General features: G+C 70.4%; 56 protein-coding genes (1 of these 56 running past the window's edge). 23 read left to right on the top strand and 33 right to left on the bottom strand.

Annotation, left to right across the window (positions count from 1 at the left end; genetic code table 11):
- From ACWFR3_RS31290 to ACWFR3_RS31255, 8 genes are all read right to left on the bottom strand, one after another.
- Nucleotides 1-546, bottom strand: partial view of a hypothetical protein gene (locus ACWFR3_RS31290; RefSeq protein ID WP_453738019.1) — the 5' portion only. It extends 171 nt beyond the left edge of the window; 546 of the gene's 717 nt are visible here — the first part of the coding sequence; the start codon lies at nucleotides 544-546; its stop codon lies off the left edge, out of view.
- On the bottom strand, nucleotides 543-905 hold the full coding sequence (locus ACWFR3_RS31285) for a PadR family transcriptional regulator (protein ID WP_453738018.1): 363 nt from the start codon (nucleotides 903-905) through the stop codon (nucleotides 543-545). The genes ACWFR3_RS31290 and ACWFR3_RS31285 overlap by 4 nt, the downstream gene beginning before the upstream one ends.
- Before the next feature lie 2 nt (nucleotides 906-907).
- Nucleotides 908-1,660: a CPBP family intramembrane glutamic endopeptidase gene (locus ACWFR3_RS31280; RefSeq protein WP_453738017.1), complete on the bottom strand. Its 753-nt coding sequence runs from the start codon at nucleotides 1,658-1,660 to the stop codon at nucleotides 908-910.
- Between the two features lie 150 nt (nucleotides 1,661-1,810).
- Entirely contained in the window at nucleotides 1,811-2,635 is an 825-nt protein-coding gene (locus ACWFR3_RS31275; protein WP_453738016.1) for an HAD family acid phosphatase, read from the bottom strand.
- Between the two features lie 186 nt (nucleotides 2,636-2,821).
- Entirely contained in the window at nucleotides 2,822-3,409 is a 588-nt protein-coding gene (locus tag ACWFR3_RS31270) for a TIGR03086 family metal-binding protein (RefSeq protein ID WP_453738015.1), read from the bottom strand.
- Nucleotides 3,410-3,490: 81 nt separating this feature from the next.
- On the bottom strand, nucleotides 3,491-4,852 hold the full coding sequence (locus ACWFR3_RS31265) for a S28 family serine protease (RefSeq protein WP_453738014.1): 1,362 nt from the start codon (nucleotides 4,850-4,852) through the stop codon (nucleotides 3,491-3,493).
- A gap of 70 nt (nucleotides 4,853-4,922) precedes the next feature.
- A complete protein-coding gene (locus tag ACWFR3_RS31260) occupies nucleotides 4,923-6,110 on the bottom strand; it encodes a hypothetical protein (protein WP_453738013.1) in 1,188 nt (395 codons plus the stop codon).
- Entirely contained in the window at nucleotides 6,107-7,060 is a 954-nt protein-coding gene (locus ACWFR3_RS31255; protein ID WP_453738012.1) for a 5-dehydro-4-deoxyglucarate dehydratase, read from the bottom strand. The genes ACWFR3_RS31260 and ACWFR3_RS31255 overlap by 4 nt, the downstream gene beginning before the upstream one ends.
- Nucleotides 7,061-7,310: 250 nt before the next feature.
- On the opposite strand from ACWFR3_RS31255, the gene ACWFR3_RS31250 reads away from it, so the two are divergent.
- From ACWFR3_RS31250 to ACWFR3_RS31220, 7 genes are all read left to right on the top strand, one after another.
- Nucleotides 7,311-8,120, top strand: a complete 810-nt coding sequence (locus ACWFR3_RS31250) for an NAD-dependent epimerase/dehydratase family protein (RefSeq protein WP_453738011.1) — start codon at nucleotides 7,311-7,313, stop codon at nucleotides 8,118-8,120.
- A 270-nt stretch (nucleotides 8,121-8,390) separates the two neighbouring features.
- Nucleotides 8,391-9,161, top strand: coding sequence for a DeoR/GlpR family DNA-binding transcription regulator (locus ACWFR3_RS31245; RefSeq protein ID WP_453738010.1), 771 nt, complete (start codon nucleotides 8,391-8,393; stop codon nucleotides 9,159-9,161).
- Nucleotides 9,162-9,239: 78 nt separating this feature from the next.
- Nucleotides 9,240-10,604, top strand: coding sequence for an ABC transporter substrate-binding protein (locus tag ACWFR3_RS31240; RefSeq protein ID WP_453738009.1), 1,365 nt, complete (start codon nucleotides 9,240-9,242; stop codon nucleotides 10,602-10,604).
- Nucleotides 10,601-11,554: a carbohydrate ABC transporter permease gene (locus ACWFR3_RS31235; protein WP_453738008.1), complete on the top strand. Its 954-nt coding sequence runs from the start codon at nucleotides 10,601-10,603 to the stop codon at nucleotides 11,552-11,554. Before ACWFR3_RS31240 ends, ACWFR3_RS31235 begins: the two co-directional genes overlap by 4 nt.
- Nucleotides 11,551-12,420 (top strand): carbohydrate ABC transporter permease, encoded by an 870-nt coding sequence (locus ACWFR3_RS31230; protein ID WP_453738007.1) that lies wholly within the window; start codon nucleotides 11,551-11,553, stop codon nucleotides 12,418-12,420. Before ACWFR3_RS31235 ends, ACWFR3_RS31230 begins: the two co-directional genes overlap by 4 nt.
- Nucleotides 12,417-13,412, top strand: coding sequence for a zinc-dependent alcohol dehydrogenase family protein (locus tag ACWFR3_RS31225; protein WP_453738006.1), 996 nt, complete (start codon nucleotides 12,417-12,419; stop codon nucleotides 13,410-13,412). The genes ACWFR3_RS31230 and ACWFR3_RS31225 overlap by 4 nt, the downstream gene beginning before the upstream one ends.
- Nucleotides 13,413-13,575: 163 nt before the next feature.
- On the top strand, nucleotides 13,576-14,802 hold the full coding sequence (locus ACWFR3_RS31220) for a TerD family protein (protein ID WP_453738029.1): 1,227 nt from the start codon (nucleotides 13,576-13,578) through the stop codon (nucleotides 14,800-14,802).
- Nucleotides 14,803-14,923: 121 nt separating this feature from the next.
- Here the strand turns inward: ACWFR3_RS31220 and ACWFR3_RS31215 are convergent, their stop codons facing one another.
- The 5 genes from ACWFR3_RS31215 to ACWFR3_RS31195 all read right to left on the bottom strand — a co-directional run bounded on the left by ACWFR3_RS31215 (nucleotide 14,924) and on the right by ACWFR3_RS31195 (nucleotide 20,313).
- Nucleotides 14,924-15,151 (bottom strand): CarD family transcriptional regulator, encoded by a 228-nt coding sequence (locus tag ACWFR3_RS31215; protein WP_135329399.1) that lies wholly within the window; start codon nucleotides 15,149-15,151, stop codon nucleotides 14,924-14,926.
- A 210-nt stretch (nucleotides 15,152-15,361) separates the two neighbouring features.
- Nucleotides 15,362-16,384 carry a 1-aminocyclopropane-1-carboxylate deaminase gene (locus tag ACWFR3_RS31210; RefSeq protein WP_453738005.1) on the bottom strand — a complete coding sequence of 341 codons (1,023 nt, stop codon included), beginning with the start codon at nucleotides 16,382-16,384 and terminating at the stop codon, nucleotides 15,362-15,364.
- A 17-nt stretch (nucleotides 16,385-16,401) separates the two neighbouring features.
- Nucleotides 16,402-17,046, bottom strand: a complete 645-nt coding sequence (locus tag ACWFR3_RS31205) for a GntR family transcriptional regulator (RefSeq protein ID WP_453738004.1) — start codon at nucleotides 17,044-17,046, stop codon at nucleotides 16,402-16,404.
- A gap of 78 nt (nucleotides 17,047-17,124) precedes the next feature.
- Nucleotides 17,125-18,708 (bottom strand): TROVE domain-containing protein, encoded by a 1,584-nt coding sequence (locus ACWFR3_RS31200; protein WP_453738003.1) that lies wholly within the window; start codon nucleotides 18,706-18,708, stop codon nucleotides 17,125-17,127.
- A 156-nt stretch (nucleotides 18,709-18,864) separates the two neighbouring features.
- Complete coding sequence (locus ACWFR3_RS31195) at nucleotides 18,865-20,313, bottom strand: alkaline phosphatase PhoX (protein WP_453738002.1); 1,449 nt, start codon at nucleotides 20,311-20,313, stop codon at nucleotides 18,865-18,867.
- A gap of 119 nt (nucleotides 20,314-20,432) precedes the next feature.
- Here ACWFR3_RS31195 and ACWFR3_RS31190 point away from each other — a divergent pair, with 119 nt between their 5' ends.
- From ACWFR3_RS31190 to ACWFR3_RS31175, 4 genes are all read left to right on the top strand, one after another.
- Entirely contained in the window at nucleotides 20,433-21,203 is a 771-nt protein-coding gene (locus ACWFR3_RS31190; protein ID WP_453738001.1) for an SDR family NAD(P)-dependent oxidoreductase, read from the top strand.
- A 147-nt stretch (nucleotides 21,204-21,350) separates the two neighbouring features.
- The gene (locus ACWFR3_RS31185; RefSeq protein WP_453738000.1) at nucleotides 21,351-21,578 is read left to right on the top strand and encodes a hypothetical protein; all 228 of its coding nucleotides are present in this window, start codon (nucleotides 21,351-21,353) and stop codon (nucleotides 21,576-21,578) included.
- Nucleotides 21,579-21,642: 64 nt separating this feature from the next.
- A complete protein-coding gene (locus ACWFR3_RS31180) occupies nucleotides 21,643-22,797 on the top strand; it encodes a hypothetical protein (protein ID WP_453737999.1) in 1,155 nt (384 codons plus the stop codon).
- Nucleotides 22,798-22,825: 28 nt separating this feature from the next.
- Nucleotides 22,826-23,272: a hypothetical protein gene (locus ACWFR3_RS31175; protein WP_453737998.1), complete on the top strand. Its 447-nt coding sequence runs from the start codon at nucleotides 22,826-22,828 to the stop codon at nucleotides 23,270-23,272.
- A 54-nt stretch (nucleotides 23,273-23,326) separates the two neighbouring features.
- On the opposite strand, the gene ACWFR3_RS31170 is transcribed toward ACWFR3_RS31175, so the two are convergent.
- Complete coding sequence (locus ACWFR3_RS31170; protein WP_453737997.1) at nucleotides 23,327-24,787, bottom strand: hypothetical protein; 1,461 nt, start codon at nucleotides 24,785-24,787, stop codon at nucleotides 23,327-23,329.
- Between the two features lie 286 nt (nucleotides 24,788-25,073).
- On the opposite strand from ACWFR3_RS31170, the gene ACWFR3_RS31165 reads away from it, so the two are divergent.
- Complete coding sequence (locus tag ACWFR3_RS31165; RefSeq protein ID WP_453737996.1) at nucleotides 25,074-26,933, top strand: endonuclease/exonuclease/phosphatase family protein; 1,860 nt, start codon at nucleotides 25,074-25,076, stop codon at nucleotides 26,931-26,933.
- A 19-nt stretch (nucleotides 26,934-26,952) separates the two neighbouring features.
- Here ACWFR3_RS31165 and ACWFR3_RS31160 read toward each other — a convergent pair whose 3' ends face one another.
- From ACWFR3_RS31160 to ACWFR3_RS31145, 4 genes are all read right to left on the bottom strand, one after another.
- Nucleotides 26,953-27,690, bottom strand: a complete 738-nt coding sequence (locus ACWFR3_RS31160; RefSeq protein WP_453737995.1) for an SRPBCC family protein — start codon at nucleotides 27,688-27,690, stop codon at nucleotides 26,953-26,955.
- A gap of 520 nt (nucleotides 27,691-28,210) precedes the next feature.
- On the bottom strand, nucleotides 28,211-28,798 hold the full coding sequence (locus ACWFR3_RS31155; RefSeq protein WP_453737994.1) for an antibiotic biosynthesis monooxygenase: 588 nt from the start codon (nucleotides 28,796-28,798) through the stop codon (nucleotides 28,211-28,213).
- An 82-nt stretch (nucleotides 28,799-28,880) separates the two neighbouring features.
- The gene (locus tag ACWFR3_RS31150; RefSeq protein ID WP_453737993.1) at nucleotides 28,881-29,555 is read right to left on the bottom strand and encodes a hypothetical protein; all 675 of its coding nucleotides are present in this window, start codon (nucleotides 29,553-29,555) and stop codon (nucleotides 28,881-28,883) included.
- Nucleotides 29,552-29,719: a hypothetical protein gene (locus tag ACWFR3_RS31145; protein WP_453737992.1), complete on the bottom strand. Its 168-nt coding sequence runs from the start codon at nucleotides 29,717-29,719 to the stop codon at nucleotides 29,552-29,554. Before ACWFR3_RS31145 ends, ACWFR3_RS31150 begins: the two co-directional genes overlap by 4 nt.
- Nucleotides 29,720-29,933: 214 nt before the next feature.
- On the opposite strand from ACWFR3_RS31145, the gene dapA reads away from it, so the two are divergent.
- Entirely contained in the window at nucleotides 29,934-30,869 is a 936-nt protein-coding gene (gene dapA, locus ACWFR3_RS31140) for a 4-hydroxy-tetrahydrodipicolinate synthase (protein WP_453737991.1), read from the top strand.
- Here the strand turns inward: dapA and ACWFR3_RS31135 are convergent.
- The 4 genes from ACWFR3_RS31135 to ACWFR3_RS31120 all read right to left on the bottom strand — a co-directional run bounded on the left by ACWFR3_RS31135 (nucleotide 30,846) and on the right by ACWFR3_RS31120 (nucleotide 33,602).
- A complete protein-coding gene (locus ACWFR3_RS31135; RefSeq protein WP_453737990.1) occupies nucleotides 30,846-31,454 on the bottom strand; it encodes a hypothetical protein in 609 nt (202 codons plus the stop codon). The two genes, dapA and ACWFR3_RS31135, sit on opposite strands and share 24 nt — an antisense overlap.
- A 122-nt stretch (nucleotides 31,455-31,576) precedes the next feature.
- Nucleotides 31,577-32,566, bottom strand: a complete 990-nt coding sequence (dapD, locus tag ACWFR3_RS31130) for a 2,3,4,5-tetrahydropyridine-2,6-dicarboxylate N-succinyltransferase (RefSeq protein ID WP_453737989.1) — start codon at nucleotides 32,564-32,566, stop codon at nucleotides 31,577-31,579.
- 170 nt (nucleotides 32,567-32,736) lie between these two features.
- Nucleotides 32,737-33,282, bottom strand: a complete 546-nt coding sequence (locus tag ACWFR3_RS31125; RefSeq protein WP_453737988.1) for a TetR/AcrR family transcriptional regulator — start codon at nucleotides 33,280-33,282, stop codon at nucleotides 32,737-32,739.
- The gene (locus tag ACWFR3_RS31120) at nucleotides 33,282-33,602 is read right to left on the bottom strand and encodes a DMT family transporter (protein WP_453737987.1); all 321 of its coding nucleotides are present in this window, start codon (nucleotides 33,600-33,602) and stop codon (nucleotides 33,282-33,284) included. Before ACWFR3_RS31120 ends, ACWFR3_RS31125 begins: the two co-directional genes overlap by 1 nt.
- Before the next feature lie 136 nt (nucleotides 33,603-33,738).
- Between ACWFR3_RS31120 and ACWFR3_RS31115 the strand changes: the two genes are divergently transcribed.
- Nucleotides 33,739-34,908, top strand: a complete 1,170-nt coding sequence (locus ACWFR3_RS31115; protein ID WP_453737986.1) for a DUF7847 domain-containing protein — start codon at nucleotides 33,739-33,741, stop codon at nucleotides 34,906-34,908.
- 77 nt (nucleotides 34,909-34,985) lie between these two features.
- On the opposite strand, the gene ACWFR3_RS31110 is transcribed toward ACWFR3_RS31115, so the two are convergent.
- The 8 genes from ACWFR3_RS31110 to ACWFR3_RS31075 form a co-directional block, all read right to left on the bottom strand.
- On the bottom strand, nucleotides 34,986-35,321 hold the full coding sequence (locus ACWFR3_RS31110) for a metal-sulfur cluster assembly factor (RefSeq protein ID WP_160504340.1): 336 nt from the start codon (nucleotides 35,319-35,321) through the stop codon (nucleotides 34,986-34,988).
- Entirely contained in the window at nucleotides 35,318-35,785 is a 468-nt protein-coding gene (gene sufU / locus ACWFR3_RS31105; RefSeq protein WP_365853150.1) for a Fe-S cluster assembly sulfur transfer protein SufU, read from the bottom strand. Before sufU ends, ACWFR3_RS31110 begins: the two co-directional genes overlap by 4 nt.
- Before the next feature lie 15 nt (nucleotides 35,786-35,800).
- Nucleotides 35,801-37,069 carry a cysteine desulfurase gene (locus tag ACWFR3_RS31100; protein ID WP_453737985.1) on the bottom strand — a complete coding sequence of 423 codons (1,269 nt, stop codon included), beginning with the start codon at nucleotides 37,067-37,069 and terminating at the stop codon, nucleotides 35,801-35,803.
- A complete protein-coding gene (gene sufC, locus ACWFR3_RS31095) occupies nucleotides 37,066-37,830 on the bottom strand; it encodes a Fe-S cluster assembly ATPase SufC (protein ID WP_361188348.1) in 765 nt (254 codons plus the stop codon). The genes ACWFR3_RS31100 and sufC overlap by 4 nt, the downstream gene beginning before the upstream one ends.
- 5 nt (nucleotides 37,831-37,835) lie before the next feature.
- Nucleotides 37,836-38,153 (bottom strand): bifunctional 3-phenylpropionate/cinnamic acid dioxygenase ferredoxin subunit, encoded by a 318-nt coding sequence (locus ACWFR3_RS31090; RefSeq protein ID WP_190083272.1) that lies wholly within the window; start codon nucleotides 38,151-38,153, stop codon nucleotides 37,836-37,838.
- On the bottom strand, nucleotides 38,150-39,331 hold the full coding sequence (gene sufD, locus ACWFR3_RS31085; protein ID WP_453737984.1) for a Fe-S cluster assembly protein SufD: 1,182 nt from the start codon (nucleotides 39,329-39,331) through the stop codon (nucleotides 38,150-38,152). The genes ACWFR3_RS31090 and sufD overlap by 4 nt, the downstream gene beginning before the upstream one ends.
- 65 nt (nucleotides 39,332-39,396) lie before the next feature.
- Nucleotides 39,397-40,818, bottom strand: a complete 1,422-nt coding sequence (gene sufB / locus ACWFR3_RS31080) for a Fe-S cluster assembly protein SufB (protein ID WP_409057041.1) — start codon at nucleotides 40,816-40,818, stop codon at nucleotides 39,397-39,399.
- Complete coding sequence (locus ACWFR3_RS31075) at nucleotides 40,815-41,546, bottom strand: helix-turn-helix transcriptional regulator (protein ID WP_453737983.1); 732 nt, start codon at nucleotides 41,544-41,546, stop codon at nucleotides 40,815-40,817. Before ACWFR3_RS31075 ends, sufB begins: the two co-directional genes overlap by 4 nt.
- A gap of 161 nt (nucleotides 41,547-41,707) precedes the next feature.
- Here ACWFR3_RS31075 and ACWFR3_RS31070 point away from each other — a divergent pair, with 161 nt between their 5' ends.
- The 4 genes from ACWFR3_RS31070 (at nucleotide 41,708) to ACWFR3_RS31055 (ending at nucleotide 45,354) form a co-directional block, all read left to right on the top strand.
- Nucleotides 41,708-42,556: an aminoglycoside N(3)-acetyltransferase gene (locus ACWFR3_RS31070; RefSeq protein WP_453737982.1), complete on the top strand. Its 849-nt coding sequence runs from the start codon at nucleotides 41,708-41,710 to the stop codon at nucleotides 42,554-42,556.
- Nucleotides 42,557-42,566: 10 nt separating this feature from the next.
- Entirely contained in the window at nucleotides 42,567-43,493 is a 927-nt protein-coding gene (locus tag ACWFR3_RS31065) for an ABC transporter ATP-binding protein (RefSeq protein WP_453737981.1), read from the top strand.
- Nucleotides 43,490-44,260, top strand: coding sequence for an ABC transporter permease (locus tag ACWFR3_RS31060; RefSeq protein WP_453737980.1), 771 nt, complete (start codon nucleotides 43,490-43,492; stop codon nucleotides 44,258-44,260). Before ACWFR3_RS31065 ends, ACWFR3_RS31060 begins: the two co-directional genes overlap by 4 nt.
- A 104-nt stretch (nucleotides 44,261-44,364) precedes the next feature.
- A complete protein-coding gene (locus ACWFR3_RS31055; protein ID WP_453738028.1) occupies nucleotides 44,365-45,354 on the top strand; it encodes a COX15/CtaA family protein in 990 nt (329 codons plus the stop codon).
- Nucleotides 45,355-45,396: 42 nt separating this feature from the next.
- On the opposite strand, the gene ACWFR3_RS31050 is transcribed toward ACWFR3_RS31055, so the two are convergent.
- The 3 genes from ACWFR3_RS31050 to ACWFR3_RS31040 all read right to left on the bottom strand — a co-directional run bounded on the left by ACWFR3_RS31050 (nucleotide 45,397) and on the right by ACWFR3_RS31040 (nucleotide 48,039).
- Entirely contained in the window at nucleotides 45,397-46,488 is a 1,092-nt protein-coding gene (locus ACWFR3_RS31050; protein ID WP_453737979.1) for an amidohydrolase family protein, read from the bottom strand.
- Nucleotides 46,489-46,593: 105 nt separating this feature from the next.
- The gene (locus ACWFR3_RS31045; RefSeq protein ID WP_453737978.1) at nucleotides 46,594-46,968 is read right to left on the bottom strand and encodes a hypothetical protein; all 375 of its coding nucleotides are present in this window, start codon (nucleotides 46,966-46,968) and stop codon (nucleotides 46,594-46,596) included.
- Nucleotides 46,969-47,085: 117 nt separating this feature from the next.
- Entirely contained in the window at nucleotides 47,086-48,039 is a 954-nt protein-coding gene (locus tag ACWFR3_RS31040) for a heme o synthase (RefSeq protein WP_453738027.1), read from the bottom strand.
- 388 nt (nucleotides 48,040-48,427) lie between these two features.
- On the opposite strand from ACWFR3_RS31040, the gene tkt reads away from it, so the two are divergent.
- Genes tkt through pgl form a run of 5 tightly spaced genes read left to right on the top strand, consistent with a single transcriptional unit; the run spans nucleotide 48,428 to nucleotide 55,005 of the window.
- Nucleotides 48,428-50,521: a transketolase gene (tkt, locus tag ACWFR3_RS31035; RefSeq protein WP_453737977.1), complete on the top strand. Its 2,094-nt coding sequence runs from the start codon at nucleotides 48,428-48,430 to the stop codon at nucleotides 50,519-50,521.
- Between the two features lie 35 nt (nucleotides 50,522-50,556).
- A complete protein-coding gene (gene tal, locus ACWFR3_RS31030; RefSeq protein WP_453737976.1) occupies nucleotides 50,557-51,675 on the top strand; it encodes a transaldolase in 1,119 nt (372 codons plus the stop codon).
- Nucleotides 51,672-53,204 (top strand): glucose-6-phosphate dehydrogenase, encoded by a 1,533-nt coding sequence (zwf, locus tag ACWFR3_RS31025; protein WP_453738026.1) that lies wholly within the window; start codon nucleotides 51,672-51,674, stop codon nucleotides 53,202-53,204. The genes tal and zwf overlap by 4 nt, the downstream gene beginning before the upstream one ends.
- Nucleotides 53,201-54,229, top strand: coding sequence for a glucose-6-phosphate dehydrogenase assembly protein OpcA (gene opcA, locus ACWFR3_RS31020; RefSeq protein ID WP_453737975.1), 1,029 nt, complete (start codon nucleotides 53,201-53,203; stop codon nucleotides 54,227-54,229). Before zwf ends, opcA begins: the two co-directional genes overlap by 4 nt.
- Complete coding sequence (gene pgl / locus ACWFR3_RS31015) at nucleotides 54,226-55,005, top strand: 6-phosphogluconolactonase (RefSeq protein ID WP_453737974.1); 780 nt, start codon at nucleotides 54,226-54,228, stop codon at nucleotides 55,003-55,005. The genes opcA and pgl overlap by 4 nt, the downstream gene beginning before the upstream one ends.
- Nucleotides 55,006-55,037: the final 32 nt, after the last annotated feature.

Raw genomic sequence — 55,037 nt, 5'->3', positions numbered from 1 at the left:
GAACCGCCGGCTGAAGAACCGCCCCCGCTCCGGCACCTCCGGCGGCTCCGAGATCTCCGCGCCCGGCCCGAGGCTCGCAGCCACCGGCCGCTTGAACCACGCGTAGACGATCCAGTTGCCGCACGCCTCCCAGCCGTCGGGAGCAAGCCGTTCGTCGAGCCCTTCACGCCCCCGCGTGACCAGCTCACGCCGGTACTCCCAGCGCTGCGGGCTCTCCAGGTCCCGGTGGCTGACGAAGCGCCCGAGCGCGTCCACCCGCTCGACCTCCCACCCCTCGCCGCCGAAGCGGTTCAGGAGCTCCTCGTCGACGTACGTGTCGGCGGTCCACCGCCACGTCTCGACGTGCGCGTCAGGTGCGGCGGGCCCCTGCCCCTCCGCGGGCACCAGCTCGCGGGCGAACTCGTCGGCGGGTCCGAACTCCGACTCCGGGTCCGCGCCGCCCGACTCCTCCAGGTGCGCGGCCAGATCGGCGAGGGTCGTCGCCACGCGGTCGGACGGCACCCCCTGCTCCCGCAGCCGCTCGGCGAGGTCGTCGAAGTAGGTCATCGCACACCCGCCTTCGCCAGGACCTCGCGCACGGATCCGTCGAAGGCCAGCCAGAGGCCGCCCTGTTCGCCGAGCGTGGCGCGCCCGGCGTCCGTCAGGGAGTAGTAGCGCCGGCCGGGGCCCTTCTCGGTGGCCCGGAACTCCGCGGCGACCAGGCCCGCCTCCTCCAGGCGGTTGAGCACGGGATAGAGCGTGCCGCCCTTGATCTGGCCGAACCCGGCGGCGCCGAGCAGCTTGGCGATCTCGTAGCCGTAGCTCTCGCCGTCGGTGAGGCTGGCGAGCACGAGCAGATCGAGCACGCCCTTGAACCAGCTGGCCCGGCGGTCGGTCTTCGCGCCTCCGGAGGCGGGTGCGGCCATGGTCAGCTTCCCTTCGGAGCGGGCGCGTGCACGGGCACGCTGCCGATCGGCTCGGGCTCGGGGAGCGTCAAGTCCCTTACGGAGAGGGCGACATGGATGACGACGGGCAGCAGCAGGCTCCCGGTCGACACATAGAGCCCGGCGAACAGCACTCCGACGAGGGCGAAGGCGATGGCGCCGCTGCGGCCCTGGTAGAGACCGGCGAGGGCGTACACGAGCACCGAAAGGGTCGCCGCCGCATAGAGGTTGAGGCCCAGCACGCCGACGCCGAAGGCGATCAGGAGCCCGCGGTAGACGAATTCGGCGCAGATCCCGTCGGTCACGGCGACGGCGATCGCGAGGCGGCGCTCCTGTGCCGTGCGCGGCAGCATCGCCTGGATGGAGGCGAGCCCCGGCACGTTCCTGCCGCTTTGGGCGAGGGTCCGCATATTGCGCCCCGACGTCACCGTGACCGCCAGGAACGCGACGACGATGATGGCCGCGGACACCGGCGATTCGGGTGCCGCGATGCCGAGGTCGGCGGCGGTCATGTCCGGTGAGAGCAGCAGGGCCGCCACGGCGAGCGCGGCGAGGACCCACCAGAAGACGAGCACGAAGGTGAAGTAGCCGACGAGGGCTCGCGGTTCGGCGTCCCGGCGGCGGGCCAGCGAGCCGTAGAGGCGGCGGCCGAGCCAGGGCTCACCGAGCAGCAGATAGGCGCCGAGCACGGCCGTGACGGCGGTCGAGGCGACTGAGAAGTCCGGCGAGATGGTCATGGGATTCCCCCTTCCCGACGGGGTCGCGCGGTGCGCGGCGCATGCCGCACCACCCGCACGACCCCATGAGCATGTGAGCTACCTAGACCGTAGAGCGACCTAGTCAGGAATACAACCTATCTCGCGATGCAGAGTGCCGACGGGGCGTCCCTACTCCACGAAGTACGTCGGATTGGGCAACTTGTATGTCTTGTCCGCGTATCCGCCCGCGAGGTCGGAGACCTGGTCGCCGAAGCTGCCGACGATGTCGTAGCCGGTCGACTCGATGTGCTTGCGGGTGCCTTCCTTGAACTGCACGGTGGTGCACTCCCACTTGGCGGGCGTGGCGCAGTTGCTCAGATAGGCGGGCGGGGCGGTCTTGTTCTTGGTGAACACGTGCTCGGTGTCGAGCTTCGTGTCGTACCCGGCCTTGGCGAGGTTGGTGACGGCGCCCTCGCGCTGGGCCTCGCTCAGGCCGGTCAGGAAGAAGACCTCGACGCCCTTGTCCTTGGCGTACGCGACGAGTTCGGGCATGCCGAAGACGGCGGGGCGCTTGGCCGCCTTCACGTACGCGTCCCACGTGCTGTTGTTGTACGTGTAGTTGGTGGACTTCTCGTAGTCGAAGCTCAGCAGCGAGGTGTCGTCCACGTCGAGGACGATCGCGGGCTTCTTGCCGTGACCGTGGCCCTTCGCTCCATGGCCACCGCCCTTCGCACCGCGCGCGGCGGCCTTCCTGATGTCCTTCTTCGCCTTGGCCTGGATGCGCGCCAGGTCCTTGGCGTAGGGGCTGTCGGGCGAGGACCGCCAGACGCCGTCGGCGTCCTGGTACGCGCCGTAGTAGTCGTCGATCTCGCCGACGAGCAGGCCGATGTTCTGCGGTTCGGCGGTGTGCCGCGCCGATGCGTCGTCGGCGGTGGCGGCGCCTGTGCCGTACAGCGCGGCGCCGGCGACGGCACAGGCGGTGGCGATGCCCGCCACCCGTAGGGGCTTGTGCATGGGTCGATTTCTCCGGATCAGGATCAGGGCCTCGGGGCCTGTACAGGGGCAATGAGTTCGAGCAGGTCAACACCTGTCTACGCGCACTGTCTACGCGCATCACACGGTGCGCCGCGAGACCCTTTGCCCGATCGATACCTGATCCGGGGAAAGCCCGGTACTGAAGCGCTGCCCGGGCGCCGCGCCCTACGCGCCCGGCGCCCAGCCGGGGTCCCGGCCGCTGAGACCGATCACCCGGTCCAGGAGCGGTGCGTCGTCCGGCACCGGGACCACGGCCCCGAACAGGCTGTTCCCCGACCTGTCCCCCTCCTCGGGCGTGAGCAGGGCCTCGGCCACCCCGAGGCTCACCACGTCGGGCTCATACGCCTGGCCCGTCGCCCGCGCCAGGTCCCAGCCGTGCACGACGAGCTCGTCCATGGCGACGGCACCCGCGACGGCCCCCGGCAGATCGAGACCGCCCGCGCGGGTCATGCCCTCCCACGCGGCCGGGTCGCGCCACGCCTGCGCCAGCTCGTCCAGCAGCTTCGGCAGAGCGGCACGCCACTCGGGGCCGGCGTCCGGCACGACACTGCCCGGATCCCGGTCCAGGTGGGGCCCGAAGTCCTTGCGCGCGGCGTCCCGGAACGCGCCGGTCAGATGGATCAGGTGGCCGAGGAGATGGCGCACCCGGTACTCCGGACAGGGCGTGGCCCCTTCGAGCTGCTCGTCGGCGACACCTTCGGCGACGGCCGCCACAAGCCGGGCCTGCGGCGCGAAGTCAATCATCTGCGACATGGGTCCTCCCGAATCCAGGCGGCCCCGCCCCCTCGGACCGCTGCCTTGCCCTGTAGACCGGCCGGCGCCCGGAACTCATCGCTATTTCACGTTCGCCCAGCGCTTGATCGTCGCGGTCGCCTCGGCCTGTTCGGCGGCGGGCAGCTTGGCGATGGAGGCGCCGTGGTTGGAGCCGGGGACCTCGTAGCGGTAGGAGTCGCGGTGGCTCGGGGTGAACTTCTCCGCGCTCCACGGGTCGTTCTCGCCGTAGATGAACATCATCCGCTGGCCCCGGGTCTTCACCCAGCGGTCGACGTCGGCGGTGGTGCTGTTGTTGTACGAGCCGCGCATCGCCTCGGGAAGGACCGAGTTGGGCTGGTAGATGTCCGGGTAGCGGCGGACGTCCCTGAGGTGCTTGAACTCCAGGTCGGCCCAGCCGAGCTGAGTCGCGGCCTGGCGGTAGTAGGGGCCCGTGCCGTTCGTGCCGAGGGTCTCGTCCTGGTAGACGCTGAAGCCGTGCTTCTTCGACCAGTCGTAGAGCTCGTCGTCGGTGGCCTTCTTCGCGTCGGGCACGGTCGGGCAGTTGTCGATGGTGCCGCTCTGCCAGAAGTTCCACACCTGGTCGAGCACCGCGAACTCGTAGGCGCGGTCGGTGGTGCCGAGCGTCTCCTCGAAGGTGTCGCCGGCCTCCTTCGCGTCGGCCTCGAACTTGGGCAGCAGCGCCGCACGGCGCAGAAGCATCTCGCGCTGCACGGCGTTCAGCGCGGCCCGGCACTCGGCCGTGCCGACGGTCTTGAAGAACCGCTCGTAGCCGCTGTCGTCCCTGTTGTTCGCGTCGTTCGGGGCCACGAACGCGACGACCGCGTCGAGATCGCCGGGGTAGAAGCGCTCGTGGTACGTCGCCGTCATGCCGCCCTTGCTGGCGCCCGTGCCGAGCCACTTGCCCTTTTCGATGCCGCGCAGCGCCTGCGTGAGGCGGTGCTCGTCGGCGGCTTCCTGCTGAATGGTGAGCTTGGACCAGTCGGCACCGGCGGCGCCCGTGGGGCGGGACTGCTCGAAGTAGCGGTGTTCGACGCTGACCTGGTTGGCGTCGATCAGCTTGGTGAGGGCGGTGGTGTTGGACGCCAGGGTGTAGCCGCCGGTGTAGAGGACGGTCGGCTTGTCCGTGGCCTTGTGCCAGAGCGTGGCGCGCTGGGTGAACGTACCGGCGCGGGGGTTGCCGTGGTCGACGGGCTGGGCGTAGGTGAGCGTGTAGAAGGGGTAGCCCTCCCGGTCGGCCACCGAGACGACCTTCATGCCGGGGATCTTCTCCAGCCGCTCCCGGATGTCGGTTGCGGCGCCGGCCCGCCCGTCACCGGCCTGCGCGTCACCGGCCTGCGCGGCGGCGGGCACGGCCCCGCCGAGTACCGCCGCGCCCGCCATGAACCCGGCACAGACCAGCGCCGATATCCCCTTGTTGCGCACCTTGTCTCCTCGTACTGGAGCGAAATGGTTGCGCGGATGGTAACCGCTTCCACTTCCGGTGCGACAGAGGCTATTTCCGGTGCGGCGGAGGCTGTTCGAGGTGCTCCAGGGCCTTGGTCACGAGCGCCAGATCAGCGTCGGATGCCAATCCGGCGTGATACAGCCGCAGTTCGTCGGCGCCAAGCGTGACCGCGTGCGCGGCGTCGGCGGCGAGGGTGGCGGGGCTGCCGCCCATGCCGGAGACGACGGTGAAGTTCGCGGCGAGGGTGGTGCGGGCCGTGCGGTGCGCGTCGAAGGGCACAAGGGCCCCGGCGCCGCCCGTGCAGGGCACGACCACGCCGTCGGCCACGGAGAGGATGTGCTCCGGGTCGACTCCGGCATTGGCGCCGCAGTGATACGCCACCGGGTCGGCGTGCAGCAGCACCCGGAAGCCGTCCGGGGCCGCCGCGCGCACGGCCGCGATCGCCGCCTCCTGGAGGGTGCGGGCGGTTTCCTCGCGCCACGCGCGCGTGGCGGCCGCCGTCCCGGCGCCGAGCAGCTTCTCCACCGCCTCCCAGCCGCCGGAAGGCTCCTCGCCGCGCCACACGGGCTCCAGGGCGCCGCGGACCCCGGCCGCGAGGTCGTCGGGGGCGAGCCCCCGACTCGCGTACCCCGCACGGCAGTCCGCGCAGAAGCACAGCGACATCAGGTACTGACCGGCCTCCCCGAGCGGCACTCCCGCGATCTTGTCGTGGGCGTGCAGATGCGCGAGGCCGTACCAGCCGAGGGACTCCAGCTCGGTGCCGCGCGCACCGGGGCGCACGGCGGCCTCCGCCGCGAGGTCGACGAGGTACGCGCGCGTGGCGGGCCGTGCGATGCAGGGGGCCCAGGGGTAGCGGTCTCCGTAGGCGTTGACGACCGAGGTGTCCGGATGGTCGGCGCCCATACGGGAGTTGTGGGCGAGGACCACCCAGGTGTGTACGTCGAGCCCGGCGTCCGCCAGTGCGCCGGCGGCCTCTCCGTAGGCGTCGCCGGGGGCCCAGTCCCCGGCCGCGTACGGGCGCAGTTCGCGTCCCTGCCACCGGTCGCCGGGCTCGTAAAGGACCGCCGCGTGTTCGGCGGTGACGATGCGGTGGCGGGGGTGGCGGGGGGTCAGCGCGCGCGTGGAGTGGTAGGCGGAGGCGAGGGTGACCTGCCGGACGCCGAGGTCCGCGATGCGGCGGGGCGCACCGGGGTCGCCGACGACGTCCCAGGGGTACAGGAAGGCGGAGGTCCTCACGCGCTCTCCTCCCGCACCAGGGCGCGCCCGCGCTCGGTCAGTTCGGCCAGGCGCTTGATGTGCTCGTCGGCGGGCTCGTGCAGCGGCGTCCGCACCCCGCCGACGTCGAGCCCCGCCATGCGCACGCCCGCCTTGACGAGCGAGACGGCGTATCCGCGCCCCTCGGCGCGCAGCTCCACGAAGGGCCGGTAGAAGCCGTCGATGAGCCGGTTCACGAGAGCGTCACCCTCGGGGGTCCCGGCGTTGAAGGCCCGGTGGAAGGCGAGCGCGATGTCGGGCGCGAAGCAGAAGACCGCCGACGAGTAGAGCGTGACGCCGACGCCCCGGTAGGCGAGCCCGGTGAGCTCGGCGGTGGGCAGTCCGTTGAAGTAGAGGAACTCTCCGGGGACTTCCGCGCGCACGGCGCTGACGATGCGCTGCATCAGGTCCATGTCGCCGAGGCCGTCCTTGAAGCCGATGATGCCCTCGGTGCGGGCGAGCTCGACCACCGTCTCCGGAGTGAACACGGCGTTGTCGCGCTGGTAGACGATGACGTCGAGCGAGGTCGCCGCGGCCAGTTCGGCGTAGTGCGCGAGCAGCCCTTCCTGCCCGGCGACGACGAGATAGGGCGGCATCGCGAGGAGTCCGTCGGCGCCCGCTTCCTCGGCGAGCTTCGCGTACCGCACGGCGAGCGCGGTGCCGTACCCGGCGCCCGCGACCACCGGCACCCGGCCCGCCGACTCCTCGACGGCCGCGGCGACGCACGCCCGGAACTCCTCGGGCGTCAGGGCGTGGAACTCGCCGGTGCCGCAGCAGGCGAACACGGCCGCCGCGCCCGCTTCGACGCCCGCGCGCACGTGCGCGCGGAAGACGTCGAGGTCGACCGAGCCGTCCGGGCCGTAGGCGGTGACCGGGAAGAACAGCGGCCCGCTGGGGACATTGAGTCGATCGGCGAGGGGTGCTGACGTCACGGGCTCTCCCTAAGCGTGCACGTTTCTGATCCACGTCCATATTTCTGAACGCACCCACGCTAAGCCGCCTCCTGAGCCCCGGTCAAGCCGCGAGGTCGGCAATAGATCGGGAAGAGATCGAGAAGAGAACCGCGATCGAGCAGCGGATTCTCCGCCTCCGTACGACACTTGACTCGACGCGGCGTTGATCCTTACTTTGTCCACGGATGTGAATGCTGTACGCACACACGAACTCTGAGGAGACCCCCTCATGCCCGCTCCCCGCACCGTCCTGCTCACCGGCGCCGCAGGCGGCCTCGGCACCCTGATGCGGGGGCTCCTTCCGGCGTACGGCCACGAACTGCGGCTGCTCGATGTGCGGCCCATCGAGGGCGAGCCCGACGCGATCACGGCGGACCTCTCCGACAAGAAGGCGCTGCGGGAGGCCGTACGGGGTGTCGACTCGGTCATCCATCTCGCGGGCATCTCCCTGGAGTCCTCCTTCGACAAGATCATGCGGGCGAACATCGAGGGGACGTACAACCTCTACGAGGCGGCGCGCGAGGAAGGCGTCCGCCGTGTCGTCTTCGCCTCCTCCAACCACGCGGTGGGGTTCACGCCGCGGCCCGTCGGCGACGACCCGCTGATCCCGGTGGACACGCCCCGCCGTCCCGACACCTTCTACGGCCTGTCCAAGTCCTTCGGCGAGGACCTCGCCCAGTTCTACTGGGACAAGCACGGGGTCGAGACGGTCTCGGTGCGGATCGGCTCGTGCTTCCTGGAGCCGACGAGCGTGCGGATGCTGTCGGTCTGGATGAGCCCCGGCGACGGCGCCCGGCTCTTCCATGCGGCGCTGACCGCCACCGGGGTGGGCCACACCGTGGTCTACGGCTCGTCCGCGAACACGCGGCTGTGGTGGGACCTCTCGTCGGCGCGCGCGATCGGCTACGAACCGCAGGACGACTCCGAGCAGTACGCGGACAAGCTCGTCGCCGAGCAGGGGGAGCTGGACCCGTCGAACCCGGATCACGCGAACCTCGGGGGCCACTTCTGCACGAACCCGCCGGTCTGGCCGTACTGAGAGCGGGGCACCTGCCGGAAGGCCGGAAGGACTGAAATCAGCCCTTCCGGCCTTGCGGAAGAGCCGCCCGAACCTGAACCGGGCACCAAACGGGCCACTCGAACCCCCCGAACGGGCAGCCCTTCCGCCCGAAGCAGAGGCCGCAGCTCTGCCAAACGGGCAGAGACGGGCACCATCGCCCGCACTCCGAGCCTGTTCACGCACCGTCCCCCGCTGTAGAACTTCCCCACAGGGCCCGAACGGGCACAGCCAGGGAAGGAGGCGGCATCCATGACCGCGGAAGAGCGACAGCGGGAAATCGTCAAGGCCGCACGGACCTCCGGCTCCGTGGACGTCACCGCGCTCGCCACCGAACTGGGCGTCGCCAAGGAAACCGTCCGCCGTGACCTGCGCGCCCTGGAGGACCACGGTCTGATCCGCCGCACCCACGGCGGCGCCTACCCCGTGGAGAGCGCGGGCTTCGAGACGACCCTCGCGTTCCGCACCACCATGCACGTCCCCGAGAAGAGAAGGATCGCCACCGCGGCCGCCGATCTCCTCGGCGACGCCGAAACGGTCTTCGTCGACGAGGGCTTCACCCCGCAGCTCATCGCCGAAGCACTGCCCGAAGCCGCCAAGGGACGCCCCCTGACCATCGTCACGGCGTCGCTGGCCACCGCCGGCGCCCTCGCCGAGGCCGACAACATGTCCGTCCTCCTCCTGGGCGGCCGCGTCCGCCCCGGCACGCTCGCGACCGTCGACCACTGGACGACCCGCATGCTGGCCGGGTTCGTCATCGACCTTGCCTACATCGGCGCCAACGGCATCTCCCGCGAGCACGGTCTGACCACGCCCGACCCCGCGGTCAGCGAGGTGAAGACGCAGGCCATCCGCGCGTCACGGCGCACCGTGTTCGCGGGCGTGCACACCAAGTTCGGGGCGACGAGCTTCTGCAGGTTCGGGCACGTCGGCGAGCTGGAGGCCATCGTCACGAGCACGCAGCTGCCCGCTTCCGAGGCGCACCGCTACTCGCTCCAGGGCCCCCAGGTCATCCGCGTCTGACACCCCCGCTCACTCCCCTCACACACACCTCCCACCTCTCGTGATCCCGCACGCCCAAAATCCACTCCAGGAGCATTCATGCGAACCCAGAGCCGACGGAGGTCGCGCGCACTCGCCGCGGCAGCCGCAGGGACGCTGCTTGCCCCGCTGCTCTCCGGCTGCTGGGCCGGGGCGGGCGGGACCGGTTCCGGCGACTCCATCAACGTACTGATGGTGAACAACCCGCAGATGGTCGAACTGCAGAAGCTCACCGCCGCCCACTTCACCAAGGAAACGGGCATCAAGGTCAGCTTCACGGTCCTGCCCGAGAACGACGTCCGCGACAAGATCAGCCAGGACTTCGCCAACCAGGCGGGCCAGTACGACGTCGCCACGCTCTCCAACTACGAGATCCCGATCTACGCCAAGAACGACTGGCTGCACGAACTGGGCTCGTACACCAAGAAGGACAAGGCGTACGACGAGAAGGACGTACTGCCGTCCATGCGCCAGTCCCTCACCGGCGACGACGGCAAGCTCTACGGACAGCCCTTCTACGGAGAGTCGTCCTTCCTGATGTACCGCAAGGACGTCTTCAAGAAGGCCGGTCTCACCATGCCGAAGAACCCCACCTGGCAGGAGGTGGGCAAGCTCGCGGCCGAAGCCGACGGCGCCGAGTCCGGCATGAAGGGCATCTGCCTGCGCGGACTTCCGGGCTGGGGAGAGCTGATCGCGCCCCTGACGAGCGTGGTGAACACCTTCGGAGGGACCTGGTTCGACAAGGACTGGAAGGCCCGGCTCGACTCCCCCGAGTTCAAGAAGGCGACACAGTTCTACGTGGACCTCGTGCGCGAGCACGGCGAGTCCGGAGCCGCCCAGTCCGGCTATGCCGAATGCCTGAACAACCTCACCCAGGGCAAGACCGCCATGTGGTACGACGCCACGGCCGCCGCCGGTTCCCTGGAGTCCGCCAAGTCCCCGGTCAAGGGCAAGATCGGCTACGTACCCGCGCCCGTGGAGAAGACGAAGAACTCCGGCTGGCTCTACACCTGGGCCTGGGGCCTGCAAAAGGCCTCGCGCAACCCGGACAAGGCGTGGAAGTTCGTCTCCTGGGCCTCCAGCAAGGAGTACGAGGAGCTGGTCGGCGAGAAGATCGGCTGGTCCAACGTCCCGGCGGGCAAGCGCTCGTCGACGTACGAGAACCCCGAGTACGTCAAGGAAGCCGCCGCGTTCCAGGACGTCACCCACGACGCCATCGAGGGAGCCCGGCCGACCGACCCGGGCGTGCAGCCCAGGCCCGCGCCCGGCATCCAGTTCGTCGGCATCCCCGAGTTCACCGACCTCGGCACGAAGGTCTCCCAGGAGATCAGCGCGGCCATCGCCGGGCGCCAGTCCGTCGAATCGGCCCTCAAGAAGTCACAGAAGCTCGCCGAGAAGATCGCCGAGGAGTACGAGGGACGATGACCGCCACCGCAAGCACCACCGCCGTCGCGCCCACCACCGCGCGCGCCCCCGGACCCAAGGCACCGGGGAGACTGCGGGCCTGGGCCACCAGGGCCCCGCTCCTGCCCGCCCTGATCTTCATGGTCGTCGTCACCCAGCTGCCGTTCGTGGCCACGCTGGTGATCTCCTTCTTCGACTGGAACGCCCTCTACCCCGACGCCCGCAGCTTCGCCGGGTTCGACAACTACTCCGAGGTCCTCACCGATCCGGACCTGCGCAAATCCGTCCTGACGACCATCGTGCTCACGGCCACCGTCGTGATGGCCAGCCTCGTCATCGGGCTCGGCCTCGCCCTGCTCCTGGACCGGAAGTTCCGGGGCCGCGGATTCGTGCGTACGTTGCTCATCGCGCCGTTCCTGCTCGTGCCGGTGGCCGCCGCGCTGCTGTGGAAGCACGTGCTCTACAACCCCGAGTACGGCCTCTTCAACGGCCTGCTGCACTGGGTGGGCGGCGACGGCGCGGCCCAGCCCGACTGGGTGTCCAACACCCCGCTGATCGCCATCGAGGCCTCCCTGATCTGGCAGTGGACGCCCTTCATGATGCTGATCCTGCTCGCGGGACTGCAGAGCCGCGACAGCGAGCTCATCGAGGCCGCCCGGATGGACGGCGCGGGCAACTGGCAGGTGTTCCGCTATCTGACGCTGCCGCATCTGCGCCGCTATCTGGAGCTGGGCGCGCTGCTCGGCTCGATCTACATCGTGCAGAACTTCGACGCCGTCTTCACGATCACCTCGGGCGGCCTCGGCACCGCCAACCTGCCCTACACCGTCTACCAGAGCTTCTACCAGGCCCACGAGAACGGTCTGGCGTCCGCCGCCGGCGTCCTCGTCGTCATCGGTTCCATCATCATCGCGACCTTCGCGCTGCGGGTCGTCTCGTCCCTGTTCCGTGAGGAGGCGTCCCGCGCATGAGCACCGCTGCGACGCATGTACCCACCAAGCCCGGCAGCCGCTTCCGCATCCGGGGCTCCGCGGGCCTCGGCCTCGCCGCCTGGCTGGCCGGAATCCTGTTCTTCCTGCCCATCGCCTGGATGACGCTGACGTCCTTCCACTCGGAGGAGGACGCGGCCACCAACCCGCCGTCCCTTGCCGCCTCGCTCACCCTGGACGGCTACCGCGACTTCTTCGGCTCGGGCGGCGGCGCGAGCCCCTGGCCCTCGCTCATCAACTCGACGGTCGCCTCGGTGGCCTCGACCCTCCTTGTGCTTCTCCTGGCGCTGCCTGCCGCGTACGCGCTCTCCATCAGGCCGGTGAAGAAGTGGACGGACGTCCTGTTCTTCTTCCTGTCGACGAAGATGCTGCCGATCGTGGCCGGCCTGCTTCCGATCTACCTCTTCGCCAAGAACACCGACATGCTCGACAACATCTGGCTGCTCGTCATCCTCTACACGTCGATGAACCTGCCGATCGCGGTGTGGATGATGCAGTCCTTCCTCGCCGAAGTGCCGGTCGCGATCATCGAGGCCGCGCAGATCGACGGGGCACGCCTGCCGACCATCCTCGCGCGCGTGGTCGCCCCCATCGCGCTGCCGGGCATCGCCGCGACGTCCCTGATCTGCTTCATCTTCAGCTGGAACGAACTCCTCTTCGCCCGGGTGCTCACGGGTGTCGTCGCCCAGACCGCGCCCGTCTTCTTGACCGGCTTCATCACCAGCCAGGGCCTGTTCCTCGCGAAGGTGTGCGCCGCGTCGCTCGTCATCTCCCTGCCGGTACTCGCCGCGGGGTTCGCCGCCCAGGACAAGCTGGTCCAGGGCCTGTCGTTGGGAGCAGTCAAGTGAAGGCCGCCATCATCGAGTCCGTCGGCAAGGCTGTGGTCGGCGAGGTGCCCGACCCCACTCCGGGGCCGCGCGACGTCGTCGTCGAGGTCGCCGCGTGCGGTCTGTGCGGGACCGATCTGCACATCCTGCAGGGCGAGTTCGCCCCCACGCTGCCGGTGGTGCCGGGGCACGAGTTCGCCGGGGAGGTGGTGGGCCTCGGCCGCGAGGTCACGGAGCTCGCGGTCGGCGACCGGGTCGCCGTCGACCCCTCGCTCTACTGCTACGAGTGCCGCTACTGCCGCACCGGCCACAACAACCTCTGCGAGCGCTGGAACGCGATCGGCGTCACCACCGCGGGCGGCGCGGCCCAGTACGCGGTCGCGCCCGTCGCCAACTGCGTGCGGCTCCCCGAGCACGTGCGCACCCAGGACGCGGCCCTCATCGAGCCGCTGTCCTGCGCGGTGCGCGGCTACGACGTGCTCCGTGCCCAGCTGGGCGCCCACGTCCTGATCTACGGCTCCGGGACGATGGGCCTGATGATGCTGGAGCTCGCCAAGCGGACGGGCGCCGCGAGCGTGGACGTCGTGGACCTCAACGCGGACCGCCTCGCCACGGCCCGCCGGTTGGGCGTCTCCGGGTCGGCCGCGGGGGCGGACGAGCTCGACCGGCCGCAGGGCTGGGACATCGTGGTCGACGCCACGGGCAACGCGAACGCGATCCAGGACGGCCTGGGGCGGGTCGCCAAGGCGGGTACGTTCCTGCAGTTCGGGGTGGCCGACTACGCGACGCGGGTGGAGATCGACCCGTACCGGATCTACAACCAGGAGATCACCATCACCGGGTCGATGGCGGTCCTGCACAGCTACGAGCGGGCTGCGGAGCTGTTCGCCGCGGGTGTCCTCGATCCGGATGTGTTCATCAGCGACCGGATGCCGCTGACGGCGTACCCCGAGGCTCTTGAGCGGTTCGCCTCCGGGGTGGGCCGGAAGATCGTGGTGCTGCCTTCGTCCTAGCGGCGGGCGGGCGCACCCGAATCACCGGCTCCGCCGAGTTCGTCCTCGAACGCCGGACGGGCTGAAATCAGGCTCGTCCGGCGTTCGGGGAATGCCGTGAAGAAATCTCGGTAGGTAAGGGAACGGCAAAGCCGGGACGTTCGTTACCCCGGACATGACCGCTATGACACCCGGCTCGAACATCCCTCTCACCGCCACCCGCGTGGCGGTGGACGTCGCCGCACCGGTGCGGCTCGACGTATCGGGCCTGCTGCTCACCGCCGACGGCAAAGTGCGCTCCGACGACGACTTCATCTTCTTCAACCAGCCCGCGGGCCCCGGCGTGACCTACCAGTCGGGCGGCGGCACCACCCCCGACAAGATCACGGTGGACACCACTGCCGTGCCCGCCGGCATCGAGAAGATCGTCGTCACCGCGAGCCCGGACGCGGCGGGACAGACCTTCCAGGGCATCGAGCCCACCGCCACGATCCGCAACGCGGACGACGGCTCCGTCCTCGCCACGTTCACGCCCCCGCAGCTCGGCGGCGAGACCGCCCTGGTGATCGTCGAGGTCTATCTGCGCAACGGCGCGTGGAAGGCACGCGCCGTCGGCCAGGGGTACTCGAACGGCCTTGCGGGCATCGCGACGGACTTCGGCGTCTCGGTCGAGGAGCCCGCGGCCCCGGCCGCTCCGGCCGCCGCCGCACCCGCCGCCCCGATGGCACCCCCGACCGGCGCCCCGGTCCAGGGTCCGCCCCCGCCGGTCTCCGACCCCCGCCTGGCCGCACCGGCGGCGCCCGCCGCTCCCCCGGCGCCCGCGCCCGGCGCCGGGAAGATCAACCTGGACAAGGGCCGGGTCAGCCTCCAGAAGAACCAGACGGTGTCCCTGGTCAAGGGCGGCAAGCCGCTCCTCTCGCAGGTCAAGATGGGCCTCGGCTGGGAGCCCGCGTTCCGCGGCAAGGACATCGACCTGGACGCCTCCGTCATCGCGTACGGCCCCAGCCGCAACCACGTGGACAGCTGCTACTTCGGCAAGCTGTCGATCGTGAACGGCGCGATCAAGCACTCCGGCGACAACCTCACGGGCGAGGGCGGCGGTGACGACGAGGTGATCGTCGTGGACCTTGGCCGTCTCCCGCAGGACGTGACGGGCCTGGTCTTCACGGTGAACTCGTTCTCGGGCCAGAAGTTCACGCAGGTCGCCAAGGCGTACTGCCGTCTCCTCGACGCGGGGACGGGCGAGGAGCTGGTCCGCTTCGACCTCACCAACGCCGAGGCGCAGACGGGCGTGATGATGGCCAAGCTGATCAAGCAGTTCACCGGCGAGTGGGAAATGACCGCCATGGGTGACTTCGTCAAGTCGCGTACGGTGCGCGGAATGGTGAAGCCCGCGGCTCAGGCGCTGTAACCGGGGAGGCCCGGGCGCGGTGGCCGGGACATGCAGGGGCGGTCGGCGGTGAAGGGGTGGACCTTCACCGCCGACCGCCCCTTGTCGTGCGGTGCGGACGTGCCCGGAGGCGTACGTCAGGTCAGAGCTTGGCCAGCTTCGGGTAGGGACTCAGGAACCGTCCCTGGCGGCCTGCGAAGTCGATGACCACTGCTTCCTCGCCTTCGACTCCGACGATCCGTCCGAGTCCGTACTGGTCGTGAGAGACCCGGTCGCCCACGGCGAACTGCTCGATGGGCGGTGCGGGCGGCGGGGGAACGTTAAAGGGGCTGTTCGGCAGGTGGCGTCGGGTACCGGGGGGCCTCGTCATGTTCTGAGTATGCGCCCTCCGCACCCCGCCGCACCATGCTCCGAGCTCACACGGTCCTCACATCGGCATCAAACCGACACACAATCCATGTTTCCCCGTAGCATTGCGTAGTTGTCCCGTAGCACCGCGCGTACATGTGTGCCCCACGGGTCTCGCCGGGCCTCCGGACCAGAACGCAGGCTTCCGGAACCCGTGCGCCGGCTGCCGGACTCAGAACAGCGCGCTGTAGGCGTTCAGGGCGGGCTGTCCGCCGAGGTGGGCGTACAGGACGGTCGCGTCCCGCGCGATCTCGCCCCTGTCCACCAGGTCGATCATCCCGGCCATCGACTTTCCCTCGTAGACCGGGTCGGTCACCATGCCCTCCGTGCGGGCCGCGAGCCGCATCGCCTCCAGGGTCGCCTCGTCGGGGAGCCCGTAGGTGCCCGCGTGGTAGCGCGCGTCGAGCTCGATGTCGGAGTCCTTGACCTCTGTCTGCACGCCGATCAGTTCGGCCGTCCCGCGCGTGATCCTGGCGATCTGCTCGCGGGTCCGGTCGGGATCGGCGGAGGCGTCGATGCCGAGGACCCGGCGGGGGCGGCCGCCCTCCTCCGCGAGCGCGGCGAACCCGGCGACCATCCCCGCCTGCGTGGACCCGGTCACCGAGCAGACCACGACGGTGTCGAAGAAGATCCCCAACTCCTCCTCCTGCTCCACCACTTCGTACGCCCAGCGAGCGAAGCCGAGCCCGCCGAGGCGGTGTTCGGAAGCGCCCGCCGGGATCGCGTACGGCTTGCCGCCCGCCTCCTCGACCTCGCGCACCGCCTGCTCCCAGCTCTCCTTGATGCCGATGCCGAATCCGGCGCGCACGAGGCGTACGTCGGCGCCCGCGAGCCTGCTGATGAGTATGTTGCCGACCTTGTCGTAGACGGAGTCGGGCCAGTCGACCCAACTCTCCTGGATCAGCACGCACTTGAGTCCGGCGCGGGCGGCGACGGCCGCGACCTGGCGGGTGTGGTTGGACTGGACGCCGCCGATCGACACGAGGGTGTCGCAGCCCTGCGCGAGGGCGTCGGCGACCAGATACTCCAGCTTGCGCGTCTTGTTGCCGCCGTACGCGATGCCGGAGTTGCAGTCCTCCCGCTTGGCCCAGAGCGCGGCGCCGCCGAGGTGGTGGGTGAGGCGGTCCAGGGGGTGCACGGGCGAGGGGCCGAAGAGGAGGGGGTAGCGGGCGTAGGAGTCGAGGGGTGCGGACACGGGGGCCTCCGGGCGGTTCAGGGGTGGGCGAGTTCTTCCAGGACGCGCCAGATCTCCGTGGTGACGGCCACCGCCGCGTCCGGGTCGCCGTCCGCGCACGCGTCGATGAGCCGTGCGTGCAGTTCGGCGGAGCCGCAGGTCACGCCCTCGCCGAAGCGCTGCCTCTCCAGGCGGCGGATGAGCGGGGTGTAGCGGGTGATGGTGGCGGCGGCCGCGCTGTTGCCGCAGGCCGCGACCAGGATGCCGTGCAGGTCGTCGTCGGCCCGCAGCGCCTCGTCCACGTCGCCGCAGGCCACGGCCGCCGCGAACCGGCGATTGGCATCGCGCATCGCGTAGAGGTGCGCGGGCTCAAGGCGGGGCACCGCACCCCGGGCGACGAGTTCGTGCATGGCGCGGACCACGGCGGCCGCGTCCCTGACGTCGGCGGCGTCCAGCGGTGTCACACGGGTGTGGCTCTGCGGTTTGGTCTCCAGGAGCCCCTCGTCGACCAGGCGCGAGAACGCCTCCCGCACGGGCGCGCGGGACAGGCCGAGCGACGCGGCGAGGTCGGCGTCCCGCACGATGCTGCCCGGCGGGATCTCCCCGCCGACGATCGCGTCACGGATCGATGCGTACGCCTGGTCCCGCAGGAGGGTGCGGCGCACCGGTTGCATGGCTCCCATGCACTGAAATGTTAGATACCAATCTGCGTCGCGGACAAGGGGCTTGAGGGTATGTTCCCTCAAGCCCCTTGTCCGTGCTCAGTTCCGCACCCACGGCCAGTCGCTCGAAGAGCCCGCCTCAAGCAGCTGCACCATCCGGAAAGCCGCGTCCGAAAGCCCCCCGAACACATGGCGGTTGCCCGTGCCGGACTCGCCGTGGCCCACCCGGTAGCCCGCCAGGTTCCAGGTGTAGACCGGGACGTGCGCCGGAACCTGCTCGGTCGGACCACCGTGGTGGTTGTACGCCGCCTGCTCGTCGGTGACGATCAGGACGCGGTCGTGCTTCTTGTAGAAGCGGCGCACCGCCTCGGTGGTGTTCGTGCCGCCGAGGTCGCCGAAGCGCTTGAGGACCTTCAGGACCGACTCGCCCTTGCGGCACTTCACCCGATAGCTGCTCGTGCCGAACTCGACGAGGTCCGCGTCCGCCGCCCGCAACGCGAGCGCCGTACCGAAGACCGCGGCCGCGTCCGCGCGGTTGAGCTGCGAACGGGCCGAGAGCGGCGACCACATCGAGCCGGAGCGGTCCACCAGGATCAGCGAACGGCCCGGCAGCGCGGGCACATTGGCCAGCGAGTGGCCGAGCGCCTGCTCAAGGGGGTACGCCCAGCGCAGCGACGGCGCGTGCTGGTACGCGGCGAGGTAGCGGAAGGGGAACTGCCGCGACTTCGCGACCTGCGCCGGGTCCGCGAGCTTCGCCGCGACGCCTGCCGCCACCTCGTCCGAGACACCCGCCTCGTCGAAGTTGCGCAGGTTGCGGACCAGCGCCATGGCGCCCATGGACGGAATGACCGCCTCCCAGGCCGCCTTGTCCATCGGCCCCTGCAGCCAGCCCGCGAGCGCCTCCCAGGTGATGCCCGCTGCGGCGAGCCGCTCGGCGCCGCCCGCGCCGGTGACCACCGCGCGCCGCTCGGCGACCGGCAGCGCCATCAGCTCGCGGTGCGCGGCCAGGATGCGGGCGGACTCGGGCGGGACGGCGGTGTCGGGGTTGTGGCGGCGGTCGAGCGCGTACCGGAAGAGGTCTCCCTGCCAGGGCTTGTCCGCGTCGGGCGCGGCGTGCACGAGGTTGAGGATGTCGCCGAAGCGGTAACCCTTGGAGACCGTGTCGTACTTGAGCAGCGCCTTCTCGCCGTACAGCCGGCGTACGGCGTCGGCGATGCCGCGCTTGACGGGCTTGGGGATGTTCCGGCCGTACGTCGCCGTCCAGTACCCGAGCAGCTCGCCGGGCTCGTCGGGGCGCCGCAGCACGGAGGCGACGACCTGGCGGTTGGCGGGGCCTTCGGTGGCGCCGGCGTCGAGGCGCGCCTTGACGTACTCGGCGGCGCCCACGATCGAGGCCGTGCGCATGTTGCCCTCGCCCCGCAGCCAGCCGAGCAGGCCCGCGACCCACTCGGGGTCCTCCACAGCGAGGCGCCGCACGAGCGCGGCGAAACGGTGGTCGCGGGCGGCACCGGTCTCGTAAAAGGTCTGCTGGGAAACGAAATTCGCCACCGCGAGCAGAAAGAGCTCGGAACGGGGGTCGCGCATACGGCCCCGGACGCCCTCGTGTGTCGGCGCGGTGCGCCCGGTCGACTTCACCGCGGAAGTGACGAGCGCCTTCGCGGCCTTGGTGTTGAAGCGTGCCATGTGAATTCCCCCGAATTCAGAATTACTGCCTCCCGAGATCAGAGTGGCGGCGGCATGATTTCTTTGGAGGAAGTAGCCGTTGCCCGCGCACCGGGAGGAGTTTCACTCTAAGAGAGTGGAGTTTCGGGGGGCCAATTCTTTTTCGGCGGCCGCCGGTCAGGGGCGCCGGCGCCGCCACGGACCCGTGATCGCCAGCATGATTCCGGGCGACTGGATGTTGGCGTAGAGCGTCTTTCCGTCGGGCGAGAACGTGACTCCGGTGAACTCGCTGTAGGAGGGCTTCTCGGGGGTGCCTGCGTTGAGTTCGTTGCGCGCTATCGGGTACGTGCGGCCGCGCTCGGTCGCCCCGAAGAGGTGCTGGATGCCGTCGCCGTCCTCGGCGATGACGAGGCCGCCGTAAGGAGAGACGGTGATGTTGTCCGGGCCGTCGAAAGGGCCGTCCTTGGAAGGGTCCGGATTGACGCCGAGGAGCACCTTCAGGGTGAGGGTGCGGCGCGAGGGGTGGTAGAACCACACCTGCCCGTCGTGCTGGACGGGGCTCTCGTCGCGGGCGAAGGAGGCGACGATGTAGACGCCGCCGTCGCCCCACCACATGCCTTCGAGCTTGCGGGCGCGCGTGATGTCACCGTCGTCGAACTGCTCGCGCACCGGAACCGTACGCGCGTCGCGGTCGGGGACCTCGACCCAGTCCACGCCGTACACGGTGCCGATCCTGGTCGCGCGGGACAGGTCGTCCACGAAACGGCCGCCTGAGTCGTAGCACTTGGGCGCCTTCAGGACGCCCGCCTCGTCGGAGAGGGTGCGCAGCTTGCCGCGGCCGTGCTTGAAGCCGTGCGGCGGGGTCCAGCGGTAGAGCAGGCCGTTCGGCCCCGAGGCGTCCTCGGTGAGGTAGAGGTGGCCGCGTTTGGGGTCGACGACCACGGCCTCGTGGGCGTAGCGGCCGAGCGCCTTGATCGGCTTGGGGGCGCGGTTCGCCCGCTTGTCGTACGGGTCGACCTCGAAGACGTAGCCGTGGTCCTTGGTCATGCCGTTCTGGCCGGCCCGGTCCTCGGTCTCCTCGCAGGTCAGCCAGGTGCCCCAGGGAGTGCTGCCGCCCGCGCAGTTGGTGGCGGTGCCCGCTATGCCGACCCATTCGGCGACGTGTCCGTCGCGGCGGACCTCGACGACGGTGCAGCCGCCTGCGGCCGCCGGGTCGTAGACGAGTCCCTCGGTGAGCGGGACGGGGTGCGGCCACTTCGAGCGCGGTCCCGCCAGCTCGTGGTTGTTGACGAGCAGGGTCGTGCCGCGCGGGCCCTCGAAGGTGGCCGTTCCGTCGTGGTTGGACGGCGTGAATTCGCCGCTCTCCAGCTTCGTCTTCCCGCTGTGGGTCAGGACGCGGTAGGAGAATCCGGCGGGCAGCGCGAGCAGGCCGTCCGGGTCGGGCAGCAGCGGGCCGTAGCCGGGGGCGCCGCCGAGCGCATCGGCCCCGTCGGCCCCGCCCTCCGTCGTCTCCTGCGCGGCGAGCGCGCCCGGCGCGGTGGCGAGCGTGCCGACGCTGCCTGCGAGGGCGACCCCCGCACCGGTGATCGCGGAGCGTCTGGCGAAGTCCCTGCGGGTGAGCGACATGATGTCTCCTCGGGGCGGGTGCAAGGGGCCGGGGCGCGGCCGGGCTGCTGTCGGCGTCACGTTCCCGCTCACGTATAAACGGCGGTTGAACACCGTTCGACATCAAGGGGCTTCCTTCCATGAACCTGCCTGCCACCGGCCGCCGTGTCCTGATCAGCGGGGCCTCCCGGGGCCTTGGCCGCGCGCTCGCGCAGGCCTTCGCCGAGAACGGCGACCGCGTCGCCGTGCACTTCGGCTCGCGCGAGGAGGAGGCGCGCGCGACGCTCGCGTCCCTGCCGGGCGACGGCCATGTCCTGGTGGGCGGGGATCTGTCGGATCCGGCGGGCGCGGCGGACGTCGCGGGGCGGGCCGCCGACGGGCTTGGCGGCAGCCCCGACGTACTGGTGAACAACGCCGCCGTGAACCTGCCGCATCCCCTCGCCGACACCTCGTACGAGGACTGGGCGGCGCTGTGGCAGCGGCACGTGTCGGTGAACCTCCTGGCCACGGCGAACCTCAGCCACCTGGCGGCCCGCGGCATGATCGACCGGGGCACGGGTGGCCGGATCGTGAACATCGGCTCGCGCGGCGCGTTCCGCGGGGAGCCCGACCACCCGGCGTACGGGGCGACGAAGGCGGCCGTCCACGCGCTCGGCCAGTCCCTCGCGGTGTCGCTCGCCCCGTACGGGATCGCGGTGGCGTCGGTGGCGCCCGGATTCTTCGAGACGGAGCGGGTGGCGCACCGGCTGAGCGGGGACGAGGGCGCGGCGATCCGCGCGCAGAGCCCGTTCGGGCGGGCGGGTACGGCGGACGAGATCGCCGCGGCGGTGCTGTGGCTGGCCTCGCCGGTCGCGGAATGGGCCTCGGGCACGGTCCTCGACCTCAACGGCGCTTCACATCTGCGTACATGAGTCACTGGTCGGAAGGGACTTCGTAAACAAGGTCAACAGGCGCGGATCACCACTAAAGCCAAGATTTCGTGCAGAACGCCTTGACCCGCCATCCACACGGCAATAGACATCCCCTACCTGCATCACCCGTTTGGGGAGGCGAGCCGCGTGGACGCTTCGCAGGCACGCAGCCTCCATGAGGGCCTGCTGATGAAGCTGGCCAATGTCACCGGTGTCGGCATCGGGAGGGACGAGCAGTCGGGGGCGGACGTGATCGTCGTGTTCGTCGTCCGCAAAGTGCCCCGTGACCGGCTCCGGGACGAAGACGTGATTCCGGAAGAGCTCGAAGGCGTCCCCGTGCGCGTCCTCGCCATCGGCGAGCCCGCGGCGCAGTAGGACGGCCCGCGCGAGCGGACCGGAACTCCACCCTTCAACCAAGGGGAAGAGGTGGTCTGGCGTGGTGAGCCAGCCCGAATTGATGCGAGGACCCACCGGCGGTCAGATCAGTGACAGCTCGCGCCAGCAGGCGACAGGGGACTTCCTGGGCCCCCAGACGTCGCTGGCCAACGTCGTCGGCTTCGGCCACGGCGTGAAGTGGATCGACGGAGAGCCCACCGGCGAACCCGCGGTCATCGTGTTCGTGACCCAGAAGGTTCCGGAGTCCATGCTCCCGGAGCGGGACGTCATCCCCGCCCAGATGGACGACGGCACCCCCACCGACGTCGTGGCGGTCGGCCACATCGCCGCCCAGCGGCAGCAGCGCAGGGCGAGCCGCGCCGACGACCGCTCGGTGACGTACGGCCCCGACGGCGGCGTCAGCGAGCAGCTCGCGGGCCTTTCGCAGCCCATGCTGGAAGAGCTCCAGGGACTCGGCGCCTTCGAGCCGCAGCTCCTCAAGCGCCGGATGCGCCCGTGCCCCTCCGGCTTCTCGGTCGGCAACGTACGCGTGACGGCCGGCACGCTCGGCAGCGTGGTCTACGACTTCCTGCCCGGCGCCTCCGTCGACCCGCCCGGCGCGGGCCTCGGCGTACCGGCGAAGTTCTACATCCTGTCCAACAACCACGTCCTCGCCGACTCCAACCGCGCCCAGCTCGGCAGCGCGATCGTGCAGCCGGGTGTCTTCGACGGCGGCCAGGACCCGGCGGACCGCATCGCGACCCTGGAGCGCTTCATCACGATCCAGTTCGCCCCGCAGATCCCGCTGGAGCGGCACAACAACGTCGTCGACGCCGCCCTCGGCACCGTCGACTTCCAGGACGCGACCCGTGAGACGTACTTCAGCGGTGCGCCGCGCGCCTGGCGCCGCAAGGCGAACGTCGCGGTCGGCGACCTGGTGAAGAAGACCGGCCGTACGACCAACATCTCCTTCGGCCGGATCATCGCCGTCGACGCGACCATCGACGTCAACTACGGCACGGCGGGCACGGCCCGCTTCAAGGACCAGATCCTGACGACGAACATCTCGGCGGGCGGCGACTCGGGGTCCCTGGTGACCTCGCTCGACAACGTCGCGCTCGGCCTGCTGTTCGCCGGTTCCTCGACCGTCACCGTGCTCAACCACTTCGAGAACGTCCGCGCGCTGCTGCGGGTCGAGGTCTCCGAACAGCTGGCCTGACCGGTCGCACCACGAGAGGAGGGCTTTCATGACCACTCAGGCACGCAAGCAGAAGGGCCAGAGCCGCGGGGAGCACCACTTCCACAATCCGCAGGGCGCCGAGGTCAAGACGCGTGACGAGGCGTTCGCCGCGCCCCAGGAGGTGTCCGCCGAGGCGGTCGCCACGACGTGCAAGCTGGAACTGCACAACGGCGCGATCACCTTCGCCATGGAGGTGAGGTTCAACCCGAACACCTACCCGCACGTGGTGACCGGCGGCAAGATCACCTCCGGCATCTGCGGCGCGCCGTGGGACATCACGGGCGGCGTCATGGGCGACAGCATCCGCCTGGACGCCAAGCGCACCGGCCAGGGCTCCTGCGCCGACACGATCACGATCGTCGGCGAGTACCAGAACCCTCCGGCCTACCGGGGAACGTACGGGTTCAACGGCGCGACGTCGTCGTTCAAGCACACGACGCTGTATCAGTGCTGAGCTGAGCGGCACAGTGGCCGGGCCGCGCAGCGCGGCCCGGCCACTGCCGGTGTGTCACATGCCTTGCTGCGACCGTGCCTTGAACGCCGCCTTGCGCGCTTCCTTGGCCACCTTCTTGTCGGGGTGCAGCCGCCCCATCGCCTCCAGGACATCCGCGGTGGCGGGGTGCTCGACCCGCCAGGCCGCGGCGAAGAATCCGCTGTGCTGCTGGGAGAGCCCCTCCACGAGCCCCTGCAGCTCGTCCGAGTTGCCCTCGGCGGCGAGCTGGGCGGCGATCGTGTCGATGGTCAGCCAGAAGACGAGCGCCTCGGAGGGCGGCGGCACGTCGGCGGCCCCGTGCTCGGCCAGCCACACCCGCGCGAGCCCGCCGAGCTCGGCGTCGTCGAGCACCTCGCGCAGAGCGGGCTCCGCCTCGCGGCCCACCAGCGAGAGCGCCTGCTGGCACCGGAGCCTCCGCAGCGGCGCCCCCTCGTCACCGCCGCGCGCGGCGGCCAGCAACTCCCGTGCCGCGTCCAGCGGTTCGTGCCGGGCGAGCCACTGCTCGATCTCGGCCTGCGCGGCGGCCTGCGGGAACCCGGCCGTGCCTTCGAGCAGCGCGTCGGCGCCCTTGTCCGCGAGATCGCCGACCGCGGGGGCGTCCACGCCGGCCTCCAGCATCCGGGCACGGATGCCGTACACCCCGAGCGGCGTCAGCTTGACCATCCCGTAGCGCGAGACGTCCTCGTCGTCGTCCGGCAGCGGCGCGTCGGCCTCGTCGATGTCCACCATGAGGGCCTCGTCGACCGGCTGGTACTCGACGAGGCCCAGCGGCTCGAAGAGCCGGAACTGGTCGTCGAGCTTCATCATCGCGTCCGACACCTGCTCCAGGACGTCGTCCGTCGGCTCGCCCATGTCGTCGGGCACGATCATCGACGCGGCGAGCGCGGGCAGCGGCACCGGGCCCTCGCCCGCCCCGGCGTCCCCGGCGGTGAGCAGGTACAGATTGCCGAGCACGCCGTCCAGGAAGTCCGCCTCCGCCTGCGGGTCCCAGCCGAGCTCCTCGAAGTCGATCTCGCCGTTCTCCTCCAGGACGTCAAGGAGGTTGTCCATGTCGGGCACGGTCGCGTCCCCGTACACGGTGTCCAGGGCGCCCAGCCAGACACCGAGGATGTCCTGCGGGCTGCCCGAGGTGAGCGCGGCGAGGTCCTCGCCCGCGGTCACCGTGCCCGGCGCGTCCTCACCCTCCGACTCGTCCGCGTCCGTGACGTCCACCAGGCCCGTGTCGACGGCCACGCGCCAGGCCTCGCTCGCGTACGCGACGGAGTCCGGGTCGTCCGCTTCGAGGCCCAGCTCCGCGACGGCGGCCGGCAGCTGCTCCTCGACGAGCTCGCCGCCCGCCCCGACCCGCGTGTCGGGACCCGCCCAGCGGGCGAGCCGCGCGGCGCGGGAGAGCAGCGGCGTGGCGAGCGCGGCCCGCGCGAGTTCCGCTTCGGAGTGCAGCAGCACCGGCGGCAGGGTGGCGGGACTTACGGACATCGGCTGATTCTCCTCCGAAGGATGGGGCCTCCCCTGCTCGAGCAATGCCGGGAGCCCGGGGAGGGGTCGGCTGGGCTGAAGCCTAGACGGATTTGGGCCCATGCCGCCCGGTTCATGTCCCTGTCAGAAGACATACATGGTGAGAACACCCGCCGAACCTTGACAACTCCCCTGGTCACACAAGAGATTGACGCGCGTAGAGCGCCGGGCACCCGCCGGTACGCCTCGCCCGCTTCCTACGTACTCACCCCTCATATACGTACTCACCCTCATCCGGAGTCTCGCCATGCCGTACATATCCCGTGCCACCCGGCCCACCGTGAGATCCGCGGCCGTCTCCACCGTCGTGGCCACCGCCCTCGCGGCCGGTCTGCTCGCCGTGAGCTCCTCGTCCGCGTCCGCCGCCGAGGTGCGTGTGCACGACATCCAGGGCACCACCCGTCTCTCGCCCCTGGCGGGACAGCAGGTCACGGACGTGACGGGCATCGTGACCGGCGTCCGCCCGTACGGCTCGAAGGGCTTCTGGCTCCAGGACCCGAAGGGCGACGGCGACCCCGCGACCAGCGAGGGCGTCTTCGTCTACACCGGCTCTGCCGCGCTGACCGTGAAGGCGGGTGACGCGGTCCGCGTCTCCGGGACCGTCGGCGAGTACGTCCCCGGCGGCGAGGCCTCCGGCAACCAGTCGCTGACCCAGATCACGAAGCCGACGGTGACGGTCGAGTCGTCCGGCAACGCACTGCCCGCGCCCGTCACGGTGTCCGCCAAGTCGGTGCCCTCCGCGTACGCGCCCGAGGGCGACCCCGCGAACGGCGGCGACATCAACGGGCTCCGCCTCAAGCCCCGCTCGTACGCCCTGGACCTCTACGAGTCCCTGGAGGGCATGAACGTACGCGTCGGCACCTCGCGCGTGGTCGGCGCCACGGATCCGTACTCGGAGCTGTGGATCACCGTGAAGCCGCACGAGAACGCGAACCGGCGGGGCGGCACGGTCTACAAGTCCTACGACGACCAGAACACCGGGCGCCTCCAGATCCAGCAGCTGGCCCCGGTCTCCGAGCAGCCCTTCCCGAAGGCGAACGTCGGTGACGCGCTGTCCGGCGGCGCCGAAGGGCCCCTGGACTTCAACCAGTTCGGCGGCTACACGCTGGTCGCGCGGACGCTCGGCAAGGTCACGGACAAGGGCCTGGAGCGGGAGAAGACGCGGCGGCAGGCCAAGGGCGAGCTCGCCGTCGCCACGTACAACGTCGAGAACCTCGACCCCACCGACCCGCAGACGAAGTTCGACGCGCTCGCCGGGGCCGTCGTCTCGAATCTCGCATCGCCCGACATCCTCGCCCTGGAGGAGATCCAGGACGACAACGGCGCGAAGAACGACGGGACCGTCTCGGCGGAGGCGACCCTGAAGAAGTTCACGGACGCGATCGTCGCCGCGGGCGGGCCGCGGTACGCGTGGCGGTCCATCGACCCGCAGAACAACAAGGACGGCGGGGAGCCGGGCGGGAACATCCGCCAGGTGTTCCTCTTCAACCCCGAGCGGGTCTCCTTCACCGACCGGGGCCAGGGGGACGCGACGACGGCCACGGGGGTCGTACGTTCCTCGGGGCGCGCCGCGCTGACCCTCTCCCCCGGGCGCGTCGACCCCGCGAACGCCGCGTGGACGGACAGCCGCAAGCCGCTGGCCGGCGAGTTCAGCTTCCGCGGGCGGCCCGTGATCGTGGTCGCCAATCACTTCGGGTCCAAGGGCGGCGACGAGGGGCTCACCTCACGGCACCAGCCGCCGGTGCGGTCCTCGGAGGCGAAGCGGTTGCAGCAGGCGCAGGCCGTGAACGCCTTCGTGCGGGACGTGCGCAAGGTGCAGAAGAGCGCGGACGTGGTGGTCGTGGGGGACGTGAACGACTTCGAGTTCTCGGCGACGACCGACGCCCTTGAGGCGGGCGGCGCGCTGAAGTCCGCCGTCAAGTCCCTGTCCCGGTCGGAGCGTTACTCGTACGTCTACCAGGGCAACACCCAGGTCCTCGACCAGATCCTGACCAGCCCCGGGGTGGGTGGCGCACGCGACTTCTCGTACGACAGCGTGCACATCAACGCGGAGTTCGCGGAGCAGAACAGTGACCATGATCCGCAGGTGCTGCGGTTCCGGCCGTAGCCGGCCGTAGGCTCTCCCGCTACGCGTAGAGCCTCAGCAGCCAGTCGCGCCAGGCCAGTTCGGTGCCCTTGGGGTCCGCGTGCGGGGCGAAGTCGTGGATGCTCAGGCCCACGGGGGCACCGAAGTGGTTGCGGCCGAAGAAGCGCAGGAGCGCGGTCTCCGTGCGCAGGCCGATGAAGTGCCGGCTGCGGAAGTCGACCATCGCGTCGAGGTGTTCTCCGGGGGCGTCCACGCGGACGCGGGCGCCCTCGGAGGCGTCGTCGGGCAGGCCCAGGCGGCGGCCCATCCTGGCGAAGGCGTCCGGGGCGGCGGCGGGGGCGGGGCCTTCGAGGGCGGTGAAGGTGACGGGGAGGCCCGGGAAGTACGTCAGGTACTGGCGCAGGGTGTGCAGGTAGAAGTCGGTGTGCTTGCTGGCCCCTTCGTACCGGCTGTCCCAGTGGTCGGTGAGAGTGCCGCTGTGTACGTAGCGCACCCAGGAGCGGCGGCCCCCGTCGCGGGGCTCGATGGTGTGGTCGAGCTGGTTGAGGGTCTGGCCCGGCGGGAGCACATCGGGGTCCTCGACGCGGCCAGTCAGGCGGTGCGGGGGATCCCAGCGGGTGACCGTGCCGCCGGAGGGGGCGGCGCCGCCTTCGCGGGGTTCGTACTCCATGGGCCACAGCCAGCCGCCGGTGCCGGTGGTGAGCGCGTCCCAGACCTCGGCGGGAGAGGCGTCCACCTCGAACTCCCGCGCTATCTCGAACTCCTTGCCGGTGGCCATGGCGACTCCTTGGTGCTGCCCGGAGGGCCGAGGTCCCGAGCGCCCGCCCCCGCACGGAGATTCCACCGTCCCACCGCCCAATATTTTCGTCCAGGGGCGGCCGGGCGGAGGGCGGGAGTCCGCCGGGACGGGGGGCGGGGGGCCGCCGGGACGGAGGGCGGGAGTCCGCCGGGACGGAGGCGGGAGACCGCCGGGCGGAGGGCGGGGGGCGCCGGAACGGCCGTCGGGCGTCCGCCGGGACGGGGGGCGGGGGGCCGCCAGGACGTCCGCCGGGACGGAGGCCGGGAGACCGCCGGGACGGCAGTCGGGCGTCCGCCGGGACGGAGGGCGGGAGTCCGCCGGGACGGAGGCGGGAGACCGCCGGGCGGAGGGCGGGCATCCGCCGGGACGGAGGGCCGGGAAACCGCCGGGACGGCGGCCGGGAGACCGCCGGGCGGAGGGCGGGCATCCGCCGGGCGGAGGGCGGGCATCCGCTGGGCGGAGGGCGGGAGTGCGCCGACCGGTGGCGCTGGCCCGGCTCTCAGTGCTCTGGCCGGAAGCCGTACGCCAGGCGGTATCTCCCTTCCTCCGGCAGCCCTTCCCCGCTCTCCCACTCCGCGTAGCCGATCACCCGCGCGCCGTCCGTCGTCTCGTGGAAGTGGACGGAGATCAGCCCCGGAGCGGCCTGCGGCGCCCCGACGTCATCCCCCTCGGCGCCGCCCTCCGCCTCGGTGATCACGATCGCCCCGGCCACCCGGTCGTCCCCGGCGGCCCGCGCCACCCCGCCCCGCAGCCGTGTCTTGTTCAGCCCGAGGCGTTCGATGCCCGGCACCGCCCGGTCGATCTCGGCGTTCCGCTCGTCCCTGCCGCGGGCGAAGAAGTCCTGGTACGCCCCCTCGTCCCGCCACTGCGAGCGATGCGCCACCGTGGAGCCGTCCGCACCGGCGTACACGGTGTACGAGAGCAGCCCTTCGTGCGGCCACGGACGGCTCCTCCATGCCTTGGCGATCGCGTCGACCGTCGCCCGCTGCCGCTCCGGTGTGCCCGTGCTCCACGTACTGAGGAAGACGAGCCCGCCGCCCGCGCGGGCCGGGTCGGGGAGGGTCGTGGCGTCGGCGAGTGTCTTCATGGCCTGCTCCTTCAGTGTGTGGGCGGGGTTCGGCCCGCGCCCCACACACTGCTACCTCAAGCTTGCTTTAGGTCAAGCCTCCTCAGGCACTCGGCGAATCATCCCCCGCCAACCGCGCCAACTCCCCCTGGAACAGGTCGAGTCGGGCCTGGAGCAAGGCCGCCTCCGCGACCAGCTCGGGCACCCCCATGGCCTCGGCGGGCGAACCCGGCACGGTGTCGGGGTGCGCCGCGCTGACCGTGACCCCCTCGCCGGCGAGGCGGGCGAATTCCGTGAGGCGCAGCGACATGCGCCTGCCCGCGCAGGCAGCGCACGCCCCCTCGACCACCCGCCACCCCGGCCTGCCCCACCCGGCGTCCGCGAGCACCACGGCCCCTGCGCCGCAGCCGCAGGGCCGCACGGTCACGGTGCGCACCCGCTGACGCGCATACCGGAAGCCGCGCTCGAAACGGATGTACGCGCCGAGCACCGTCACCTCCAGCAGCGCGGCCCCTCGGTGCTCGCCGGTACACAGGAACGCCTCTGCCGCGGCGCGCTCGTGGACGCAGTGGAATCCGCAGTCGCAGCGGCGGTGCGGAGCCTTGTGCCGTCGGCCGTAGACACACCTGGCCGCGTCAAGGACGCCGTAGGGCAGGGTCGCGCCCAGGGAGACGCCGGTGAACCCGGCCCCGGCGCCGTCGTGGGACAGCGCCAGGCGGGCGATCTTGTATCCGGTCGGCGGCTCCGTCGGGCGTTCCTCGGGGAGCCGCAGCCTCATCGGACTGCCGGGACCTCGGCCACGGGCCTGTCGGCCGCGGGCTCCTCGGCCGCCGCCGCCCGTTCGGGCTCCGCCTCCGTGCGCTGCTCAAGAGGTTCCTGCCGCAGCCGATCCTGCGGGGTTTCTTCGGCGATCCCGGTGGCGAGTGCTTTGCCCAGCCTCATGACGCCTCCTGTGACCGGCCGCGGTGCCGCGCGGCCATCCGTCGACTACCGACGTCCCCATGGTGGCCCATACGGGGGCGAGTTGACACTAGGGCGCGGCTGCTCACTGCCGCCGCCTCGCCATGCTCCCGTCACCCACCTCGTAGCATTCCTGTCGCATACCTCGTAGCAGAATTAAGTGGAGCTTCAGTGTCGGCGTACCGACACTGCCTCTATGACCTCTCCCTCGCCAACGCCTCCCCCTTTCGGCCGCGCCCTCTGCGCGATGATCACGCCCTTCACACAGGACGGCCTGCTCGACCTCGACGGCGCCCAGCTGCTCGCCGAGCGTCTGGTGGCCGACGGCTGCGACGGCCTCGTGCTCTCCGGCACCACCGGCGAGTCCCCCACCACGTCCGACGACGAGAAGGCCGCACTCGTACGCGCCGTCGCCGAGGCGGTCGGCGACCGGGCCGCGATCGTCGCGGGCGTCGGCAGCTTCGCGACGCGGCACACCGTCGAGATGGCGCTGCGGGCCGAAAAGGCGGGCGCGGACGGCCTGTTGGTGGTCACGCCCTACTACAGCAGGCCGCCGCAGGACGCCGTGGAGGCACACTTCCTGGAGGTCGCCGACGCGTCCGGGCTCCCGCTCGCGCTGTACGACATCCCCGGGCGCACCGGGACCCGCATCGAGCCGGAGACGATGCTGCGCCTCGCCGAGCACCCCCGGATCGTCGCCGTGAAGGACTGCGCGTACGACCTGATGGGCACCCAGAAGGTGCTGTCCCGCACCGACTTGGCCTACTACACGGGCTGCGACGAACTCATCCTGGCGCTGTACGCGGTGGGCGGCGCCGGCTACATCAGCACGGTGGCCAATGTCGTGCCGCGGCACCTCCGGTCGATCATCGACGCGTTCGACGCGGGCGACACCGACCGGGCTCGGCTGCTGCAGCAACAGAGCATGGAACTGATCGAGTTGATCATGGCCGCGGGCCTTCCCGGCACGGTCACGTCCAAGGCGCTGCTCGGCGCCCTCGGCCTGCCCGCCGGGCCCGTCCGCTCGCCGCTGCGGCCCGCCGGTCGCGAGGCGACCGACGGGCTGCTCGCCGCGTACGACGCTCTGCGGCAGGCGCGGGCGGTGGTGTCAGCGCGCGACGGACACGGGTGACCGGAACCCTCCGGCCTTGGTCCAGTTGAGCTTGTCGGCCCCCCGGCTGAACGTGACCTTCTTGCCGCCGGTGGCGACGGCGATCTTCTCCCAGCCGTCGAAGTCCTTCGTGAGGTGCGTGGCCCACTTCGTCAGCGGGCCCGTGGCGACCGCGGCGACCGACTCGGTCGGCGGCTCACCGTCCGCGCAGTACACACCGAAGTCCCCGAAGGCGGCGACCGTGCCGTCCTTGGCCTTGAGCGTGATCCCCTGACAGGCGTCGGTCGTCGTCTTGTACACGAGGGCCGACTTGGACCAGCCCTTGGCCTTGGGGCTGTAGTCCTGCACGAGGAGCCCCTTGCCCTTCATGTAATGCATCGCCACGCGCCGCCCGTCGGCGAGCTTGACCTGCGCGTTGAACGGGCTCGGGCTGCCGCTCCAGGGGATGTCGCTCTTCTCCAGCGGGTGGCTGTGGCCGCCGGTGGAGATCCGGCTCGCTCCCTGCGCGGCCCCACCGCCGACGCCCGCGCTCTGACCGCACCCGGCCACCAGCGCGAGGACCACCGTTCCGCTCAGGGCCAGGGCCCGGATACCCGCTCGGTTCATGTCGCTGCTCCCCTGTCGTCCCATGCGGCCCGCGCACGCATGGCAGGGCAGCTTACGCATGACACGACGCGAAGAGCGCCCTCCGGTGCGGACCGGAGGGCGCTCTTGGCGGAAGCCGTGGCTCAGTTGTGGCTGTGCAGCACGTCGTTCAGGCCGCCCCACACCGCGTTGTTCGGGCGGGCCTCGACGGCGCCGGTGACCGAGTTGCGGCGGAAGAGGATGTTCGAGGCGCCGGAGAGCTCGCGGGCCTTGACGATCTGCCCGTCGGGCATCGTCACGCGGGTGCCCGCGGTGACGTACAGGCCGGCCTCGACGACGCACTCGTCGCCCAGCGCGATGCCGACGCCCGCCTCGGCGCCGATCAGGCAGCGCTCGCCGATGACGATGCGGACGTTGCCGCCGCCGGAGAGGGTGCCCATCGTGGAGGCGCCGCCGCCGATGTCGGAGCCGTCGCCGACGACGACACCGGCGGAGATGCGGCCCTCGACCATGGAGGTGCCGAGCGTGCCCGCGTTGAAGTTCACGAAGCCCTCGTGCATGACGGTCGTGCCCTCGGCGAGGTGCGCACCGAGCCGCACGCGGTCGGCGTCGGCGATGCGGACGCCCTTCGGTGCGACGTAGTCCGTCATGCGCGGGAACTTGTCGACGGAGGTCACGGAGAGGTGCAGGCCCTCGGCGCGGGCGTTGAGCCGGACCTTCTCGACGTCGTCGACGGCGACCGGGCCGAGGGAGGTCCAGGCGATGTTGGCGAGGAAGGCGAACTGGCCGTCGAGGTTCACGCCGTGCGGCTTGACCAGGCGGTGCGAGAGCAGGTGCAGACGCAGGTAGACGTCGTGGGCGTCGACCGGCTTCTCGTCGAGGGAGGCGATGACCGTACGTACGGCGACGATCTCCACGCCACGGCGGGCGTCCGGGCCGATCGCCTTGGCCGCGCCCTCACCGAGCAGCTGCACGGCGCGCTCGGCGGTGAGCCGCTCGGTGCCTGCGGGGCCCGCTTCGGCGACGAGCTCGGGCGCGGGGAACCAGGTGTCGAGAACGGTGCCGTCGGCGGTGATGGTGGCGAGGCCTGCGGCGACGGCGCCGGTGGTGCGGGAAGCGTTCGTGTCGGTCATGGGGAAAACCTAACCGGCGGCGCGCCGCACGAGCGAACCGGTCTCAGTGACCGAGCCGCCACTGGGCCCCGCGCCCACCGGCCGGAGCAGCCAGGCTCCATCACGGCTTCCGGACCCCCCGGCCCGCACCGGGCAGCAATCCGAAGCGTGCGGCGCCCGGAGCGCGCTTCTCAGTTCTCGCCCTGCAAGAGGCGGCCCAGCATCTCCCTCGTGTACGCCGCGTCGTACGCCCCGCCCGTGAGCAGCACCTGCAGGGATATCCCGTCCATCAGCGCGACGAGGGCGCGGGCGGTGACCGGATCGGTGCGCCGTTCCAGGACCTCCGCGAGCCCCGCGCACCACTCGGCGGCCACGGGCCGCAGGGCGGGCCTGCGCAGGGCGGCGAGGTAGAGCTCGTACTCCAGCTCGACCCCCGACCGCTCCCCCGCGAACCAGTCGCCGAGGATCCGGGCGAGCTCCGCCGCGAGGTCGGCTTCGGGGTCCTCGAACGCGCGACCGGCGGCCATCACCTTCGCGAAACCCTCGTTGGACTGCCGCAGCGCGGCGACCATCAGCTCGTCGAGCGTCTTGAAGTGGTACGTCGTGGAGCCGAGCGGCACATCGGCCTCGGCGGCGACCGAGCGGTGGCTGAGCCCGCCGATCCCCTTCTTCCCGACCACGCGGATCGCGGCGTCGATGATCCGCTGGCGGCGCTCGGGGTCGTAGCGGCGGACCATCAGTGGGCCCCGCCGAGATTGAGCAGGACGACGCCCGCGATCACGAGGACGATCCCCGCGATCTTGGCGAGACCCGCGGACTCCCCCATGAAGATCATCCCGATGGCGGCGACCGCGGCGGTCCCGATCCCGGCCCAGATCGCGTAGGCGGTGCCGACCGACAGCGTCTTGAGGGTCTGCGCGAGCAGGGTGAAGGCGATCAGATATCCCGCGACGGTGATCAGCGAGGGCCAGAGCTTGCTGAACCCCTCGCTGTACTTCATGGCCGTCGTCCCGGCCACCTCCGCCACGATCGCGCCGGCCAGCAATCCGTATCCCATGCGTACGAGAGTACACAACGTTGCGTACGACCGTACATAACGAGGCTGATCAAACCGGTTAAGGTGACGCGATCGCTGTGGGGGCCACAGAGAGCGCACGCGGGGACACCGCACGGAGCAACGGAGCACAAGAGCGATGCCAGACACGTCGGGGTGGGGACCCCAGGGGCAGCACGGCGGACCGCCGGGGCCGTACGGAGGGCCGCAGGGGCCGTACGGGCCCTACGGCGGGCCGCCGCCCGGATGGGGAGGGCACGGCGGCTGGGCGCCGCCCCCGCCCCCGCCGCCCAAGCCGGGCGTCATACCCCTCGCCCCGCTGGGCGTCGACCACATACTCGGCGGCACGTTCGCCACGATGCGTCGGTACGCGAAGCCGCTGTTCGGCACCGCTGCCGCGGCGTACGGCCTGCTCGCCGCGGTCATGGTCGCCGCGGGCGTCATCGCCTACATCAGCGTGCGACCGCACTTCCAGGCGCTGTCCGAGCCCGGCGGGACATTCTCCTGGGACCACGGCAGGCCGGTCCTGATCGCGTTCGGCGCGATGTGGCTGGTGGCCCTGCTCGCCACGCTCGCGGTCAACTCGTTCATCCAGGCCTCGTGCGCAGCCACGCTGCACGAGGCGGTGCTCGGCCGCCCTGCGGCGTTCGGGGCGGTCTGGCGCAGGGCGTGGTCGCGGACGCCGTCCGTGATGGGCGTGACCGTGCTGCTCGCCCTCATCCTGATGCTGCCGTTCGTCGCCTTCCTGCTGCTCCTCGTCTCCTTCTTCGTGACGGTTCTTACGCAGTCGGCCGCGCCGTTCGGCCTGGTCTTCCTGCTGCTGCTCGTCGTCACCCCGCTGGCCGCCTGGCTCTACGTCCTGTTCGCCTTCGCCCCGGCCGCGGCGGCCCTGGAGACCGCGGGCCCGGTCCGGGCTCTGCGCCGCTCGGCACGTCTGGTCCGCGGCGCCTGGTGGCGTACGTTCGGCATCTCGCTGCTCGCCGGGGTCATCGTGGGCGCCGTGTCCCTGGCGGTGCGTCTCCCGCTGCAGTTCGCCACGCCGATGCCGCCCCGGCCCGGCCCGGGCACATCGGCCTCCGAGGTGTTCCTCGACCAGCTGCGCTCCCAGTTCGGCCTGTACGCCCTGCTCGGCCTGGTCGGCACGTTCGTCACACAGCTGGCCGCGAGCGTGTTCCTGCCCCTGGTGACCGCCGTGCTCTACGTCGACCAGCGCATCCGCAAGGAGGGCCTGGCGCACACGCTGGCGCAGGCCGCCGCCGAGGACGGGACGGAGGCCGGGCAGGGCGCGGCCCTGAACCCGTCCCCGTAAAGGGAGCAGAACGCGGTTCGGCCCCCCGCGCCACGAGCGCGGGAGGCCGAACCGACGGAACTACTGCCTGTCACACCTCAGACGTTGAACCCGAGCGCCCGAAGCTGCTCGCGGCCGTCGTCCGTGATCTTGTCCGGGCCCCACGGCGGCATCCAGACCCAGTTGATCCGGAGTTCGTTGACGATGCCGTCCGTGGCGGACTTCGCCTGATCCTCGATGACGTCCGTCAGCGGGCAGGCCGCCGACGTGAGCGTCATGTCGATCGTCGCGATGTTCGCGTCGTCGACGTGGATGCCGTAGATCAGGCCGAGGTTGACGACGTCGATGCCCAGCTCGGGGTCGACCACGTCGTACAGCGCCTCGCGGACCTCTTCTTCGGAGGCCGGCTTGGTCAGGGTCTCGTTCTCGCTCATGCGGTCTTCCTCTCAGCGACGTCGGTACCGAGTGCCTGCGCCGTCGCGTCCTTCCACGCCATCCAGCTCAGCAGAGCACACTTCACACGCGCCGGGTACTTGGAGACCCCGGCGAACGCGACGGCGTCCTCCAGGACCTCCTCCATCGCGTCGTCCGGCTCCAGCTTGCCCTTGGACTGCATCAGCTCCAGGAAGACTTCCTGGACCTTCTGCGCGTCGGCGAGCTCCTTGCCGACCAGGAGGTCGTTCAGGACGGACGCGCTGGCCTGGCTGATGGAGCAGCCCTGGCCCTCGTACGACACGTCGGCGATCGTCGACCCGTCGTACTTCACGCGCAGCGTGATCTCGTCGCCGCACGTCGGGTTGACGTGGTGCACCTCGGCGTCACCGTCGCGCAGACCGCGCCCGTGAGGGTGCTTGTAGTGGTCCAGGATGACTTCCTGGTACATCGAATCCAGCTTCACGTCCCGGTCAGCCCCTCAGCCGAAGAAGTTCCGTACGTGCTCCAGGCCGTCGATCAGCGCGTCGATCTCGCCGGGCGTGGAGTACAGATAGAACGACGCTCGCGTGGTCGCAGGAATTCCGTAGCGGAGGCAGACGGGGCGGGCGCAGTGGTGACCCACGCGGACCGCGATGCCTTCCTCGTCCAGAACCTGGCCCACGTCGTGCGGGTGGATGTCGCCGAGCGCGAAGGAGATCGCGGCGCCGCGGTCCTCGGCCGTCGTCGGGCCGATGATCCGGAGGTCGGGGACCTCCAGGAGACGCTTGACCGCGTACTCGGTGATCGCGTGCTCGTGAGCGGCGATCTTGTCCATGCCGATCGAGGAGAGGTAGTCCACGGCCGCGCCCAGGCCGACGGCCTGGGAGATCGGGGGCGTGCCCGCCTCGAACTTGTGCGGCGCGGGAGCATACGTCGACGAGCTCATCGACACGGTCTCGATCATCTCGCCGCCGCCGAGGAACGGCGGCAGGTCCTCGAGGAGCTCCTGCCGTCCCCACAGGACGCCGATGCCCGTCGGGCCGCACATCTTGTGGCCGGTGAAGGCCACGAAGTCGGCCTGCAGCGCCTGCACGTCGAGCACCATGTGCGGGGCCGCCTGCGAGGCGTCGATGAGGACGAGGGCGCCGACCTCCTGCGCACGGCGCACGATCGCCTCGACGGGGTTGTGCGTGCCCAGGATGTTCGAGACCAGGACGAAGGAGACGATCTTCGTCTTCTCCGTGATGATCTCGTCGATGTTGGACAGGTCGAGCCGGCCGTCGTCCGTGAGACCGAACCACTTCAGCTTCGCGCCCGTGCGCTGCGAGAGCAGCTGCCACGGCACGATGTTGGAGTGGTGCTCCATCTCCGTGATGACGATCTCGGTCTCGTGGTCCACGCGGTAGGGCTCGTCGGCCCAACCGAGCATGTTCGCCACGAGGTTGAGCGACTCCGAGGCGTTCTTGGTGAAGATCACCTCGTCGCGGCTCGGCGCGTTGATGAACGCCGCGACCTTGTCACGGGCGCCCTCGTAGAGCGCCGTGGCCTCCTCCGCGAGGACGTGCACACCGCGGTGGACGTTGGCGTTGTGCTTCTCGTAGTACTCGTTGAGTACGTCGAGCACCTGGCGCGGCGTCTGGGACGTGGCCGCGTTGTCCAGGTAGACGAGCTTTTTGCCGTCGTGGATCGTGCGATCCAGGATCGGGAAGTCCTTGCGGATCGCCTCGGTGTCGAGGAGGCCGGAGAGCCCCTGGTGGGCCACTGTCACGCGGATGCGCCACCCTTCGTGTAAGCCTCGTAGCCCTCGGCCTCCAGCTTGTCGGCGAGCTCGGCGCCGCCGGACTCGGCGATGCGACCGTTCGCGAAGACGTGCACGAAGTCGGGCTTGATGTAGCGCAGGATGCGCGTGTAGTGCGTGATCAGCAGGGTGCCGACCTCGCCGGTCTCGCGGACACGGTTGACGCCGTCCGAGACCTGGCGCAGGGCGTCGACGTCCAGGCCGGAGTCCGTCTCGTCGAGGATCGCGATCTTCGGCTTGAGGAGCTCCATCTGGAGGATCTCGTGGCGCTTCTTCTCACCGCCGGAGAAGCCCTCGTTCACGTTGCGCTCGGCGAAGGCCGGGTCCATCTGGAGGGTCTCCATCGCGCCCTTGACCTCCTTCACCCAGGTGCGCAGCTTGGGGGCCTCGCCGCGGATCGCCGTCGCCGACGTACGCAGGAAGTTGGAGACCGAGACGCCGGGGACCTCGACCGGGTACTGCATGGCCAGGAACATGCCGGCGCGGGCACGCTCGTCGACGGACATCTCCAGGACGTCCTCGCCGTCGAGGGTCACGGTGCCCTGCGTGATCGTGTACTTGGGGTGACCCGCGATGGAGTAGGCGAGCGTTGACTTGCCGGAGCCGTTCGGGCCCATGATGGCGTGCGTCTCGCCCTGCTTCACGGTGAGGTCGACGCCCTTGAGGATCTCCTTCGTGGCGTTGTCGGCCTCGACGGTGACGTGCAGGTCGTGGATTTCAAGCGTTGCCATGTGCCTCAGGACTCCTGGGTGAGGGAGACGAGCACATCGTCCCCTTCGATCTTTACGGGGTATACGGGGACGGGGCGCGTCGCGGGGAGACCGGACGGCTTGCCGGTGCGGAGGTCGAAGGCGGAGCCGTGCAGCCAGCATTCGATCTGGCAGTCCTCCACCTCGCCCTCGGAGAGGGAGACGTTCGCGTGCGAGCAGATGTCGTTGATCGCGAACACCTCGCCCTCGGTGTGGACGACCGAGACCGGCGTGCCGTCGAGTTCCACCCGCTTCGGGGTGTCCTCGGACAGCTCGCTCAGGCCGCAGGCGCGTACGAAGGTCATGCGACCGTCGCCTCCAGCTCCTCTTCGATCTTCGCGATGAGGCGCTCCTCGACGTCCGGCAGACCGATCTGCTGGACCAGCTCGGCGAAGAAGCCGCGGACGACCAGGCGACGGGCCTCGTCCTCCGGGATGCCGCGCGACTGGAGGTAGAAGAGCTGCTCGTCGTCGAAGCGGCCGGTCGCCGAGGCGTGGCCCGCTCCGACGATCTCGCCGGTCTCGATCTCGAGGTTCGGCACGGAGTCGACACGGGCGCCGTCGGTCAGAACCAGGTTGCGGTTCATCTCGTACGTGTCGGTGCCCTCGGCGGCGGCCTCGATGAGGACGTCACCGATCCACACGGCGTGGGCGTCGTCGCCCTGGAGCGCGCCCTTGTAGACGACGTTCGACTTGCAGTGCGGCTGGTTGTGGTCGACCAGGAGGCGGTGCTCCTGGTGCTGGCCGGCGTCGGTGACGTACAGGCCGAGGAGCTCGGCCTCGCCGCCCGTGCCCGCGTACTCGACGCGGGGGTGCAGGCGTACGACGTCGCCGCCGAAGGTCACGACGACCGACTTGAAGGTGGCGTCGCGGCCGATCAGCGCGTTGTGCTGCGCGATGTGCACGGCCTTGTCGTCCCAGTCCTGGACGGAGACGACGGTGAGCTTGGCGCCGTCGCCCAGGAGGTAGTCGACGTTGGCGGCGAGCACGGCGTCACCGGTGTGGTCGATGACGACGAGGGCCTCGGCGAACGCGCCCACCTCGATGACCTGGTGGGAGAAGGCGAGGCCGCCCTCGCCGTGCACGGCGATGCGGATCGGCTCGGTGAGGACCGTCTCCTTGGGGACGGTCACGACCGAGGCCTTCTCGAAGGAGCTGTAGGCCTGCGCGGCGACGCGGTCGACGGGCTTGCCCGCCTTGCCCACGCGCGCGTCCTCGCGGCCGACGGTCTCCTGGGTCACGCCCTCCGGGGCCGTCACCTCGACGCGGATGCCGCCGGAGGCGACCGCCGTGCCGTCGTGCAGCCCGCGCAGACGCTCCAGCGGCGTGAACCGCCACTCCTCCTCGCGGCCGTGGGGGACGGGGAAGTCCGCCACGTCGAAGGACGGGGGAGCGCTCATGCGGGTGGCGACGGTGGACTCGGCGGCCACCGCGATGGACCCGGCGGTCGTCGACCCCACGGGAATATTCTGAGCCTCAGCCATGGCTGTCGTCGTGCTCTCTCTCTGGGTAAAGAAGTCGGTCGCTGCTGCGGGGACGGTTGCCGGGATTAACCGACCGAACCCTCCATCTGCAGCTCGATCAGCCGGTTCAGCTCCAGGGCGTACTCCATGGGCAGCTCCTTGGCGATCGGCTCGACGAAGCCGCGGACGATCATCGCCATGGCCTCGAACTCCGTCAGACCGCGGCTCATCAGGTAGAAGAGCTGGTCGTCGGAGACCTTGGAGACGGTCGCCTCGTGGCCCATGGACACGTCGTCCTCGCGGACGTCCACGTAGGGGTACGTGTCGGAGCGGGAGATCGTGTCGACGAGCAGCGCGTCACACAGGACGTTCGACTTCGATCCTGCGGCGCCCTCGCCGATCTCGACGAGACCGCGGTAGGAGGTGCGGCCACCGCCGCGCGCCACGGACTTCGAGACGATGTTGGAGGACGTGTTGGGCGCCATGTGGACCATCTTGGAACCGGCGTCCTGGTGCTGGCCCTCGCCCGCGAAGGCGATGGACAGCGTCTCGCCCTTGGCGTGCTCGCCCATGAGGTAGACGGCGGGGTACTTCATCGTCACCTTGGAGCCGATGTTGCCGTCGATCCACTCCATGGTCGCGCCCTCGTACGCCACGGCGCGCTTGGTGACCAGGTTGTAGACGTTGTTCGACCAGTTCTGGATCGTCGTGTAGCGGCAGCGGCCGCCCTTCTTGACGATGATCTCGACGACCGCGGAGTGCAGGGAGTCCGACTTGTAGATCGGCGCCGTGCAGCCCTCGACGTAGTGAACGTAGGCGTCCTCGTCGACGATGATCAGCGTGCGCTCGAACTGGCCCATGTTCTCCGTGTTGATGCGGAAGTAGGCCTGGAGCGGGATCTCGACGTGCACGCCCTTGGGGACGTAGATGAACGAGCCGCCGGACCACACGGCGGAGTTCAGCGACGCGAACTTGTTGTCGCCGACGGGGATGACGGTCCCGAAGTACTCCTTGAAGAGCTCCGGGTGCTCCTTCAGCGCCGTGTCGGTGTCCAGGAAGATGACGCCCTGCTCCTCCAGGTCCTCGCGGATCTGGTGGTAGACGACCTCGGACTCGTACTGGGCCGCGACACCGGCGACGAGGCGCTGCTTCTCCGCCTCGGGGATGCCGAGCTTGTCGTACGTGTTCTTGATGTCCTCGGGCAGGTCCTCCCAGGACTCCGCCTGCTTCTCCGTGGAACGGACGAAGTACTTGATGTTGTCGAAGTCGATGCCCGACAGGTCCGAGCCCCAGTTGGGCATGGGCTTCTTGTCGAAGAGCCGCAGGCCCTTGAGGCGCAGCTTCGTCATCCACTCGGGCTCGGACTTCTTGGCCGAGATGTCCTTGACGACGTCTTCATTGATGCCGCGCTTGGCGGACGCGCCGGCCACGTCGGAGTCGGCCCAGCCGTATTCGTACGTGCCCAGACCCTCGAGTTCGGGGTGGGCAGTCTCCGTGGGGAGCGTCATGCGGGGTTCCTCCCGGCCGTGCTTGCGGATGCGTTTTCAGTGGTCTGTGAAGACTGGGGGGTGTTGCGGGGAATGAACGTCGTGCAGACGCCGTCGCCGTGGGCGATGGTGGCGAGCCGCTGGACGTGCGTTCCCAGGAGGGCGGAGAAGATCTCCGTCTCCGCCTCGCAAAGTTGTGGGTACTGCTCGGCGACGTGGGCGACCGGGCAGTGGTGCTGGCACAGCTGCTCGCCCACGGGGGCCGTGCGGGCCGTAGCAGCGTACCCGTCGGCGGTCAATGCCTTCGCGAGAGCCTCGGCACGCTGCTCCGGAGGCGCCGCCTCGACCGCCTTGCGGTAGGCCACCGCCTGGGCGGCCATCCGGTCGCGGGCGAATTCGACGACCGCTCCTTCGCCGTGTCGCTCGCTGATCCAGCGCAGGGCGTCGGCGGCGAGCTTGTCGTACGACTGGTCGAAGGCGTCCCGGCCGCAGTCGGTGAGCGCGAAGACCTTGGCGGGGCGCCCGCGCGTACGAGCGCCGTAGACCCGCTGCTCGCGGGGCTCGACGACGTTCTCATGGGCGAGTGTGTCGAGGTGCCTGCGCACGGCGGCCTGGGTGAGGCCGAGGCGCTTCGCGAGGTCGGCGACCGTGGAGGGGCCGTGGTCCAGGATGGATCGCGCGACCCGGTTGCGCGTGGAGCGCTCCCCGGTCGCGAGTTCCTCCTGCGGAGCCTCGCCAACGTTTTTCACAACGCCATTGTTGCGTAATTCCTCAGAGCCTGACAACCCGCGTCGGGATCAAGACCCGGTGCGCTGCATCACTTAGGCATACCTAAGCTGACCTGCGGAAATGATCACTGATCGATCAAATCGGTGGCGCCGCCGGGCCTCGTCGAGGAGACTCCCTGACCATGTCGACACCCCCTCCGACCGGCCCTTTGTGTACGCGCGCCTCCCTCGCGGCCGACCTGCGAGCGCTCGGCGTGAGCCCCGGCGAGACCCTCCTCGTGCACTCCTCGCTGAGGTCCCTCGGCTGGGTCGTCGGAGGCCAGATCTCCGTCGTCCGGGCACTCCTCGACGTGCTGGGCCAAAAGGGCACTCTCGTGGTCCCCACGCAGTCCAGCGACAACTCCGACCCGGCCGAGTGGGAGAACCCGCCCGTACCCGAGTCCTGGTGGCCCGAGATCCGCGCGTCCATCCCCGCCTACGACCCGCGCACCGCCCCCACGCGCGGCGCCGGCGTGATCCCCGAGACCGTACGGACCTGGCCCGGCGCCCTGCGCAGCGCCCACCCGCAGACCTCCTTCGCCGCGGTCGGCCCCCGTGCGGAAGCGCTTCTGGAAGGGCACGCGCTCGACTGCCGCCTCGGTGAGCGCAGCCCGCTGGCCCGCCTGGAGGAATCGGGCGCCCGGGTGCTGCTGCTCGGCGCGGGATTCGACTCCTGCACCTCCTTCCACCTGGCCGAGTACCGCATCCCCGCCCCCGAGGTGGAGAACTCCTTCGCGGTCATGACCCCGGAGGGCCGCCGCTGGATGACCGTGCGCGAGCCCTCCATCTCCGAGGAGCGCTTCGACGAACTCGGCTCGGACTTCGAGCGGGACCGCCCCGTGGTGCGGGGCACCGTGGGCGCGGCGACGGCCCGGCTCTTCCCGGTGGCCGATGCCGTCTCGTACGCGCGGAGCTGGCTGGAGACGCACCGCTCGCGGGACGGGTGGGCACTCCCGCAGCCCCCTGCCCGCCGCGCTTCCCGCCCTCTCTAGACTTCCCGCCATGGGAAATGAGTCCGTCGTCCAGGTCACGGGACTGGTCAAGCGGTACGGCAAGAAGACCGCGGTGGACGGCCTCGACCTCCGGGTCCGCGCGGGCACCGTCACCGCCGTCCTCGGCCCGAACGGCGCCGGGAAGACCACCACGATCGAGATCTGCGAGGGCTACCGCAAGCCGGACGCGGGCACGGTCCGCGTCCTGGGCCTGGACCCGGTCCGCGAGGCCGGCGCGCTGCGCCCCCGCATCGGCGTGATGCTCCAGTCCGGCGGCGTCTACTCCGGCGCCCGCGCCGACGAGATGCTGCGCCACATGGCGAAGCTGCACGCGCACCCCCTGGACGTGGGCGCGCTGATCGAACGCCTGGGCCTGGAGAGCTGCGGCCGCACCACCTACCGGCGCCTGTCCGGCGGCCAGCAGCAGCGGCTCGCGCTCGCCATGGCCGTGGTCGGGCGGCCGGAGCTCGTCTTCCTGGACGAGCCGACCGCGGGCCTCGACCCGCAGGCACGCCGGGCCACCTGGGATCTCGTACGCGATCTGCGCGCCGACGGCGTCAGCGTCATCCTGACCACGCACCACATGGACGAGGCCGAGCAGCTCGCCGACGAGGTCGCGATCATCGACGCGGGCAAGGTCATCGCCGAGGGCACCCCGGAGGCGCTCTGCCGCGGCGGCGCGGAGAACACCCTGCGCTTCTCCGGCCGCCCCGGGCTCGACGTCGGTTCCCTGCTCAAGGCGCTCCCGCCGGACTCCGCGGCGGCCGAACTCACGCCGGGCGCCTACCGCGTGAGCGGCACGATCGACCCGCAGCTCCTTGCCACGGTCACCTCCTGGTGCGCCCAGCACGGCGTGATGCCGGAGAAGATCGCCGTCGAACGCCACACCCTCGAAGACGTGTTCTTGGAGCTCACAGGCAAGGAGCTGCGCGGATGAGCGCCGCCGGTACGTACACACCGAAGCCGGGCGCCGCCCCGCTCCCCCGCATGATCGCCGCGCAGGCGGCGCTCGAGACGAAGATGCTGCTGCGCAACGGCGAACAGCTGCTGCTCACGGTCGTCATCCCCACGCTGCTGCTCGTGCTGTTCAGCGCGGTCGACATCGTCGACACGGGCGACGGCAAGGCCGTGGACTTCCTCGCGCCGGGCATCCTCGCCCTCGCCGTGATGTCGACGGCGTTCACCGGCCAGGCCATCGCCACCGGCTTCGAGCGGCGCTATGGCGTGCTCAAGCGGCTCGGCGCGTCCCCGCTGCCCCGCTGGGCCCTGATGGCGGCGAAGACCCTGTCGGTCCTGGTCACCGAGGTCCTGCAGATCGTGCTGCTCACGGTGATCGCCTTCGCCCTGGGCTGGTCACCGCACGGCAACCCCTTCGCCGTACTCCTCCTCCTGATCCTGGGCACCGCCGCCTTCTCCGGCCTCGGCCTGCTGATGGCGGGCACCCTGAAGGCCGAGGCGACCCTCGCCGCGGCGAACCTGGTCTTCCTCCTGCTGCTCGTGGGCGGCGGGGTCATCGTGCCGCTGGACAAGTTCCCGGACGCCGCCCAGTCGGTGCTCGGGCTTCTCCCCATCTCGGCGCTCTCGGACGGTCTCCGGGACGTTCTCCAGGACGGCGCGGGGATGCCGTGGCGGGACCTCGGGATCCTGGCGGTCTGGGCGGTGCTCGGCCTCGGCGCGGCGGGCAAGTTCTTCCGCTGGGAGTAGCTGCGAGCAGCCAAGGCGGCGTAACTCACGTCACAGAAGCACCGGATACGTCCCCCTCGTGAAGCCGTGCACAAGCGGCCCCCTACGATGGGGCCGTGCCAAACGTGACCCGAGCCGACGCCGTCTCCGCCGTGCGCAATCCGCTCGCCTTCATCGCCGAACGCTGGACCCCGCAGCAGCGGACCGTCCGGCGCGCCGCCCTCATCTCGCTCGCGATGACGGTGTGCATCGTGGTCACCGGCGGCGCCGTCCGTCTCACGGGGTCCGGCCTCGGCTGCCCGACCTGGCCCAAGTGCACGGACGACTCCCTCACCGCCACCCACGAGATGGGTTTCCACGGATTCATCGAGTTCGGCAACCGCATGCTGACGTACGTGCTGTGCGCGGCCGTCGGCTGGGCGATCATCACGGCGCGCTCCCAGAAGCCGATGCGGCGCAGCCTCACCCGGCTCGGGTGGGTCCAGTTCTGGCTGGTCATGGGCAACGCCGTGCTCGGCGGCATCGTCGTACTCGTCGGCCTGAACCCGTGGACGGTCGCGGCGCACTTCCTGCTCTCCACCGCCCTGATCGCGGTCGCCGTCACGATGTGGCAGCGCACCCGCGAGGGCGACGGCGACGTGCGTCCGCTGGTCGGCAAGGCCGTGGCGCAGCTGGTGTGGTTCCTGGTCGCGGCGTCCGTGCTGCTCATCGCGGTCGGCACGGTGGTGACCGGCTCCGGGCCGCACGCCGGCGACTCCAGCGAGGTGCCGCGGATGGGCTTCGACTGGGAGACCGTCAGCAAGCTGCACGCCGTGCTCGCCTGGATCGTGGTGACGCTGACGTTCGCCCTGTGGTTCGTCCTCAAGGCGGTCGACGCCCCCAAGGGCCCGCTGCACCGCACCCGCGACCTGTTCCTGATCCTGCTCGCCCAGGGTGTGATCGGCTACGTCCAGTACTTCACGGACCTGCCCGAGGTCCTGGTCGGCCTGCACATGTTCGGCTCGTGCGTGGTGTGGATCGCGGTGATGCGGGTCCTGCTCTCGCTGCGCGAACGCCCGTACGCCACCGCTGACGTGCCGTCCCAGAGCGACGACTCCCAGCTGTCGGCCGTCTGAGCTGCTGTCGGCCGTCCGAGCTGCTGTCGGCCGTCCGAGGCTTCAGACCGCTTCGGAAAGTCCGTACACGCGGCGGGCGTTGCCCGCCGCGATGAGTCCGGCCACGCGCTGCGCGTCCGGCAGCGACCACGCCCCCTCCGTGACCCACCCGCCGAACACGCGCCCGAGCGCCTCCCCGAAGAGCCGCGCGCCCACCACGTGCAGTTCGGGAAGTCCGTGCGCGCCGCTGGAGAACAGCAGCTTGCCGAAGGGCGCGAGCTCCAGGATCTCCGCGAGCACGGCGGCCGCGCGGGCGCCGGTGCGCACCAGGGCGGGACCCAGATCGGCGTACACGTGCGGAAAGAGGGCCGCGAGGTCCGCGGCGTTGCGGTGGTACGGATAGCCGTGCAGCAGGACCAGATCGGTGCCGAGCCCCGCGGTCGCCCGCGCGAAACCGCCGAAGTACCCCTGCGGGTCGCCGGCCCCGGCGTGCAGTTGCAGCGGACGCCCCGACGCGACGGCGATCCACAGCAGATGCCTGAGCAGTACGGGGTCCTGGAGCGCGCCCCCCACCTGCCGCCGGGCGAGCCAGCGGTCCGCTGCGCCCCGTACCTCACCGGGCCCCGGCGGTTCGGGGGCCAGGGCGAGGCTGCGCCGGACGCCCGCGACGGAGGTGAAGGCGACGGCGTGCGCGGCGGCGGCGTGCACCGACTCGGCGAGGTTGGCGAGGAACGAGTCCACCGTGCCCGATGTGTCGGCCACCTGTTCGGCCAGGAGCTCCAGGCGCACGATCTCGTGGGCTTCCGCACAGCCGGTGGACGCCATCTCGCCGGGCCCCGTCAGATCACCGGGCAGCCCTGTGTCGACGAGGTACGTGGTGATGCCGCTCCCCCGCAACAGCCGCCGCCCCGCTTCGAGTACGCCGAGCTCGCGGCGGCGGGCGAGGTAGCGGGCGGGCGGGCAGTGCGGTTCGAGGCCGAGCAGCGGGGGGCACCAGCGGCGTACGGCGAAGCCCGTCTGGGTGTCGAAGAAGGTGGTGCCGGGCGCGGGCGGGCCCTCGCCGCGGCCGAGGTGGGCCTCGAAGGTGCCGAGGCCCAGCTCCGTACGCAGCACACCATGGCAGTACTGGTCCACCAGGGACGGCGTTTCGATCATCCGGGCTCTCCGTAGGCGGACCGTGCTCCTACGGTCTAACGGGTGACCCGGGCGTCAGGTGTTGCCTTCGGACGTATCCGGAAACAGTGCCGAAAACTGCGGCTCTCAGCCGTTGGAGGGACCGCCGAGCTGAATGCCCGCCATGCGCGACCACTCGTAGGGGCCGGTCTTCACCTTGGCCGCGAAGTCACCGTCGAAGTCCTCGTGGATCGTGATCCCGGCCTTCTCCACGGCGCTCTGCGCGATCGCGTAGGTGGGCGCCACCAGGTCGCCCCAGCCGCCGTCCTCGCCGACCAGGACGATGCGGGTGCCCTCGTGCCCGATGTACGCGAGCTGCCCCTCGGCCCCGCCGTGCGCCTTCGCGAAGCTGCCGATCGCCTTGGCCAGCTTGGCCGCTCGGCGCTCGGCCTTGGCGGCCTGCTTGCTGTCCTCGGTCTGCTGCGTCTCTGCCGTGTCTGCCGTGTCTGCCGTGTCTGCCATAGCCAGGATGCTACCGACGGGTAGATCAACTGGCGACGGGCGGGGTGCGTGGCGTTCAACACCACGCACCCCGCCCGTCGGCGGGTCTTCGGCTCAGCGGTTCAGCGGTTCAGCGGTTCAGCGAAGGAAGGGATCCACCGCGACCGCCACGAACAGCAGCGAGACGTAGGTGATCGACCAGTGGAAGAGCCGCATCTCCTTGAGCTTGCCGCCCGTGACCTCCGCCTTGGCGCGGTTCTGCAGACCGTGCGCCTCCCACAGCCACCAGCCGCCGGTCACGAAGGCCACGATCGTGTAGAACCAGCCGGTGTAGCCAAGGGGCTGGAGCAGCAGCGAGACGGCGACCATCACCCAGCTGTAGAGGACGATCTGACGCGCGACCACCTTGTTCGACGCGACGACCGGCAGCATCGGCACGCCCACCCGGGCGTAGTCGTCCTTGACCTTCATGGACAGCGGCCAGTAGTGCGGCGGCGTCCAGAAGAACATGACGAGGAAGAGGATGACCGGCGCCCACGACAGGGAGTTCGTCACCGAGGACCAGCCGATGAGCACCGGCATGCAGCCCGCGATGCCGCCCCAGACGATGTTCTGCGAGGTCCGGCGCTTCAGGATCATCGTGTAGATGACCACGTAGAAGAGCAGCGCGCCGAGGGCGAGCCAGGCGGACAGCCAGTTGACGACGAGCCCGAAGAGCAGCGTCGAGGCGACCGCGAGGGCGATGCCGAAGACGAGGCACTCGCGGGGGCTGACCATTCCCGTGACCAGGGGCCGCTGGGACGTACGGTCCATCAGCGCGTCGATGTCACGGTCGATGTACATGTTGAGCGCGTTGGCGCCGCCCGCCGACAGGTAGCCGCCCAGGCAGGTCACGAAGACCAGCCACAGGTCGGGCACCCCCTGCTCGGCGAGGAACATCACCGGAACGGTGGTGATCAGGAGGAGTTCGATGATTCGCGGCTTGGTCAGCGCCACGAACGCCATGACACGGGCCCCGAGCGGCCGGTGGCTTGGGCTAGAGCTCGTCCCAATTGCTCCCGCTGGACGGGATTCAACGGCCGTCACGCACACCCCTGACAGAGACTTCCCAGCAAGCCGCGTCGGACGTTCAGACATGAAGATCCGGTAAAGGCTCGCGCGTACCACGCCACTGTAGACGTTGCCCATACCTCGCCCTTCGCGGGGGTGGGGTCGTGTTGAGCGGCGTGTTGGGGCGCACGGAATACGGCCCGACACCCATTCAGATGAGCGGCGCCCCACTCGTTCAGAGAGTCCAGATGAGCGGCTTTGAGATCACATGGTGAACACCTTGGATCCCTTTCGGGAGGCGGATACCGGCGCACCCGGTCAGTCTGGAATCACTCGAAAAAATGCACGTCTTTACAGCGGTAGGCTCGACATCGGCCGGTGGGATCTACATCGCCGGCATTCGACATGTGGAGAGGAGCCCTGACTCAGGGTGAGCACCAAGCCGACCACCACAGACCTCGAGTGGACCGAACTGGACCAGCGGGCTGTTGATACTGCCCGCGTCCTGGCCATGGACGCCGTACAGAAGGTCGGCAACGGCCATCCTGGTACGGCCATGAGCCTCGCGCCTGCCGCCTACACCCTCTTCCAGAAGGTGATGCGGCACGACCCCGCTGACGCCGAGTGGACCGGGCGCGACCGGTTCGTTCTCTCCGCGGGCCACTCGTCCCTGACCCTCTACATCCAGCTCTACCTGGCCGGCTTCGGCCTGGAGCTCGATGACCTGAAGGCATTCCGCACCTGGGGTTCCAAGACCCCCGGCCACCCGGAGTACGGGCACACCACGGGCGTCGAGACGACGACGGGCCCCCTCGGCCAGGGCGTCGCGAACGCCGTGGGCATGGCGATGGCCGCTCGTTACGAGCGTGGCCTGTTCGACCCGCAGACCGCCGCGGGCGAGTCGCCGTTCGACCACCACATCTTCGCGATCGCCGGTGACGGCTGCCTCCAGGAGGGCATCTCCGGCGAGGCGTCGTCCCTGGCCGGGCACCAGAAGCTCGGCAACCTCGTACTGCTGTGGGACGACAACCACATCTCCATCGAGGGCGACACCGAGACCGCGGTCTCCGAAGACACCATGAAGCGGTACGAGGCCTACGGCTGGCACGTCCAGCGCGTGGAGCCCAAGGAGGACGGCGACCTCGACCCGGCCGCCCTCTACCGCGCGATCCAGGCCGCGAAGGCGGAGACGGAGCGCCCCTCCTTCATCGCGATGCGCTCGATCATCGCCTGGCCCGCACCGAACGCGCAGAACACCGAGGCCGCGCACGGCTCGGCGCTCGGCGACGAAGAGGTCGCGGCCACCAAGCGCGTCCTGGGCTTCGACACGGAGCAGACCTTCGAGGTCTCGGACGACGTCATCGCGCACACCCGCAAGGCCCTGGAGCGCGGCAGCGAGGCCAAGACCGAGTGGGCCAAGGGCTTCGCCTCCTGGCGCACCGCCGAGGCCGAGCGCGCCGCCGACTTCGACCGCATCGCCGCGGGCGAGCTCCCGCAGGGCTGGGAGGAGAAGCTCCCGGTCTTCGAGACGGGCAAGGGCGTCGCGACGCGTGCCGCGTCCGGCAAGGTCCTCCAGGCCCTCGGCGACGTGGTTCCCGAGCTGTGGGGCGGCTCCGCCGACCTCGCGGGCTCGAACAACACCACGATCGACAAGACGTCGTCGTTCCTCCCCGCGGGCAACCCGCTGCCGGAGGCCGACCCGTACGGCCGAACGATCCACTTCGGCATCCGCGAGCACGCCATGGCCGCGGAGATGAACGGCATCGCGCTGCACGGCAACACCCGCATCTTCGGCGGCACCTTCCTGGTGTTCTCCGACTACATGCGCAACGCCGTCCGCCTGTCCGCGCTGATGCACCTTCCGGTGACGTACGTGTGGACGCACGACTCCATCGGTCTGGGCGAGGACGGCCCGACGCACCAGCCGGTCGAGCACCTGGCCTCGCTGCGCGCCATCCCCGGCCTGAACGTGGTCCGCCCGGCGGACGCGAACGAGACCGCGATCGTGTGGCGCGAGATCCTCAAGCGCTACACCAAGGAGTTCGGCAAGGGCGCCCCGCACGGCCTCGCGCTGACCCGTCAGGGTGTACCGACGTACGACCGCGAGGTCACCGAAGGCGCGGTCAAGGGCGGCTACGTCCTGTTCGAGGCCGACGGCGGCGCCCCCGAGGTCGTTCTCATCGGCACCGGCTCCGAGGTGCAGCTCGCCGTCGAGGCGCGCGAGCAGCTCCAGGCCGCGGGCGTTCCGACGCGCGTCGTCTCGATGCCGTGCGTCGAGTGGTTCGAGGCGCAGGACCAGGGGTACCGCGACAGCGTCCTTCCGCCGTCCGTGAAGGCGCGCGTGGCGGTCGAGGCGGGCATCGGCCTGACGTGGCACCGCTTCGTGGGTGACGCCGGGCGCATCGTCTCGCTGGAGCACTTCGGTGCCTCGGCCGACGGCAAGGTGCTCTTCCGCGAGTTCGGTTTCACGGCCGACGCCGTGGCCGCCGCCGCCCGGGAATCGATCGACGCCGCTCAGCGCTGACGCCGACATACGACCTAGTAGGAGATGTAATCCTCATGACAGACGCACTCAAGCGCCTTTCCGACGAAGGCGTCGCGATCTGGCTGGACGACCTGTCGCGCAAGCGGATCACGTCCGGCAACCTCGCCGAGCTGATCGACCAGAGCCACGTCGTGGGCGTCACGACGAACCCCTCCATCTTCCAGAAGGCGATCAGCAGCGGTGACGGTTACGAGCAGCAGCTCGCCGACCTCGCCGCCCGCGCGGTCACCGTCGAAGAGGCCATCCGCATGATCACGACGGCGGACGTCCGTGACGCCGCCGACATCCTGCGCCCGGTCTTCGACGCGACGGGCGGCCAGGACGGCCGCGTGTCGATCGAGGTCGACCCGCGCCAGGCGCACAACACCGCGGCCACGGTCGCCGAGGCCAAGCAGCTCGCCTGGCTGGTGGACCGCCCGAACGCGCTCATCAAGATCCCGGCGACCAAGGCGGGCCTGCCCGCGATCACCGAGGTCATCGCCAAGGGCATCAGCGTGAACGTGACGCTGATCTTCTCCCTGGAGCGCTACCGCGAGGTCATGGACGCGTACCTGGCGGGCCTGGAGAAGGCGAAGGCCGCGGGCCTGGACCTCTCCAAGATCCACTCGGTGGCGTCCTTCTTCGTGTCCCGCGTGGACACCGAGATCGACAAGCGCCTGGACGGCATCGGCACGGACGAGGCCAAGGCCGTCAAGGGCAAGGCCGCGCTCGCCAACGCCCGCCTGGCCTACGAGGCGTACGAGGAGGTCTTCTCCTCCGACCGCTGGGCCGCGCTCGACAAGGCGCAGGCCAACAAGCAGCGTCCGCTGTGGGCCTCGACCGGCGTCAAGGACCCGTCGTACAAGGACACCCTGTACGTCGACGACCTGGTCGCGCCGAACACGGTGAACACGATGCCGGAGGCGACCCTGGAGGCCACCGCCGACCACGGCCAGATCACCGGCAACACCATCGCGGGGACGTACGACACCGCGCGCGCCGAGATCGAGGCCGTCGAGAAGCTCGGCATCTCGTACGACGAGGTCGTGCAGCTGCTCGAGGACGAGGGCGTCGAGAAGTTCGAGGCCTCCTGGACCGACCTGCTCAAGTCGACCGAGGCCGAGCTCCAGCGCCTCGCTCCTTCGAAGGGCTGACCACTTTGTCAAGCAGCAATCCGCTGCGTGACGCCGCAGACCGACGGCTCCCGCGTATCGCGGGGCCGTCGGGCCTGGTCATCTTTGGCGTCACGGGCGATTTGTCCCGTAAAAAGTTGATGCCCGCTGTCTACGACCTCGCCAACCGTGGCCTGCTGCCGCCGGGCTTCTCGCTCATCGGCTTCGCGCGCCGCGACTGGGAGGACGAGGACTTCGCCCAGGTCGTCCACGACGCGGTCAAGCAGCACTCGCGTACGCCGTTCCGTGAGGAGGTCTGGCAGCAGCTCATCCAGGGGATGCGCTTCGTCCAGGGCAACTTCGACGACGACGCGGCGTTCGAGCAGCTCAAGGCCACCATCCAGGAGCTCGACAAGGCGCAGGGGACGGGCGGCAACTTCGCCTTCTACCTCTCCGTGCCGCCGAAGTTCTTCCCGCAGGTCGTCCAGCAGCTCAAGAAGCACGAGCTCGCGGACGCCCCGCAGGGTTCCTGGCGCCGTGCGGTCATCGAGAAGCCGTTCGGACACGACCTGACGTCCGCCAAGGACCTCAACTCGATCGTGCACGAGGTGTTCGCCCCGGACCAGGTGTTCCGGATCGACCACTACCTCGGCAAGGAGACCGTCCAGAACATCCTGGCGCTCCGCTTCGCCAACCAGATGTTCGAGCCGATCTGGAACCGGTCGTACGTGGACCACGTCCAGATCACGATGGCCGAGGACATCGGCATCGGCGGCCGCGCCGGCTACTACGACGGCATCGGCGCCGCCCGAGACGTCATCCAGAACCACCTGCTCCAGCTGATGGCGCTGACCGCGATGGAGGAGCCCGCCTCCTTCGACGCCAACGCGCTGGTGGCCGAGAAGGCCAAGGTCCTCGGCGCCGTGCGGCTGCCCAAGGACCTCGGCAAGAACACGGTCCGCGGGCAGTACGCCGCGGGGTGGCAGGGCGGCGAGAAGGCCGTCGGCTACCTCCAGGAAGAGGGCATCGACGCCAAGTCGAAGACCGACACCTACGCGGCCATCAAGCTGGAGGTCGACAACCGCCGCTGGGCGGGCGTCCCCTTCTACCTGCGCACCGGCAAGCGTCTTGGCCGGCGCGTCACCGAGATCGCGGTCGTCTTCCAGCGCGCGCCCCACTCCCCCTTCGACCACACGGCGACGGAGGAACTGGGCCAGAACGCGATCGTCATCCGCGTCCAGCCCGACGAGGGCATCACGGTCCGGTTCGGCTCGAAGGTGCCCGGCACCTCGATGGAGATCCGCGACGTGTCGATGGACTTCGCTTACGGCGAGTCCTTCACCGAGTCCAGCCCGGAGGCGTACGAGCGCCTGATCCTGGACGTCCTGCTCGGCGACGCCAACCTCTTCCCGCGCACGGAGGAGGTCGAGCTTTCCTGGAACATCCTCGACCCGATCGAGGAGTACTGGGACAAGCACGGCAAGCCCGCGCAGTACCCGTCCGGGACCTGGGGCCCGTCCGAGGCGGACGAAATGCTCGCACGAGACGGACGGAGCTGGCGTCGCCCATGAAGATCGACCTTACGGACACCACGTCCAGCAAGATCAACAAAGCGCTCGTCAAGGGCCGCAGGGCGATCGGCACCCCGGCCGTCGGCATGGTGCTCACCCTCGTCATCGTCACCGACGAGGAGAACGCCTACGACGCCCTGAAGGCCGCCAACGAAGCGTCCCGCGAGCACCCCTCGCGCACCCTCGTGGTCATCAAGCGCGCCGCGCGCTCGCCCCGTGACCGCACGACGTCGCGCCTCGACGCCGAGGTACGGGTCGGCGCGGACGCGGGCACCGGCGAGACGGTGGTCCTGCGCCTTTACGGCGAGGTCATCAACCACGCCCAGTCGGTCGTCCTGCCGCTGCTGCTTCCCGACGCCCCCGTGGTCGTCTGGTGGCCGGTCAACGCGCCGCTCAACCCGGCCAAGGACCCGCTGGGCGCGCTCGCCCAGCGCCGCGTCACGGACACGTACGCCGCCGAGCAGCCGATCCACGAGCTGACCGCGCGGGCCGAGGCCTACAGCCCCGGCGACACGGACCTGTCCTGGACCCGGATCACCCCGTGGCGCTCGATGCTCGCGGCCGCTCTCGACCAGGTCCACTGCAAGGTGACGTCGGTCGAGGTGGAGGGCGAGGAGTTCAACCCGAGCTGCGAGCTGCTCGGCATGTGGCTCGCGGACCGGCTCTCCGTCCCCGTGAAGCGCTCGCTCTCCGCGGGGCCCGGCCTCACCGGCGTACGCATGGACACCGACTGCGGTCCCATCGTGCTCGGCCGGGCCGACGGCTCCCTGGCGACGCTCTCCATCCAGGGGCAGCCCGACCGCGCGGTGGCGCTCAAGCGCCGCGAGACGGCCGAGCTGATCGCCGAGGAGCTGCGCCGTCTCGACCCGGACGACACCTACGCGTCCGCGCTGAAGTTCGGCGTGGACCGCCTGGGTGAGTCGGCGGAGGAATCGACGGTTCCCGACGTGGACGAGCCCACGGAGGCGGCCAAGAAGACGGCCCCGACGAAGAAGACCGCGGCAAAGAAGGCGGCGGCGAAGTGAGCGCCGCCCCGCAGCTGGTCGTCCACCGCGACAAGGAGCTGATGGCGCAGGCCGCGGCGGCCCGCCTCATCACGAAGATCGTCGACGCGCAGGCCGCCCGCGGCTACGCGTCGGTGGTCCTCACCGGCGGCCGCAACGGCAACGGCCTTCTGGCGGCGCTGAGTTCGTCCCCGGCCAAGGACGCGATCGACTGGTCGCGCCTCGACCTGTGGTGGGGCGACGAGCGCTTCCTGCCGGACGGCGACCCGGAGCGCAACTACACCCAGGCCAAGGAGGCACTGCTCGACTCGGTGCCCCTGAACCCGGCCCGGGTGCATCCGATGCCCGCTTCGGACGGCGCGTACGAGGTGGACGCGGCGGCCGGGATATACGCCGCCGAGCTCACCGCAGCCGCGGGGCCCGAGGACCATGGCCCGGTGCCGACGTTCGACGTACTGATGCTCGGCGTCGGCCCGGACACCCATGTCGCCTCGCTCTTCCCGGAGTTGCCCGCGGTGCGCGAGACCGAGCGGACGGTGGTCGGCGTGCACGGCGCGCCCAAGCCGCCGCCCGTGCGCATCACGCTCACGCTCCCGGCGATCCGCTCGGCACGCGAGGTGTGGCTGCTCGCGGCGGGCGAGGACAAGGCGAACGCCGCGGCGATCGCCCTGTCCGGCGCGGGTGAGGTACAGGCGCCCGCCGCGGGCGCGTACGGCAGGTCGAGGACGCTGTGGCTGCTCGACGCCGCCGCTGCCTCGCAGTTGCCGCGTGACCTGTACCCGCCGGCTTCTCCCTGAAGCTGTCAGCGGCAAGCAGCAGGGCCCGGCTC

This window comes from Streptomyces sp. NPDC055189 (assembly GCF_053606765.1).
The sequence above is the reverse complement of the archived record's forward strand: the minus strand, read 5'-3'. Positions and strand labels throughout refer to the sequence as shown.

Excerpts from the sequence above, each read along its gene's own strand:
- ACWFR3_RS31285 (WP_453738018.1), bottom strand. The coding sequence starts at position 905 with ATGGCCGCACCCGCCTCCGGAGGCGCGAAGACCGACCGCCGGGCCAGC.
- ACWFR3_RS31280 (WP_453738017.1), bottom strand. The coding sequence starts at position 1,660 with ATGACCATCTCGCCGGACTTCTCAGTCGCCTCGACCGCCGTCACGGCC.
- ACWFR3_RS31275 (WP_453738016.1), bottom strand. The coding sequence starts at position 2,635 with ATGCACAAGCCCCTACGGGTGGCGGGCATCGCCACCGCCTGTGCCGTC.
- ACWFR3_RS31270 (WP_453738015.1), bottom strand. The coding sequence starts at position 3,409 with ATGTCGCAGATGATTGACTTCGCGCCGCAGGCCCGGCTTGTGGCGGCC.
- ACWFR3_RS31250 (WP_453738011.1), top strand. The coding sequence starts at position 7,311 with ATGCCCGCTCCCCGCACCGTCCTGCTCACCGGCGCCGCAGGCGGCCTC.
- ACWFR3_RS31245 (WP_453738010.1), top strand. The coding sequence starts at position 8,391 with ATGACCGCGGAAGAGCGACAGCGGGAAATCGTCAAGGCCGCACGGACC.
- ACWFR3_RS31240 (WP_453738009.1), top strand. The coding sequence starts at position 9,240 with ATGCGAACCCAGAGCCGACGGAGGTCGCGCGCACTCGCCGCGGCAGCC.
- ACWFR3_RS31235 (WP_453738008.1), top strand. The coding sequence starts at position 10,601 with ATGACCGCCACCGCAAGCACCACCGCCGTCGCGCCCACCACCGCGCGC.
- ACWFR3_RS31230 (WP_453738007.1), top strand. The coding sequence starts at position 11,551 with ATGAGCACCGCTGCGACGCATGTACCCACCAAGCCCGGCAGCCGCTTC.
- ACWFR3_RS31220 (WP_453738029.1), top strand. The coding sequence starts at position 13,576 with ATGACACCCGGCTCGAACATCCCTCTCACCGCCACCCGCGTGGCGGTG.
- ACWFR3_RS31215 (WP_135329399.1), bottom strand. The coding sequence starts at position 15,151 with ATGACGAGGCCCCCCGGTACCCGACGCCACCTGCCGAACAGCCCCTTT.
- ACWFR3_RS31205 (WP_453738004.1), bottom strand. The coding sequence starts at position 17,046 with ATGGGAGCCATGCAACCGGTGCGCCGCACCCTCCTGCGGGACCAGGCG.
- ACWFR3_RS31200 (WP_453738003.1), bottom strand. The coding sequence starts at position 18,708 with ATGGCACGCTTCAACACCAAGGCCGCGAAGGCGCTCGTCACTTCCGCG.
- ACWFR3_RS31195 (WP_453738002.1), bottom strand. The coding sequence starts at position 20,313 with ATGTCGCTCACCCGCAGGGACTTCGCCAGACGCTCCGCGATCACCGGT.
- ACWFR3_RS31190 (WP_453738001.1), top strand. The coding sequence starts at position 20,433 with ATGAACCTGCCTGCCACCGGCCGCCGTGTCCTGATCAGCGGGGCCTCC.
- ACWFR3_RS31175 (WP_453737998.1), top strand. The coding sequence starts at position 22,826 with ATGACCACTCAGGCACGCAAGCAGAAGGGCCAGAGCCGCGGGGAGCAC.
- ACWFR3_RS31170 (WP_453737997.1), bottom strand. The coding sequence starts at position 24,787 with ATGTCCGTAAGTCCCGCCACCCTGCCGCCGGTGCTGCTGCACTCCGAA.
- ACWFR3_RS31165 (WP_453737996.1), top strand. The coding sequence starts at position 25,074 with ATGCCGTACATATCCCGTGCCACCCGGCCCACCGTGAGATCCGCGGCC.
- ACWFR3_RS31160 (WP_453737995.1), bottom strand. The coding sequence starts at position 27,690 with ATGGCCACCGGCAAGGAGTTCGAGATAGCGCGGGAGTTCGAGGTGGAC.
- ACWFR3_RS31155 (WP_453737994.1), bottom strand. The coding sequence starts at position 28,798 with ATGAAGACACTCGCCGACGCCACGACCCTCCCCGACCCGGCCCGCGCG.
- ACWFR3_RS31150 (WP_453737993.1), bottom strand. The coding sequence starts at position 29,555 with ATGAGGCTGCGGCTCCCCGAGGAACGCCCGACGGAGCCGCCGACCGGA.
- ACWFR3_RS31145 (WP_453737992.1), bottom strand. The coding sequence starts at position 29,719 with ATGAGGCTGGGCAAAGCACTCGCCACCGGGATCGCCGAAGAAACCCCG.
- dapA (WP_453737991.1), top strand. The coding sequence starts at position 29,934 with ATGACCTCTCCCTCGCCAACGCCTCCCCCTTTCGGCCGCGCCCTCTGC.
- ACWFR3_RS31135 (WP_453737990.1), bottom strand. The coding sequence starts at position 31,454 with ATGAACCGAGCGGGTATCCGGGCCCTGGCCCTGAGCGGAACGGTGGTC.
- dapD (WP_453737989.1), bottom strand. The coding sequence starts at position 32,566 with ATGACCGACACGAACGCTTCCCGCACCACCGGCGCCGTCGCCGCAGGC.
- ACWFR3_RS31125 (WP_453737988.1), bottom strand. The coding sequence starts at position 33,282 with ATGGTCCGCCGCTACGACCCCGAGCGCCGCCAGCGGATCATCGACGCC.
- ACWFR3_RS31120 (WP_453737987.1), bottom strand. The coding sequence starts at position 33,602 with ATGGGATACGGATTGCTGGCCGGCGCGATCGTGGCGGAGGTGGCCGGG.
- ACWFR3_RS31115 (WP_453737986.1), top strand. The coding sequence starts at position 33,739 with ATGCCAGACACGTCGGGGTGGGGACCCCAGGGGCAGCACGGCGGACCG.
- ACWFR3_RS31110 (WP_160504340.1), bottom strand. The coding sequence starts at position 35,321 with ATGAGCGAGAACGAGACCCTGACCAAGCCGGCCTCCGAAGAAGAGGTC.
- sufC (WP_361188348.1), bottom strand. The coding sequence starts at position 37,830 with ATGGCAACGCTTGAAATCCACGACCTGCACGTCACCGTCGAGGCCGAC.
- ACWFR3_RS31090 (WP_190083272.1), bottom strand. The coding sequence starts at position 38,153 with ATGACCTTCGTACGCGCCTGCGGCCTGAGCGAGCTGTCCGAGGACACC.
- sufD (WP_453737984.1), bottom strand. The coding sequence starts at position 39,331 with ATGGCTGAGGCTCAGAATATTCCCGTGGGGTCGACGACCGCCGGGTCC.
- sufB (WP_409057041.1), bottom strand. The coding sequence starts at position 40,818 with ATGACGCTCCCCACGGAGACTGCCCACCCCGAACTCGAGGGTCTGGGC.
- ACWFR3_RS31070 (WP_453737982.1), top strand. The coding sequence starts at position 41,708 with ATGTCGACACCCCCTCCGACCGGCCCTTTGTGTACGCGCGCCTCCCTC.
- ACWFR3_RS31065 (WP_453737981.1), top strand. The coding sequence starts at position 42,567 with ATGGGAAATGAGTCCGTCGTCCAGGTCACGGGACTGGTCAAGCGGTAC.
- ACWFR3_RS31060 (WP_453737980.1), top strand. The coding sequence starts at position 43,490 with ATGAGCGCCGCCGGTACGTACACACCGAAGCCGGGCGCCGCCCCGCTC.
- ACWFR3_RS31050 (WP_453737979.1), bottom strand. The coding sequence starts at position 46,488 with ATGATCGAAACGCCGTCCCTGGTGGACCAGTACTGCCATGGTGTGCTG.
- ACWFR3_RS31045 (WP_453737978.1), bottom strand. The coding sequence starts at position 46,968 with ATGGCAGACACGGCAGACACGGCAGACACGGCAGAGACGCAGCAGACC.
- tal (WP_453737976.1), top strand. The coding sequence starts at position 50,557 with ATGACAGACGCACTCAAGCGCCTTTCCGACGAAGGCGTCGCGATCTGG.
- opcA (WP_453737975.1), top strand. The coding sequence starts at position 53,201 with ATGAAGATCGACCTTACGGACACCACGTCCAGCAAGATCAACAAAGCG.